We start from the raw sequence: 56472 nt of genomic DNA on the forward strand, positions 1-56472 counted from the left end.
GAGGTAATATTGCCAACCCGCATTTCGTAGGTTTCTTCCGCTGCGTGTGCGGTCATGGCCATGGGCGCTGCCAGGCAGGCGCTTAACAGCAATTTAGATAAAAGCTTTGTCTTCATTGTCTCATCCTGATTTGGTTATAAAAGGGTTGCCGCCATTGTTGCGATAACCCGATGGCACGATGCCTAAGCTACTTTGTTGGAAGATTGTGTTGCCGCATTGAGTGTGTAACCTTCATAGCCGTCTTCCGCGACCTTCAAAATACGTTGGTAGTAATTGCCGACTCCACCAACATACGGCATAAATACAACCGGTTTGCCGGGTGTGTTCGAGCCATAAAACCACGTGTCTTTTGAGTGGGCGTAAAGCGTTCGGTTGGCTGCTTCGGTTACATGCTCCGTCCAGGTGTCCTGAGCCTCGACAGAGGCTTCAATGGTGGCGATATTATGGGCCTCCATGTACTTTGCGCAATCGGTTACCCATTCCACGTGTTGTTCAATGGATGTCACCATATTGCTGAATACCGACGGGCTGCCGGGGCCGGCGATGATGAACATATTGGGAAAGCCGTTCACAGTCATGCCCAGGTAAGTGCGCGGGCCCGCCGCCCACTCGTCTTTAAGCCGGCGACCGTTACGTCCCACCGGGTTAATACGGTTCATCGCGCCGGTCATGGCGTCGAAACCGGTGGCGAAAATAATCATATCCAGTTCGTACTCGGTGCCGTCTTGCAGCAATACGCCTTTCGGGGTGATGCGGTCGATGGCGTTTTTACGCACATTCACCAGCGATACGTTGTCACGGTTAAACGTTTCGTAGTACTGCGTTCCTGAACATAAACGTTTAGTGCCGATGTAAAGCTCTCCAGGGGGGCACAGTGCTTCCGCGGTTTCCGGATCTTTCACAATGCTGCGGATTTTGTCGCGCACAAACTCGGCCGCCTCATGATTCACTTCGGGGTCGGTGAGAATATCCTTGAAGGCGCGCATCATGTAAAGGCCACCCAGGTCCCAGCGCCGTTCCAGTTCGGCCCGGCGTTCTTCGTCGCTAACCTCTTTACCCGATTGATGGTTGCTGACCTGGTTGTGGCCGAACCCCGACTGGCGGGCAAACTTGCGGCGTTCAGGGTAGGTGGCTTTCCATTCTTTTTCCACATCCGGTTTCATGGGGTGGTTTTGCGCCGGCATGGTGTAATTGGGTGTGCGCTGGAATACATATAAATGTTTCGCGTCTTGCGCAACAATGGGAATAAGCTGAGTCGCAGACGAGCCAGTCCCAATGACGCCTACCCGTTTTCCACTGACATCCACACCTTCTTTTGGCCAATCGCCTGTATGGAACCACTGCTTTTCAAAGGTTTCCAGGCCTTTCATACTGGGAACCTGGTGCACCGACAAAACACCGGTTGCCATCACTGCATACTTGGCTGAGAACGTTTCGCCTTGTTCGGTTGTAATAAGCCAACGGTTCGACTCTTCGTTGAATGTGGCTCCGGTAACGCGGGTATTCAACTGTATATCTTTTGCCAGGTCGAAGCGGTCCACGACATGGTTGATATACGCCAGGATTTCAGGTTGGCTTGCGTAGCGCTCCGACCACTTCCATTCCTGTTGCAGCTCGTTTGAGAACGAAAAAGAGTAATCAAGTGATTCGATATCGCATCGGGCGCCTGGATAGCGATTGTGATACCAGGTACCACCCACGCCGCCGCCCGCTTCCAGTACGCGTACCGTCATCCCCATTTTGCGGAATCTATAAACGGCGTATACGCCTGCAAACCCAGCACCTACAACGATAGCGTCGTAATTCTGGACAACGGGATCCTGCTGTTTGTCCTGCATCTAAATGTCTCCTCTGCCTGCCACGCCGTGCAGACAGTCACTTCTATAATTTGCTTAAATAGTACCGATAATCAGAGCAAATAGTACGGTTAACTGACGATTTAGATTAACGCAGGTATGAGAGGGCGTCAACTACGTGTTTTCCTTGATAACGCCCTTGGTTTTAAGGTTACGACTTGGGCGTATTCCAGGAGTCTTGTGCTTCGATACCGTTCGGTGTGAAGGTTTCGATGATGGTTTCATACGTAAAGGAGACGTCTTCCATATGCCCCATGCTTTTGTTGACTGGGTCCAAGCAGTTGGGCACATACTTATGCATCGACGTGATGACCGCGTTTTTGATTTCAACGGTGTAATAAAGCTCTTCTTTGCCTTGCGGTGAAATGCGGTAGTACTCAAGCTTGGCATCGGTAAGTTGCTCGCCCGACGTTAAAGCCTGAAACAGTTTAGGAGAGGCTTTGTCAATTTCTTTGGTAATGGTTAACGGCCCATGAATACGTCGCCCCGTGGGCAGGCCGGTTTGAATGGATTTGGGGATTTCAATGGTGTGGTCTACCCCCTGAACCAGAATGGTTCCTTCGTGGCCTTTAATCGTACAACCCCCTTCAATTTTTCCTTGAGTCTGACCACTGAGCGTCAGGTAGCCTGGCATCGGCATGTTGCGTGTACTCCTAATGTCTATAAAAAAGATTAATGAAAAGGTAAGGTGAAAAAAGTAATTGGTTGTTCAACGCTATCGCGAAAAACGGCTCGCTGCGGGAAAGTCGATGCGGGCAAGTTGCTGCAAAGTCTCTTGTTGCAGTCGCTGATAGGCTTCCCGCCGCGGCGTGTCATCGAAAACAGCCGGGTTTGACAGCGCTTGTTTGCAGGCTTTTAAAACGGTTTGCAAAGCATGGCCGGCAAGTATTGGCTCCCACTGAAATAAATTCATTGTTTTGCAGTCTTCGAAAATGGGTTGGGCTAACGGCATCGGGTCGGCGCTACCGTTTGCATTCATGAACAAATCCAAAAGGGCAATACGGGCGCGGAACTGGTCGCGTCCGTTAAAGGTTGACTGAAGCAGATCTTGATAAAACTGCATTGCCTGGTCGTGTTGTCCGTTGCTTGCGGCTGCACGCGCCGCTTGCTGTGTTTTTTCGAATGGGTCGGTTGCCGCCGCGCCGCTATTAAGCGCACGACAGTCGCGGAGCCACTGCTGCGTTTCATCGCTTGCGAAAGGTGTACCGTCGGAAAATGTCAGGTGCTCCAGTTCAGGCAGCCGTTCGGTGAAGGTGAGTGTGTTCTTAATGACAGTCTGCCGCATTCGGGCGCCTTGTTCGCCCATCATTTCATAGCCGCGTGCCGATTGGTAATCCAGGTCGAGCCAGAATGGGAAGGTTAGGATACGTGACTCACAAAATTCGATTATGCCATCGGCATTGCCGGCGCCGCATATGGTTTGAAAAGCATCCATGATGGGGGCGGGCGGTGGATTTAAAGAGGTGGTACCGCTAACCGCAGGCGGTGTCGACAATAAAGCGGCACGTGCGGCAAAGCGATTGATTTCGATAATGAGAGGTTGGAAACGATCGATGTTGATCAGCGCGGCACTGATATGGCCCAAAGCGTCTGCAATGGGGTGCAACGCATGCACGATATCATCGAGCGTTGACAACTGGTCGGGCAGCGCGGGGGTGGAAACAGGCGGCGTGAGGGTGGGATGTTGAGAGGCCGTTGCCGGGGACGCGCCTGCATTGCCTGGCGATGTATTGTCTGCTGGGTTCGTTTCAACGGTTGCCGTGCCGTTCGCCTTATCATTTTCGCCCGCTTCGGGGATGACGTCGAGCCTCTTGATTTGCTGAACGAAAGTGAGCAACGGAGGGGCATCCGGATCGCGCTCTGCTAGAGCGCCGTCCATACGGGTCGCAGCATCCACCATTTTTGCGTGAAGAGCGGAATCAATAGCCGGTAGTTCGTTGTTTTCCAACCAGTTGGATGCACGCTCGGTCCACCACGACAAGGCATTGCGTCGCCCTCGTAGACGCTTAACCGGGGGAAAGGCGGTTTCCCAAAATGTCTCGATAAGGCCTGCCTGCAGTTCGAGTCCAGCCTGAAGACCTTGCAGGCCATGGCGCTCCATCCAGGCGGCACTCACCCAGGCAGCCAGCATGAAGTCTTTTGTTTGGCTGCTTAGCAGGTTTGTGCCTTGCTGTTCAACCAGCGCCCAGTCGATCGGAGAAGCTCCGGACAGACTGGTCATCTTCTCTATTTCAGCGGCAATGGCTTCATAGCTTTCGGTAGCGCGCGCTTCTTCGCCCGCCGGAGCGCTTTCTGAGATCGGTGTCAGCAGCGGCGTAACATCAATACTCATGACAGCAGTGAAATGACATGAACTTCTTCCAGCTGCCCTTCAGGCAAGGCGCCGACAGCCAGGTAGTTGGGTTTGCCTTCAATGCGCACGTAGTAACTTTGTTCCGGCGTCAGGGTATTCTGCAGCCCCCACGCATCAAACGCAAGATTGCCGATATCGAACTTGAGGCCTTGTAATTCGTACTCGTTAACACTGCGCTCGGGTAGTGAACCGGCCGGACCTGTGGCATGGAAACTAATGCTTGCGTCGTTGCCGGAAACACCCACTAATGCGCCGGATGAAGTTTCATTTGGCGCGGGGTGGACCTCCAGCCACACGCCCAAGCGCTCTTGCGCATAAAGCCCAAGGCGGGCAGGCCATTTGGGTGCAACGGGTGCGTGAGCACGAGCTACCGCTTTGGCAGGCCAGCGGGCATCGGCCGGCGTAAGCCAGTCGGTTAATAGTCCGGCCCGCTCCGGCGCATTGCCGGGAAGGGGCTCGCCCGAGACCAGTGCCAGACCGTTGACCGCCTTGCGTTGCAGTGTTTGCAATGACAGCCGGAACAGGGCGAGATCACGCCGGTTTTTTTCGCTACTCAACTCTTGCGCGGAGCCAATCAAAATGACAATCGCCGCATTCGCCTCGGCCGCTTCCTGAGCGCTGGTCATCCAGGCGTTTTCGTTGTCTGTTGGCCAGCGTTGCCCTTTGGGCGTAAGCCCATACTGGGCCAACTGCATGGCCGCCGCCTGGGCCGGCGCATCGTTCGACCCCAGGTTAATAATCCAGGCGCATTTATCAGTCATGATTTCCTCAAGCGAACGTGGCGGTAAATTCGCCCTGTTCATTTACTTCCAGTCGTGCGGTCGAGAGCGTGTTGGCTTCAGACATGTGTTTAAGCAATGTGTTGGACAGCATGGGCATGATGTTACCCCGCAAAATGAAGTCGATATTGCGTGCGCCGGTTTCAACTTCGGTACAACGGGCGGTAATGGTGTCAACCACGGCATCAGGAATTTCGAGTTTGATTTTATTGTTGCGTTGCATGCGGTCCGCCAATTTGCCTAGTTTCAGGCTCACAATGCCGCGAAGCGCGTCGTCTTTCAGTGTCACAAACGGAACGACTGTCATGCGTGCCAGTAGCGCGGGTTTGAAATGGTTCGAAAGAATTGGCCGAATAGCCGCCTGAACCGCAGACATCGGCGGCGGTTCATCGCCTGCGCAGAGTTCAGTGATGACATCAAGCGCCAGGTTTGAAGTTAAGAATACAACCGTGTTGCGGAAGTTAATCTCGCGCCCCTCGCCGTCTGAAAGCACGCCTTTATCGAATACCTGATAAAAGAGGTTCACCACATCGAGGTGGGCTTTTTCCACTTCGTCGAGCAAGACAACAGAGTAGGGCCGCTGGCGCACAGCTTCAGTAAGAATGCCGCCTTCGCCGAACCCTACGTAACCGGGGGGTGACCCGATAAGCCGACTGACGGTGTGCTTTTCCTGAAACTCCGACATGTTGATGTTGACCAGCGAGTGCTCGCCTCCAAACATTGTGTCGGCCACGGAAAGCGCAGTTTCTGTTTTGCCGGTACCCGAAGGGCCGACCAACAGGAAAATTCCCATGGGTTGATTGGGATCTTGTAGCCCGGAGCGCGCTGATTTAAGCACTTCAGAAATCGTTTCGAGCGCATAACCCTGACCTTTGATGCGTTCGCCCAGAGTACTTTCCAGTGTAAGTGCTGCCGTGGCTTGGTCGCGCATCATTTTGCCCAGTGGTACGCCGGTGCGGTCGGAGACAACCTTGGCGATGGTGTCGGGAGAGACGTCGACAAAGATCAGTTTTTCATTGGCTTGGAGTTGGGCGAACTGTTGCTCGGCTTTAATGAGCTGTTGCTCAAGATCGTCGTTGACGTCGGTTGTGTCGGCTCGCTGCAATCGCAGATCAAGCACTTTGCGGGCGGCCTCAAACTGTTCATTGAAGCGGGCTTGTAAAGTATCGAGTTCACTTTGAACCGCTGTCATTTCATCGTCGATTTCTTTTAGCCGATCTGGATTGATTTCAACGTGGTTCTCAACGTCGCGCAGCAACCCGTTTTTCTCGCGTTCCAGCATTTGCAACTGACGTTCGCGATCTTCAATGAAGTCCGGCTTTGAAGAAAGGTTAACTTTGATTCTCGCGCACGCGGTATCGAGCAAGTCAATTGCCTTGTCGGGAAGCTGGCGCCCGGTGATGTATCGGTTCGACAGCTCAGCGGCTGCAACCAGTGCGTCGTCTCGGATCAGTACTTTATGAACTTGTTCGTAGCGGTCTTTCAGCCCGCGCAGAATTTGTACCGCCATGTTGACGGTTGGTTCGTCTAGTTTGACCAGTTCGAAACGGCGTGCAAGGGCGGCGTCTTTTTCAAAATATTTTTTGTACTCGCTCCAGGTGGTTGCGGCAATGGTGCGCAACTCGCCCCGGGCCAGAGCCGGTTTCAACAGGTTGGCTGCGTCGCTGGTGCCGGCCGACCCGCCCGCACCAATAAGGGTGTGGGCTTCGTCGATAAACAGAATGATGGGTTTGGTTGAGGCCTTGATTTCGTTGATGACACCGCGCAAACGGTTTTCAAACTCCCCTTTAACGCCGGCGCCGGCTTCCAGTGCGCCCATATCCAGGCCCAGAATGGTGACCCCTTGCAGGATTTCCGGGACGTCGCCTTCAGTAACGCGTAACGCCAGCCCTTCAATGACGGCGGTTTTCCCCACGCCGGGGTCGCCGACACAAATGGGGTTGTTTTTGCGCCGGCGGGCAAGGATGTCGACCATTTGGCGAATTTCGGCATCGCGACCGAAAACCGGGTCTATTTTGCCGTTTGCGGCCTTTGTCGTGAAGTCTTCGCAAAAGCGTTCAATGGCCGATCCCGACCGGCCTGCATCAGTGCTTCCTGCCGCGCTTTGACCGCCCCCCATTCCTACGGCCTCTGCATTCTCTTTCGACGCGCTTGTAACCTGGGCTAACAATTCGATAATTTTGTTTTTATCGAGATCGGCCAGCAGCGAAGCATAGGTTCCGCTGGCGTAAAACGAGGACCGGGCAACGAAGGCGGCGAATAAGGCGCCTGAACGGATCGTGCCTTCATACAAGTCGACAGAGGCAATAAGCCATGCATCAGAGAATAGATCAGGTAATAAAGCAGAGAACTGCGGGCGACCACTGTTACCGCTTTTGAAGCTTTCAATCACTTGCTCCAGCGCGCGTTGTGCGCGGCCTGGATCAATGCCGGCTTGTTTGAGTATTAAGTGAACGTCGGTTCGTGGATCTTCGATAAGACGAACCAGCATGTGCTCGATCGTGATTTCGTAATGGGTGCGATTCAGACAAATTCCTGCGGCATTTTCAAGCGCGTCGCGGCACGTCGGGTTAAGACGGTCGACCAGTGATTTGAACTCGACAATTTGCATGGGGTGTTCCGGATAAGTAACTGCGTGTTGACGGAAGAAAGACCGCCTCGTAACGCCTATGCTCCGGTGGCGGCTGTTTTATTCTGAGAGTTGGTATAGCCGGCCTAAAAATAAAAAGCCGTTCGAACAGAGGGTGTTCGAACGGCTTTTTGAAGGCCTTAGGATTTAGGTTGGTTCCAGGAATCCTCGGCTTCGATACCATCGGGCGTGAATGTTTCAATGATGGTTTCGTAAGTGAAGGAAACGGCCTCCATATGCCCCATAGACTTGTTCGCCGGGTCGAGGCACATGGGAACAAATTTGTGCATCGACGTGATAATGGCGTTCTTGATTTCAACCGTGTAGTAAAGCTCTTCTTTACCCTGCGGTGAAATACGGTAGTACTCAAGTTTGGCGTCGTTAAGCTGTTCGCCCGATGTGAGGGCTTGAAAGAGTTTTGGCGACGACTTATCGATTTCCTTGGTAATGGTAAGCGGACCATGAATGCGCTTGCCGGTGGGTAAGCCGGTTTGGATCGACTTGGGAATTTCAATCGTGTGATCGACAGCCTGTACAAGAATGGTGTTCTCGTGGCCTTGAATGGTGCAACTACCTTCAATCTTTCCTTGTGTCTGACCAGTAAGTGTCAGATAACCTGGCATGGGCATTTTCGGTCTCCTTTATGCCTGTTGAACGAGCGATTGATACAAGTTTGCTTCAACTTTATTTTTTGTCCAGTTTGCCAACCAACGACAGCGTGAACGATGCCCCCATATATTTGAAATGAGGGCGAACCAGCATTGATACGCGATACCAGCCTGGGTCACCTTCAACGTCTTCAACGCTGATTTGCGCTGTGCGTAAAGGACGACGACTGCGTACTTCAGGCCCAGGGGCATCCATGTCTGCCACGTATTGCCGGATCCAGTTATTGAGTTCACCTTCAAGGTCGGCGCGCTCTTTCCAGGTCCCGATGTTTTCACGTTGCAAAACCTTGATGTAATGGGCAAGGCGGCTAACCACAAAAATATAAGGTAGCTGCGTGCCCAGTTTGTAATTCGTTTCGGCTTCTTTCCCTTCTTTTGTATTTCCGAAGAATTTGGGTTTCTGGCACGAGTTGGCAGAGAAAAATGCTGCGTTGTCGCTGTTCTTGCGCATGGCCAGACCAATAAAGCCTTGTTCAGCCAATTCAAATTCCCGGCGTTCCGATATGAGCACTTCGGTAGGGATCTTGGTTTGAATTTCGCCCATGGCTTCGTAGTTGTAAATGGGCAAGTCGCCTACGGTGCCGCCGCCTTGCGGGCCAATAATGTTGGCGCACCAGCGGTAGTCGGCAAAGCTGGCGGTAAGGCGTGAAGCAAAGGCAAAGGCCGCATTGCCCCATAAGAAAGCATCACTGCCGGCCGACACATCTTCTTCGTAGTTGAATTTCTTTGAAGGGGTGGTGTCGTTACCGTAAGGCGTACGGAGCAGGAAGTGTGGCAGTACCAACCCCACGTTGCGTGCGTCTTCACTTTCGCGAAAGCCGTTCCATTTGGTGTATTGCGGCATTTCAAAGATGGACGACAGGTCTTTCAGGTCGGGCAGTTTTGAGAAATCTTCCAGGCCGAAGAACTGCGCGCCGGCGGCAGCGATGAAAGGGGCATGGCTCATGGAGGCAACGCTGGCGCAGTATTGCAGTAGCTTCACGTCGGATGATCCGGGGCCGAATTCATAATTGGCAATAATGGCGCCGAAAGGCTGGCCGCCAAACTGGCCGAATTCTGCGGTATAGCAATTTTTGTACAGGCCCGACTTGGTTACTTCCGGCGAGTCTTCGAAATCGCTGAGCAGATCGTCTTTGTTGACGTTCATGATCTGAATCTTGATGTTCTCGCGGAAGTTGGTGCGATCGATCAGAAACTTCAGTGAGCGCCATGAGGACTCGAGACGCTGGAAGTCGGCGTGGTGGAGAATTTCATCGACCTGGGCGCAGAGCTTTTTGTCGAGCTCGGCAATCATGTCGTCGGCCAGTGAGGCCGTGATTCGGTCGGTTGTGCGGGAAGGATCCAGCAGGGACGAAATAAAGGTTTGAATGCCCTGCTTGGTGATGGCGTAGGATTCGTCGCCGGGCCTTACCTTGGTGGTTTCCAGTAGTTGATCGATAAGGGAGCCGCCTTCCGAGGGGGCGGCAGCATTGTCTTGTTTCGCTTGTTCTTCACTCATGTTGTGTATCCCCTGCCTTACGTTTATTTGTCTTCAATGCCGAGCTCTTTCAGCAAGCGGGCGCGGGTTTCGTCATCTTGAACCAGCGCTTGCAACTTCTTGCGAAAGTCGGGAATGTTGCCCAATGGCCCTTTCAGTGCTTTGAGCGCGCCTCGTAGCTCGACGATATTGCGTAGTTCAGGGACTTTTTCCACGATGCTGTCGGGCTGGAAGTCGGCCAGCGACTCGAACTTCAGGTTAACCGGCAGGTTGTCTTCCGAGCCTGGTTCAAGCCGGTTCGGTACCGAAAGATCCAGCGACAGATTTTGTGCTTTCAGTACGTCGTTGTAGTTGTCTTTATCAACATTGATCGGTGCCCGGTCTTCAACGCTGCGATCGTCTTCGCGTTGCGTGAAGTCGCCTAGAATCAAGAGTTTGAGGGGCAGCTCGACTTCGACTTGAGCGTCTCCGGTAGCCGGTTTATAAGTAATATTTACACGCTCTTTAGGAGCGACGGATCCCTCGCCTGCCATAATTTAGTCTCCTGACTGATTCCGTTTTTGATTAAGACGGGATAAAGTTGTAAGAAGTTCCGAGAAAAGCTAAAAGATTTTGTCCGACTGTGACAGACCTTGTCAATCATTGTTTCCCATAAAAGCCTGATAAATAAAGGCACTCCAACATGAACCTTATGACTGCACCGGCATGGTGCAGTCATAAGGTGTATTTTCACCGCAGTTATGTAAGGCTTGCGCGACGTTGGTGTTTATTGTGCCGTTTGTTTATGACCGGCGTTTTGCGATGATGAAGCCGGCTGAGTATTGCTGTTCGCGGGAAGCTTGAGCAATGTCCCGGTAATAATCAGGTTGGTGTCGGAGATGTTGTTCAGGTCTTTCAACGCCTCAACAGTTGTACCGAACTCTTTTGCCAATGAATATAGGGTTTCACCTTCTTTTACGCGGTGCTCACGTGTTACTTGCGGCGCGGCAGGTTTTGTTTCAGGCCGGCTTTTGGCTTTAGCGGCCTCTTCGGCTTCAGCCAGCGCTTGAATATGCGCGGGTTCAGGTGGCGGTGGCGGCTGGTTGATAATTTGTTGGGCGCGCTCTTTGATGAACAACGGCAGTGGGGTGGTGGGCTTTTCAACGACATCACCCATCCAGCATTGGCCAACCCGTTGGGGTACTTTCACGCTGAGTTTGGACGGCGTCGCGCTAAGCGACGGTGTGCCTGTTTCGGCCAGGTAGTCCAGGTGCGCGGCCATTTCCAATAAGGCCTCCTGGCCCACCAGGTCGTATCGAACGTTAATGGTTTTGACGTCCAGTGCATCCAGTTGTTCTTTTGCCTGGGGGAAGTCTTCCGGCGTAAAGATGCGTTCGCCGTCAACGAACTCTTCCACAAAGCGGGCCATGCCCATGGGGCCGGGGTAGCGGCGATTCAAAGACAGATTGTCGATACGTATTTGAAGCGTGACGTCTCCACAATGATCGGGTGACCAGTCGAAGCTGTTGGTCACCGCCATGTTGAAGTTATCCAGCGTAATTTGTTCCTGTGAGCATTGAATCGATAGATTCACTGCGTAGGGCTTGGCTTTGGCGCTGGGGTTCACGCCCACGGGGCGGGATGTAATAAGCAAGTTTGCGGTTTTGCCAATAGAAGCTTCTGCCAACTGCTTTTTGACGACTGACTCTACCTGCGTGCTGACTGACTGATTCAGGAACGGTATAAAGCCGGGGTCGAACGGAAAGGTGTAGCCATTTTTAGTTGCCGTGGTGAAGCCGTTTGCTTGTTGCTGCAAGAACGGTTTGGCGGATTTGTCGGCGAAAGTCCAGACTGATCCTTTATCACCAAAAAGCTGTTCAGTGGTCTCTTGCGTGCTGACTGCCATTTGGGTTTTCCACAGCACTTCTTTTTCCCAGTCGCTTTGTACGCTGCAGGAACCTTGTTCCAGAATGTAGCGGGTGAGTAATTGCAGAGGGCCGCCAACCAGATGCCAGATTACTTGATCATCGGGTTTGTCAAAGCCCGATGTTTTTCGGAAGGCATCAAGATTGTCGCGTACATTCTGCAAGGCTGACGCTTTCACGTCGGGTTGAACGCCGAAGGCGAAATAGTTGGCCGCCAGTTGATACGCCGCGCCTTCACCGCCCAGCGCATCCGATACCACTTGATCGAAGGCGTGTGCATATGCAGAGAAGTTCTGCACGCCCTGAATCGATTGCGGAAATGCCGACATGGGCGCCAAAGTTTGATTGGATACGGATTCTTTAATGACACGTTCGCCGACACTATTCAATGTGTTGAGCATGCCTTGCGCTTTACCCAAAGTGCCGGGTGCGGTCGCAGCGCGCCGCATGTCGTTGAATTCACGTGCGAACAGTAACCAGCCAGGCAAGTTGTCGGCAGGTACATCGGCAAATTCACTTTTTAATCGGTCGAACAGCATGTAATAGGGGCTGGCGTTGGTATCAACGCGCCCTAGCATTTCGCGCCATGCCGGCTCATTGCCAAGCAATTGCTCACCGTTGTTAAAGGCCCATGCGAAGCTTTGCCACGTGTTGAAGCGTTCGGCCAAATACCAGGTTTCAAACGCGCCGCGCCGAACTTTGAACCCGGATGGGTCGTCTACCGCCTGGCCCAGTTCATCCAGGAAGGTTTGCAAGCGTTGCTCACCTTGTTTGGTCAGGGCGGGCTCGATCATGCCCCGGTTCGGTCCTTGCGTGCCTGGCAGCCAGAACTCTCGCAACGTAACAGGCTGCAGGTTAGGAAGCGCATTTGCCCAGGGCAGTAACCATTCCAGTTGCGGAGATTGCACCAGAATTTTGTTGAGAACCTGTCGGTTGTTTGCCAGACGCTGACGCAGAAATGGATCGTCGATTGGGGTCCAGGCGGTGTATGCCACCTGCATCTGGTTGGTTGCATCGACGACTTTGGGTGGGAGGTCGGGAAGGAATGCCTGGATGACATTGGTGGGCACCTGGGGCATGGCCAGCAATTGCTGGTAGTCGGCACCTTGAATACGGGCTTGCGACAAATTCATGGTGCGAACCAGCGCCAGAACGGCATTGGCATATTGCGGGTTGTTCTGGTCGGCCAATGCCTCATTCGACAGGAAGTTGTTAGGGTCGAATGTACCCAGAAAACTTTGGTAGCCCTTGACGTAAGTATTCTTGATGTCTTCTTCAAGTTGCGTGATGTCGGGGCTGAATGCCAGCCAGCGTGTTTGCCATTCCTCTTCACGATCTTGAATTAAATCGATTACTGACAAAATGCGGTGCAGATCCTCAAGTCGACTGGCGTCGCTGCCTGCTTGAGAGAGAACGTTTTTGGGATAAACGTTTTTGATGTCGATCAGGCTGGCGCGTGTTTGGTAGTAAGAAAGCAAAATGAAGGCAAGGATAGCCGTGCAGATGGAAATCCAGAACACAATGGCCAGATTGCGGGTGACCAGGCGCCAGCGATCTACGATAACGGTAGGCAGGAACGACCAACGATCAGCCGGCAAGACGCGCTCAAAGAAATCATGCAGGAACAACCCTTTGTCGCTGGGTGTTTTTTCTGTGTTCGATGTGTTTACGATGTGCGCAAGGGAACTGGGTATATGCGTGCCGGTTTGGCGTGCACTACTGAAAAATAGCCCGCGAATGAGCGGCTGTTCCAGGTAGGGGTTGTTGCCGGCGCACGCCTGCATGAAGTGCTGAAGTCCGGAGCGCAGACGTTCAATTTCACTGGGAAACAAAAGCAGGTTGGGGCTAAGGTCGACCCCTTTCACCGCCATGTCGAGTCTAAGCAGTTTCAGGCGTTCCGAAATATGCTCGAACGCTTGATTCAAGAACTTCTGTTCGGCCTGGTCCCCCTCTTCCATTGGGCCGGTATAGCCCATGGCCTGGTTCAGTGCGTCTGCCGGCAGTACCTGGGCCCAGTCTTCAAAACCACAAATTTGATCGCATTTGGTGACCAAAACAAAAATGGGGAAACGTTTGTCGAATAAGCGAATCAGTTGATCGATACGTTCGCGAATGGCGTGGCCTCTTCGCTCAAGCGCATCTTCGCTGGCCATGAGTTGTTCTGCATCAATGGCCAGCACCAAGCCGTTCAGGCCTTCTTTCATGCGGTACTTGGCCAGAAGCTCCAGCATGCGTTCCCATTCGGCCTGATCTTCTTGCGTACCATCGGGAGATACATAGCGTCCGGCGGTGTCGATGACGACGGCGCGGTTGAAGAACCACCAATCGCAGTTCAGTGTCTGGGTAATGGGCTCGAATTGGTTAATGCTTTTGTTCAGCGAGCTAAGGCGTGAGCGTGTGATGGCCGATGTTTTTCCAACACCCGATTCCCCCACAACCATAAACCAGGGCAGAGCATAGATAGGATTGCCAAAGCGTCGTAGCGACGAGCTTTTCAGGGTGGCGATACCCTGTTTCCATTTATTGGTAAGTTCGCTAAGTGCGCTGGGTTTATCGGAAGCTTTGCGGCCCGCGTTTTCCGAGGCGGCCAGCTTGACGCGTGATCGTGACAAATACCACAGCCGCCGCAAAAGCCGGATACCGAAATAAATGCCCAGCACACCAAAGAAAATGGCCAGACCACCCCAGTACGGCCACGATAAATAAAGCATGACGGCCCAACTGACGATGGCCAGCACAATAAGAACGATGAGCCACAGAATGATGGAAAGCAGCGTTCTCATAAGTTGGCCGCCTCACGGAAGTTTTGAACGGCGTAGGTCAGTTCAGTATGCAAAATAAAGGCAACGACCAACACGATAACGGGGGGCAGGATAAATATGAGGGCGCGACGCAATGAGATTTTCCTGCTAAATGCGGGTTTTCTTTGTTTTGTCGGCTGCGCGTTGCCGGCCATTGTGTAGGCTTTGGGAAACAATGCGGTTTTCTCGGCCGCTTTATAACGGTCGTCGGCTCTTTGCAGCAGTTTGTATTGCTCCACCCGAATATTGGCGAGCTCAGCGGAATTGGGCGAAATGCTGTAACGCCCCATGAAGCCCAGGCAAAGACAAAGCAGGTATACCTCGCGTACAGCGGCTTCTCCGGGGGGAAGTTTTTCGAGTCGTTCAAAAAACTCTCGGCCCGCCAACCCGGTTTTGAAATAGCGTCTTTGTAAAAGATGGCGTTGCCATGCGTGTTCCGAGCCCCATTGGTGCCGACGGGAAATATGTTCGTCGGCCCAGGCCAGTACAGGGAACAGGGCCTCCTGAAAGGCGTTCAGTTCGACCCCCTCTTGCAGGGCCTGGCTTTGTGCCTGTTGAATCAGGTTGTCAATTTGCCCGGCCAGTGCTTCGGGCGTATCGGTCGCGGCTATATCGAAACTTTTTACCAGCGCGGTGAGTGGAATGAAGTAGTCGCACAGTTTCATCTTAGCCTCGGAGCACGATAAGCTGGACATGCAGATCGGTGGGCGCATCGGGCCAGAAAAGTCCAAGCTCCGCAGTTTGTTCAACCGTTTCCCATTCCGCACTCATTTGTTCGATACGGTAGTAACGCGCATTGGCCCGTTTGGGCAGGCCTTGCGGAGGCGTAGCCACTTCTATGAGATCAATGCCTGGTAGCGCGTGATCAATCATGGTTGGTAAGGATTGCGGGGCGGCAAGACGTGCAAGCCGCAGGAAGTCTTCGCTGGAGTAATCGTTTTTTGAGGCGGTTTGGGTCACCAGGTAGAAACGGTTACGGGCGGCGAAATAGTCGCGCGGAACGCTGGCGATCAAATAATCCTCATGAGGTTCCAACGTGACACGGAATTCCGGCCCTACCGAGATCTCGGCAAGCAACTGGTTAATTACGCGGCGCGCCGTGCTGAAGCAAGAAAACAACTTAAGATGGTCGTATGGGGGTAGCCCTTCGTCCTGGCTGTCGCGCCGCCGGCCGGCCGCGTCGAACGAGTCGGTGAAGGTGCTCATTTCACCAACGCACGTGCGCAAGAAACCATAAACTTCCCATGGGTGTACCTGGGCGGTTTCGGTGTAGTGTGCAATTTGCGGTACCGCCCGGTTCAATGACTGCAACGATTGCATCAGCATAAAATATTCCGGATCAAGCTCTTCGCGCTGAATGTCGCGTGGCGCTTTATATTCTGCAAGCTGGCGCATTCTGCCTGACATGTCGTCGCGAATATCACGCAGTAAATCCTGCAATACATAAGAGCCCGTTAGCGCATAACAGGGGGGGACGCTGTCGGCGGTGAGTTTCACCACATCGTTATCCCTTGCAAGGCTACCGATCGGGATCAGATCGTAATCGTCGAGTGATGCGACTTCCGGGCCAAAGAAAATACGGACAACATGCATCATGACAGGCACGGTGGCGACCGGGCCATCGGTATACAGATCGCGCATGGCCTCGCCGTCTGTTTGCGAAGCATAGCGCGTTGGTGCCGACGCGGCCTGATCGAATGAGTCGACCTGCGTGACGTTCGGTGCACTCTGAGACAGCTTTCGCAATCCCAGAAAAACATCCAGTGGCTGGTCACTGTCTGTCCAGACTTTATCGAAAGAACGTGGCCCGATAATGGCGTTGCCCGGATATTCTACATAGGTGTTGTCACGAAAAACCAGGCGAGCGCTGCGAATTTCAACCGAGCGGGCGGAAAGTGACTCAGGGGCGAATTCAATTTTCCCGGCACCCCAGAAGTGCGGCGTGACCATTTCATAAAGTGGTTTTTTCAGGAAGTGTTGATTCAGTTCTTGCCGTTGAAAATGCTGAGGTTGAAGAAACAATCCCTGATGCCAGTAGGTGCCGGTCCTGAAGTCCATGAAGCGTTCCTTTATTGCCTGAGTTTGCGCGCAGCGCCGGCTGCATCGTCTGCTTGTTGGAGTGTTTTTTCGTCAAGCTTGATCTCTGGATCGCCCTGTTCCAGAGGAATGGTTTCAACATCGGGTTTTTTGTCGGGGTCGAACGTAAGGCTTTGCGCGTTTGTTATTTGCTGACGCCCCAGATAAAGCCGCAGTGCCAAATTAGCCGGTTCTGCTTTGTAGGTCGTGGAAACAAGCCCTTCGGTTTGAATGTTCAACGGTATGCGAAAGAGGCGTGCGGCTCTGGTGGGATCGAAGTCGTAATAGCCGGCCACGATGCCGATAAATTTTGCGTTTTGAACGCGGTCTATATTCAAGACAGTGCGTTTGTCCGGGCTGACGACATAGCGATCCATATGCAAAATCTCTTTTCCTGGGTCTCCACTGGCCAGCATGTCGACAAGTGTTTTTTTATCGCTTAGTAATTTCAGAAACGGTTTGGCGTCTTCCAATTGCATAATGCCCAGCACCAGCGTGTGAGACTGATTGAAATAAGCATTGATATCGGCGCTTGCCATAAGTTCAATTTGGACGCCGTCGCGTTTGTAGTCCCAGCTTACTTCAGCTTTGGCTTCTTTTTGTGTGTTTCCCCCCATGGCCGAATTCACGCTGGAGCACCCCTGAGTCATGATCAGAAGGCTGGCAAGCATAAGTGTCAGTAATTGACGTCTTGGCATGAGGACCTAAGAGTTGCAAATTGAAGAAATAAAAAAATACACTATGTAAATTGAACCAACACCTTACCCTAACCGGCAGGATTATAGCCCATGGACCCATCGCAGCTGTCTTTTTCCTTGCCAGGTTTTCCAAAAAAATCATTGCACTGGCGCATTTTTCCAACGCTATTTCTAGGTATCGGCATGGCGTTTTTTCAACCGCAGGCCCATGCGTCAAATGCAAGTTTGTTTCGCAATATGCCGACACCACCTGAAGACACCGTAGCGGTACTGACGGTGACCCAGGAAGTGATAGAGAAAGCAGAAAAGACGGACGTGTGCTGGCAAACTATTGTCAGCGACCGCGAACGCGCCCAGAGACAATACGAAAGCCAATCCTGGCTTGTCAAGTATTGGCAGCCGATATTGGGCGGTTTGTTGGGGGGCGCGGTAGGGTATAAGTTCACGCGAAACTATGGGCCCAAAAGTGAAAAACTTTGGTTTTACCCAACTATCTTGGCCGGCGTGGCGGTGGGGGCGGTCGCGGGCCCGGGTATGGTTGCGGGCGCCTATGGGGGCGGTATCCTGGCGCAGCACTTCTGGCCGACCAAGCTGCCGTTAACCATTATGTTGTCGATGATTGGCGGCATTCTGGGCGACGGTCTAATGAAATTATTGTTTCCCGACAGCCCGCCGAAAGAGTTGCTGCAAAAGCCACAGCCGGGGCAGTATTTAACGAATCAGCAGTTCTATCTTGAAACCACCTGCGTGCCGACAACGCGCGTGACCTATACCGAGAAACCTTATCGGGTCACCTATCAGTTCAAAGGTGAAACACGAAGCGCGTTATTCGACTATTACCCTGGCGATCGCATTAAATTGAGTAGCGACGGGCGGCCCGTAAATGAAAAGCAGAAGGCGGGGCCACCGGCCGTGCGTGTGTCTGAAAAGAAATAGCTTAGTTGGCGTTGACCTTCACCTGGCTGGGCTCAAGCAGTGAGCCAAACGTATTGCCTTTGTTTGATTTGGCCGAGTCCAATTGTCGTACAACCGGGTTCCCTTCGAACTTCACTTTAAAGCTGGCCATGACGAACTCACATTCCCCCATCATCGAGCCCGATACAACGCCACCAGACACACCAGCGTTATCCCCCATACTCATCGATATTTTTGAAGCCTTGGTAAGCGCAGGGCACCCGCCAACCAGAACTTTCAGGCTGGTCGGGTTAGCCAGCGTTGTCATGGCTGTGTTCACATAGGGGATAGGAACGGGTGGCCCTGGAGGGGCGGGGGTATTGCATACATCGGGCATGCACATGGCTTGCCCGGCTTGAATTGTTGCAACAAACATAATGTGCTCCTAGCCTAGGTCGATTTTTTTGCCGTCAATTTTTACAAAGCCTTTGGCCGTGTGGGTTATGTGGCCCGCTTCGATGTGGTGGTGGTCGTCAACCGAAACACGAACACGACCGGCGCGGGTTTCTTCCAGTCCGTCGATTCTACGGAAGCTTTCTTTAAGGCGCTGGATCAGTCGCCCGACCTGCGATGAAAAGGTTTTTGCGGTAAATGAGGCATTGACCGCACATGACTCAACGGTGTCAAACCAACCCTGCCAGTGTTTAACCTTAATGGTTGAACTCAACGCATTGATATCGAGCGTGCCGCTGTTTAATTGGAGCTGGAACGCACTGTTCAGGTGCAGGTTTTGGGTTTGCAGCTCGACCCCGGCCTGATTTGTGTGAAGTTGTGCACCGCCCGGCAAGTTCAAACTGCCACTGTCCGGATCGTTGCGCTGCAGAATGGCCAGGATAAAGCCGGTGTTATGACCGGTCGCATGCGACACCAGCACAGTGTCGCCCGCTTCCGGCGTTAAAAGGCAACTGGCTGCAAGCCTTGCCTTTAAGATCTCTGGATGACTCAGCAAAAAATGTTCGCCCGATATTCCGGTAACGGTTGCGGTACCCAGGCTGTGCGCCGAGGATTCCGGCGTGGGCTGAAGGCGGTGGACGGTTGCAGACATAAATGATTTCCGGTTGGCTAAGGATTACGCAGGAGGTTGCCAGTTTTCTGCTTTTTCGCGGATTGGGTCGGTACGGAAGGTGTCATTGAAGTTGGCGCCGTCCCATATGGTTTTTTCTTCGGAAAGTTTATGCAGGTTGCATAATTTGATGGTGGCATTTCTAAAGCTGGCTTCGTCTATCGACGCATGTGAAAAATCGCATAGTTCAAGTTGCGCGCCATCCCAGATAGATTGTTGGGCTTGCACCCCCACCATGGGCGTGACATGCCAGGAACTGTTGCCTGCTCGGGTCTGTATTAATTTGGCGTGTGAGAAGTCGCAGATTTCAAATGAACTGCCGGAGAGATCCGCCGCGGTGAGATCGGCGGCGGCAAAGCTCGTGTTTTCCGCTTTGATATTGCTGAGATTCGCGCCCTTAAGCACCGACATGGAAAACTGTGTTTGCGACATTGAGGCGCCCGAGAAGTTGGCGCCTTGCAGGTTAGCCTCAATAAAGAGTGTCAGCGTCAGGTCGCACTCAGAAAACTGCTGGCCCGACAAATTCGCGTTCATGAGCATGGCCTGGCTCAAGTTGTTTTGTCCGAACACAACGGCACTTAAGTCCGATTCCATCACCATCCAGCGGCTTAAGTCGCTTTCTTTGAAGCTCGTTCCGCTCAGGGAGCACGCATTCATTCGGGCTGTACTTAAATCGGCCTTTTCAAAGACGGCGTTGTCCAGAATGCAGTTATCGAACAGGCTGGCCGAACAATCGGATTCGGCCAGGTTGGCCTGGCTTAAATCGGATTTAATCACCGATGTCGTGGTTAGATTTGCTTTGCTGAAGTTTGCGCCGGCTGCGTTCGTATTGTTAATTGTGGCGCCGATAAATTGCGCCTCATCCAGGTTGGCGCCGCTCAGGTCGCAATCGTCGAATTGTGCCTGTGAGAAGTCGGCACCGGAAAGGTCGGCTCCCCGAAAATTTACTTTGCGAAACTTAATGGTTTGAAAGCCGGTTCCGACCAACGATGCACCGGACAGATCGGCGTCTTCCAAAACGCCGTTAACAATAAGAGACTGAGGAGATGAAGCCATATAGGATACCTTCAAGCGGTTATGGGGTCGCTAACACGGTGTTGTCGAGATTGGCGTTATTGAAGCGGGCGCCGGCGATTTTTGTGTCGACAAAGGTGGCGTTGTACAGATTGCTATTGTCCAGATTCACTGCTTGCAGGTTTGCGTGAATAAACGAGGCCTGCATCAGGTTCGATGCGCTGAGGTCGGCCTGCTCAAGGTCGGAACGATCGAAGCACGCGGAACGCAGGTCTGATTGTGCAAGCCTGGCATGGGTGACGATGCAGTCGGATAAATCCATTTTGCTCGCTTTGATATTCAGCATAGATGCTTCATTCAGGTTGGCGCCTGCCCATGCAGCCGCTTCAAGAATGGCCTGATCGAGTACCGCTTTTTGAAATGAGGTTCCCGGGCCTGCCTGACTGCCACTGAGGTCAGCTTGAGCCAAATTGGCGCCCGCCAGGTTGGCTTGAGAAAAATTGGCTTTGCGTGCAATCGCACCCTGCAGATTAATGCGTTGAACCGATGCGCCGGAAAGATTTGTACCCTCAAGCAGCGCAGCAGGCAACTGGGCGTTGTCGAGGTTGGCTTGGTCCAGTTGAGCTCCCGACGCAATGAGCCGTTCGGCCCGAATGCCTTGCAACCAGGCATGGGAAAGTGTGGCGGCTTGCAGGCTGGTGCTGGAAAGATCAGCGCCCGAAAAATTCGCTTCAGTGCAGTCGCTGCCATCAAGATTTGCGCCGCGTAAAGTACTGCCGACAAAACTGCTTTTCCCCAGGCTGGCTTTAACAAGTTGGCATCCAGACAAATCGGCTGCATCGAAGCGGGTGCTGGTTGCAAACACGCCGTTTAAACACGCGCCTTGCAGTTTGGCGCCCGCCAGGTTGGCTCCCGCCAGCACCGAACCGGAGAAATCCATACCGCTTAAATCCAAGCCGGCCAGGTTGGCGTGTGTCAGGTCTAGATTGACACAAGGGTATCCATTGGCCTGTGCGCTCATGACAAGTTGCCGGTTACGGGCGGCAGCTGCAGCGTCGTGTAATGTTGCGGCTTCATTGCCTTGCGGCGGAGCTGTGGGGGCGTGGGGTGCAGGCTTGGGATAGGGTGTTAAGGCTGCCTTCAAGGCAGGCTGGGGGTCGGCTTTTTCGGTCGCGGTTTCGGGCTCCGCACCTTCCTCTTCCTGGATGACTTTTATCAACCCTTCGATTTCGTTAAAAAAGCCTGTAAGCGATTTACTGCGCTGTGTCATGGCCTGAGCGAACTGGCGGGTTTGCGGATTCGCTTCCAGCATCTCCAGTAATTGATCTTCGCGAATACCCGCCTTCTTCAAAGAACTTTGAAAGTAGTCGCGTTGCTCTCGAACTTTTTGCAGCAAATCCTCGCTGGAGGTTGACTCAAGCGAAGCCTTGAACTCCGGGGAAGTGACGTCGGGGACGTCTTTGAATACCTCGGGTGCCATACCTTTCAGGCAGTTGTTCAAATACAGGTCGACCGGCAAAGGGAGTTCGCCGGGATCTTCAAACTCTGCATAAAACGCGTTGATATCGCGCCCATCGGGGTCAGACACAGCGATACTGGCGCGAAAGGTTAAAACACCCAGCCGCTCTTCAGGTAATAGCCAAACCGTGTCGACATGCACTTTCAGTTCGCGGAACTGTGCACTGCTATCTGGGTCGGACTGGTGCACGAAGAATCGTGGCCGGCTGCGGGGTAATCGACCTTGCAATATGGCATGCTCCGGATGCATATTGTGTATTTCGATTGTTTCACCCCCCGCCCAAAAACCGTCGAGGTGCTGGTCTTGTGATGCGGCCATAAAATAGCGCGCGTCGGTGTCGATAGGAAGATGGGGCCAGCGCGTGTTACGCCAATGCTCGTCTTGTTTGCCAAGGTGGCGCGCACGTTGGGGGTAAGCACTGGGCAGCGGGCCGAATCCCGCGGGCGGTGGTTTGTCGTTCGCCGACAGTATGAGGTGGTCGGGTAATTCAATATTCGGCAACTCGGTAATGCCGCCCTTGTTGCTATAACCTTTGCCGCTTGGGTTGGCGTCGTAACCCTCACCGCCAAATGCATTGGCCAGGGTAATGGGCATGCGATCGAAGGGGGCGGGGGCTGAGATGCCACCGGTGGCGTTGAGTTGGCGGGGGCCAAAAACGGCCAGTCTTTTATTCAAGGCCCCAATTGAAATGCGGGCCGAGACGGGCTGTTGGGTGGTGCCGGCCGGCGGGTAACAGCAGCCGGCGGCGAGAAATTCGGCTTTTGGTTTGGGCCAGCCTTCATCAAGCGTTTCGTCTTTCTGCAACACCTTTGCGGCATGTTCCCAAATAGATGAGAATTCGATCTCTTGTTCTGCGCCCGGCGCGTGAAGAATGAAGGGGACCAGTACGCCGAACGACATGGCGTATTGATCGGGCCCCGGGCTGTAAACACGATGAACCAGTTCGGTGCGACCCGGCTTGATTATTTTGAGTCCGGGCAGGGTTTCATGCATGGGCATTTTATTCGGCATTCAATTGCTCTGTAATGGCGTCGACTCGGTTGCGCGTTGTCATGAGGATGCGATTCAAACGGCTGGTGGTGTCTTTTACCACTTTGAATTTGTCGTTAAGGGCAGTGTCGGTGAGTTGTCTGGCTGTCATTTGGCCTTTCAGTATGCCGACGTCAGTTACGGCTTTTTGAATGTTGCTAAAAGTCAGGCCCGGTGGGCCAGGGTTCAAAACGGTTACGGCATCGCCAAGGGCGAAACCGGTAGCATCGATACGCACTTTCGAGTCACCGAAACTCAAAACGACGCCCGTAGCGTTGATGGTGATATTGTTACCGCCCGTGCCAATGCTGCTTTCGTCTGCCGTCAGGCGCATGACCGAGCCGGTCGGCCCCCCAGCCAGGGCGCTGATGGTGCCATCTCCAACAGATAGACTGTTTTCGTCATTGAATTTAGCCTGGACGCCCGTGTCGATCAGGTTCAAGGCGGGCCCTGCGGCCGTGGTGGAGTTGGCTGTGGTGACATTCAGGAAATGTTGCTGTGCATTAACTGTGTGCGAAGAGAAGCCGGCATTTGTGAGCAGATTGGCTTGAATGCCTGAACCATAGATGCGTGTCACGCCGTCGGCGGAGACTTCCAGCCGGGATCCACCTACGCCGGCATCGCCCGCGTTTCGCGTAAAGCCGAGAATCGACGTGCCGCCGTTCGGTTTGCTGTAGCCCAGGTCGGTGTCAGATGAGCTAAGCTGAACGCTGTTTTCGCTGATAAACACGCCGGATGTCGGGCTGATGGGCGCCATCTTGCGCGTACCCAAAAATACCCCGCCAATGGCGTCCATGGTGAGCACCCCGGCGGGTGAATCGTTTTCCCCCAGTTTGCGCCATTTGGCATATTTCAACAGAAGAAGCGGTGCAATGGTGGCGGCAATTGAGGCGATTGATGTAAGTTGACCCAATGCGATATCGAGCTCGGGTACTTTGACTTCCTCGTCGTGCGGGGTAATGATTTTATGAGCCGTGGCATACGTGACGGCGGCAAGCATGGCCAGTGTTTGAATTGTCAGCAAGGTGAACGTCGCGGTGCGAAGTGTTTTTGCATACGCCACCTGTTCCACACTGGCGCCCACTGTGCCAATGTATGAGTCCATGTAATAGAACTCACCTTCTTTCGCGCTTTCAACCGTGGCGGTTTTAGTGAGCTCGAATTCGGCCGCCAGTTTAGCCTCGAATTTGGAGCCGATGAATGTTTCCGATTGCAGCGCCAATGCAAAATCATTCTTTACGCCAACCGTCACCTCGGTTCTCACGCCGTAAATAACTTCCAGGTCGGACGCGGTGATCAGTTCGGTTTTGCCGGCGCCAAACCAGCTTAACGACTGACCTTCACTAACGTGCGCAATTCCTGTCATGTTTGAGTCCTGTTGGTTGTGAGGTTCTGAAATTAATGGGTTTGCTTCAGCTTATGTTTTTCAAAACGTCAGCCGGGTTGGGGGTGCCCAGGGAGACATCGGCCCCGATGAGTGGGAATGTACCGATATAAACGCATGAACCTTTCGCAGGTGAGAAAAGAGAAACCACCTCGCTACCCGGCTTGTCGACCATGTTCAGTACATTTCCCCGGGACGTGCGTACACCGTTGCACGCCGCATTGGCGTCGCGTACCACGTTGGGGTTTTCTGAGTTCGGGACTGCCCCCACAATAATGGGTTGGTCGGGGTCGCCGCCCACAAAGCTGATCAGTACCTCGGTGCCTTTCAGTAATGGGAAGTGCATACCGTTATTCTTGCCGGCATATGGCGTGGCCATGCGCAGCCACGAAGACCCTTTGTTGGCCGATTTGGCTGAGTAGTCGTAAAGCAATTGCACTTTGTATTGGCCGTACTCATTCAGCTCGGCGTGATCGCCTTCACCCTCGGCATCGATAACAGCGTTAAGAATGCCAGCAATAACCGGCTTCGGCGTGGTGCGCTCCGGTCGAAACTGTTGTGACGCTTCAAGTGCCGTGAATTGACATTCGTATAGGGCGCCTTGCTCATTGTCGTTGTAAGCGGTGTTTTGGCCGGCCAGAATAACGCCTGTTTGAGACCCTTGATGTTGAACCGAGGTGACCCAGTATTTTCCGTTGTAACTGTCGCGGTAATGGTGTGTGACCTCAAGGAAATAACCGCTGCGCACCCCAGCTGCGGGGGCGCTACCGTGGTATGTCGTGCCTTTGCAAGCCAGCTCTTCAGACCTGATTTTGGCCAGTCGTTCAGCGTCGGGCTCGGTTCGGAGGTTGTCGCCGTAATACATGTAGTGGCCACTCTTTCCGCCGGAAACGGCTTGTTCCGATTTCAGGTTGTCGCCCAGGCTGGCTTTGCGGAAGTTGAAATCCTGAACCAGCACGTTGCCGGGGATGTGGGTTTTGCGACACGTGAAGGCGGTAACGCAGTTGTCCTGCCGGTCGGTTTGCACATTCTCGGGCGGTGTATAACGCAAAGAAATGGTTTTCTCAGGTTGGGCCTCTTTGTAGTCGACCATGTTGAGTACCTCACCTACAGAGGCATTGTCGTCGTGGTCGAAAAAATAATAGATCCCCTCGTGTTCCATCCATCGTGAAACGAAATTGAAGTCTGTTTCCTGGTATTGGCAGATAAAGCTGCGTTGTCTGTAGTCGTTTTCATTTTTCAGCGCCAGCTTGATATCCGGCCCTTTCAGGCTGTTGCGATCCAGGATTGAACGGATAATGTCCGGAATCCGGTTTTCGTTCAAATAAACGTCATTCAAAAAAGTGAGGCCCAGTTTCCATAAGCGGGGTACCAGCGTGGCGCGATAAAAATAGTAGTCGTCGACCTGGCCTTCCTGTTCAAACCGGGCAATCATGCCATGGTACGGCGTTGAGCGGGCGTGGTCGCGAGCCCAGATATGCAGCGTGGCCGTGGCGTTCAGTACGTTGTCCAGGTCAACGTTACCTTCAGTCGACACCAAAACAATATCGAATTCAAAGAGGGCGGATACCGCCTCATTGCCGGTGAAGCGAACGACGTCGAATGTGGGAAGGTCTTTACGGCTGAGTTCGAATGTGAACAGTAGCTCTTTTTCTGCGTTGCTAGCCATGGGGAAGTTCCTTTAGTGCGGGGCGCAGGGAGTTACAACACGACTTGTGCGTGTGCTTCGTGAGGCGATTGTGTATCGACCAGCCAGGTGTCGTGGCCCAATGCCGCCCAATTCTTGTTCGGTGCACCCAACTGAATGGGTTGAACTGCACCGCGGCGTAATTGAAGGTCAAGACGTACATTCAGCGGATCGAGTAAATAATAACGGATAATGAATGCCAGCTTATTGAATTCTTCCTGACCCGGGAGCAACTCCAGAAAAGTCGTCTGGTCGATGTCATGGATACGTATTGTGAGGTTGTTGCTGCGGCTGCGTACAATCGCGCCTACATGGCTGTCGTGGCCCAGGGTGCATGCCTGTGAGCCCAACTGTAAGCGTTGGTCGGCTGGAATAGCCTGCCACATCTCGTCTTGCTGAACGACCTCTACGTTTGATTTTGGATAGAGTGCCGCGATAATGGTGCGCAAACCCATCGCCGAGCGCGGATACTGGCTGAATAGCCCTGCAAATCGCAGTAAATGACTGAACCCGGGCTTACTGAGGAAGCGTAAGGGCTCGTTAATACCGACAAAGGTATGGAATATCTCCAGCAGCCGGTGATCGTTGAATTCTTTGATGCGAACGTGCGCGCGCGATTTCAGCCATGCCCGGAAGAACAGCGGGTAAATGGTTTGGCTGATAATGTCGAGGAAGTCACGGTTGCTGTGCCGACCTTCGTGGTGCTCGTCGAGAAGTTGCTCGGAGTAAAAATTGGGTAAAGGCGACGTCACGCCGTACAAACCCAGGAAATTTGCCGTTAAGCGGTAAGTTCCGGGAGCGGTTTCCCTGATGTCGTTGAGGTCTGTGCCTGGAAAGTGTAACGAAAGGCTGGGGCGTATTTTGACATCGGCTTCCGGCCGGCCTTCCTGCAAGGCGGTAAGGCGTAATAAGCGGTAGGCCTGAAAAAACGAGAATCGTTCACTTTGCTGCAGTAAACGACCCTTTATAGCAAGGGCTTTTGTCCCATCCTGATCGGCCATTTAAACTCCGTTCCCGTATTTTTATCTCGAATTTCGAATCGTGTGTAAGAGTTGATGCCTGTATAGCATGACAGGAATCGGTCGAGCACACTGCCCCATAAGTACAACGCGCCTGGGCTTGCCCAGTTTTTCTCCTCGCAAGTCAGCACAACGTGCTGGCCTTGCATCATGGCGCCTCGTACCAAACGGGTTTCACGTGTGACTTGCAGCTCGGCCAAACCATCAATTTGGCGGTCGTTGGCACTGCGTGTCGCCCTATCATGGGTGCAGGTAGAGTTATAGAGTCGCAAAATACCTTTTAAGTTCTCGACCCCAGACAAAGAAAGTAAATTCAGCGTGGTGTGACTGATGACATCCCACAGCAGTTTTTCTCCGCTGGGCGGGTCGATTGAGGCTGTAACCGGTGTGATGTTGCGAAAGGTAAAGCGTTCGGGCGAGGTGCTGGTTGGTTTTGAAATATCGCCCAGTTTGAGTGATTCCGGCAGATACCGGTTTGTGCAGGTTAGGCTGACCGACAGCGTTTCATTTTCAGGGTTGTCGTTCTGGTCGTAAACGACGGACAAATAGGTGTCGATGGTTTCACCCACCAGCGAGGGTCGCATGGATGTGCGATAGCTGGCCTGGCTACGGTCTTTATCGTGCGTTAAGAGAGAGAAGGGCACGTAATCTTTGTTGCGCGCATTGCCCTGCACATATCCGGTGACGGTATCAATAGAGTAGATTTGGAATTGCCGTTTATGCGCGCCACTGGGCAAGACAAGATACTCTGATGTTTCATGATTCAGGTTGATCGGTTCAGCTTCATGCTCGAACAGGTTTACAACCGGTGCGACGTTCAAGGCAAAGTCGCGTGCGGCCAGGTTGGGCAAGGGAACAGGTGATTTATGAAATACAAATTCGATTCGGAATTTGTCCCCTTGCAAGGTACCGCGGCCTTTTGAAATATCGGCGATTTCAAAGAACAAAAACTTTTGGGGGAAAAACAATAATTCCTGCAGCCAGCCGAATGCGGGGAAAGCGTTATCGGGGTAGGGCAACAGAGGTTCATCGAACGCCGGGAAATGTACTTTCGGTGAAAGCACCACGCTTTGACCATGTGCATCGAGCAGGCGAATCGATTTAAGTTGCGTGCCGAGCAACATAAACAGGTTTGCTGCAGACGAGTGTTCTTGTGCCAGGAACAGACGCAGCCGGGGCGGCAAGAGCATGCCGTCTGATTCCTCAGCGGTTTTGAACTGCAGCCAAAGTACCTGATTGCCATCGGAAAGCTGGTCTGATAGAACGGTTTCGAGCGTGACGGGATGGGCGTGAATATCGGCAGTGGTACGAAACTTGCATGAAATGCCGTCGATTGGTGCTGCGCCGATTTCGGTCCCGGTTGGGATGACCGCCGGCTCTGATAGTTGTGTTTTCGGCGTGAATGAAATAAGTGACGCTGCCGGCAGGGGGCGCAGAAACTGCGGTACCAGAACGCTGGCCAGCTCCTGGACGATTTCAGGGAATTCATCGTCGAGCTTTTGCAGCGTAAGGCCATTCAGAAAAGCGACCCCTTCCAGGAGGCGCTCGACGTCGGGGTCGGTTGTGACTGCGCCCAACATGGGGGCGACAGCCGGGTTCGTTTGTGCGAACTCTAAAGAATTGGCTCGCAAGCGTGCGAGCTCAGTTGCGTAGAACCGGTTGAAGCTTGTAGCCATGAATATAGTGGACGGTGCGCCGAAGAGTCACTAATATTGCATGATCCCGCTTGCGGGTGTCAAGGATAAGCACGGTGCAAGGATAGCTTCATGTATAAGATAAGCCTTTTGGAACGACTTTCGGCACTTGAGGAGCCGCTGCTTGTGGCCGGGCGTCCGGTTGACCGCCAATTGCGTGATTCTATTGTGGGGCATTTACGCAAGTTGCTGAATACGCGTGCCGGCTCAGTTCCCATCGATCCAAATTACGGCATGCCCGACATGAGCAATATCGCCGGCTCATTTGCGTTAGGCACAACCGAATCGTTATCGGAGTCGATTATTCGTCAAGTTGTCCGTTATGAAAAAAGGCTGCTGAATCCGAAGATCACAGTTGAAGAAGAAAAGCGGGAAGTCATTACATTACGCTTTGAGCTTAGTGGGCAGGTCGCTTCGGCACAAGAGGGTGACGATATTTTGCAGCCGTTCGCCATGATTATCCGTGTTAACTCGTCAGGTCAGGTTTTTGTGGAACCCAAGGTTGATCGTTGAATATCGTGCACGGCTAAGTTAATCAGCCCTTTCGGCCAAAGGCGGAAAGGGCTGATTGTTTAACGAGGCCGGCTTATGCCGCTGACAGCGACGACATAAGGGACTCTATCCATCCAGGCGGAAGAATGGCCCCGGCATTATGCATCGAAGCGGTCGGCGTTCATGACTTTGGTCCATGTCGCGATAAAGTCTTTCACGAACTTCTCTTTGCTGTCGTCCTGGGCATAGACTTCTGCATAGGCGCGCAATATTGAATTCGAGCCGAACACCAAATCAATGCGGGTGGCGGTCCACTTTACTTCACCTGTTTTGCGATCACATACTTCATACAGGTTGGCGCCTTTGGGTTTCCAACTGTATGCCATGTCGGTTAAATTGACGAAGAAGTCGTTGGTTAACGTGCCTTCGCGATCGGTGAATACGCCGTGCTTGGTGCCGCCGTGGTTGGTCCCCAGCGCACGCATGCCACCCACCAGTACCGTCATTTCGCAGGCGGTCAGGCCAATAAGCTGTGCACGGTCAAGCAACATTTCCTCGGGTTTGACTACGTAGTCTTTCTTGAGCCAGTTACGGAAACCATCGGCGACGGGTTCCAAGGGCTCAAAAGATTCCACGTCGGTCATTTCCTGGGTGGCATCGCCGCGACCCGGCGTAAACGGAACGGTTATGTTGAACCCCGCCGCTTTAGCTGCTTGCTCAACCCCCATATTGCCGGCCAATACGATGACGTCGGCGACGCTGGCGCCGGTATCCGTTGCAATCTTTTCGTAAGCCTTCAAAGCTTTGGCCAGGCGTGCCGGTTCGTTCCCTTCCCAGTCTTTCTGGGGTGCCAAGCGAATGCGGGCACCGTTGGCACCGCCCCGGAAGTCGGAGCCGCGGAAAGTGCGGGCGCTATCCCAAGCGGTGGCGATCATTTCACTTTGGCTCAGACCGCAGTTCTTAATGGCTTCTTTGACAGCATCAATGTTGTAATCGGCGCGACCTTCCGGAATGGGGTCTTGCCAGATCAAATCTTCCTGAGGAACGTCCGGGCCGATATAGCGCGACTTCGGCCCCATATCGCGGTGAATCAGTTTGAACCAGGCACGAGCAAATACATCGTTAAAGTATTCAGGGTCTTTATAGAACCGCTCTGAAATTTTGCGGAACTCCGGGTCCATTTTCAATGCCATGTCGGCGTCGGTCATGATGGGCATTTTGCGAATGGAAGGGTCTTCCACATCCACCGGCATATCCTCTTCCTTGATATCCACCGGCTCCCACTGCCAGGCGCCCGCAGGGCTTTTGGTTGATTTCCATTCGTGGTTCAACAGCATATGAAAGTAACCGTTGTCCCACTTCGTCGGGTGGGTTGTCCAGGCGCCTTCCAGGCCGCTGGTAATGGCATCGCGTCCAACCCCTCGAGGGTTATGGTTCGTCCAACCCATACCTTGGTCTTCGAGATCGGCGCCTTCCGGCGCGGGGCCTAACTTGGCCGCGTCGCCATTGCCGTGGCATTTGCCCACTGTATGGCCCCCTGCTGTCAGGGCGACCGTTTCTTCGTCGTTCATGGCCATACGCTCGAACGTCACGCGAACATCATGTGCTGTTTTCAACGGATCGGGGTTGCCGTCAACGCCTTCGGGATTCACATAGATAAGGCCCATCATGACTGCGGCTAATGGGTTTTCCAGGTCGCGTTCGCCGGAGTAGCGGCTGCCTTCACTGCCGCTGGGCGCCAGCCATTCTTTTTCCGAGCCCCAGTAAATGTCTTTTTCGGGGTGCCAGATGTCTTCGCGCCCAAATGCGAAGCCGAATGTTTTCAGGCCCATGGATTCATAAGCAATATTGCCCGCCAGAATGATGAGATCGGCCCAACTGATTTTATTGCCGTACTTCTTCTTGATAGGCCACAGCAAGCGGCGCGCTTTGTCGAGGCTGGCATTATCGGGCCAGGAGCTTAGGGGAGCGAAGCGTTGATTGCCCGTGCCGCCGCCCCCACGGCCGTCTGCCACGCGATAAGTGCCCGCCGCGTGCCAGGAAAGGCGAATCATCAGGCCGCCATAATGGCCCCAGTCGGCCGGCCACCAATCCTGGCTGTCGGTCATCAGGGCAGTCACGTCTTTTTTCAGGGCGTCAAAATCGAGTTTTTTCAGTTCTTCACGGTAGTTGAAGTTTGGACCCAGCGGATTGGTTTTCGTGTCGTGCTGGTGCAGGATGTCCAGGTTCAATGCTTTGGGCCACCAGTCCATATTGGATTTCTCGGCTGAGGTCAGGCTGCCGTGCATAACCGGGCATTTACCTGCTGAAGTGTTTTCCATCGCTGACTCCTTTGAATAGTGAGTTGACTGGTTGTCGATAGGAGTGGGGGTGCGCTGCATAGGCCACCCCTACTTTGCCCAGTTTACGTGACTTTAATTATGGATTCTTAATTTTGTCTGAAAACACGGGTCAAGTTGTTGACCCGTGTCAAAGTAAAAAGTAACGGTTGGTTAGATTGTCGACAATCAGGTTGTACTTAACAAACCTTCGGACTCAATGAATTGAATAATTTCCTCTACTCCCTTTCCTTTTCCCACACTGCCCATCACAAATGGTCGGTTTCCACGCATACGTTGGGTGTCTTGTTTCATCACTTCTAACGAGGCGCCCACCAGTGGGGCCAAGTCTGTTTTGTTAATAATCAACAGATCCGATTTGGTAATGCCCGGGCCGCCTTTACGAGGAATTTTTTCACCGGCCGAAACATCAATAACGTATAAGGTGAGGTCGGACAGTTCCGGGCTGAAAGTGGCCGCCAAGTTATCGCCGCCCGACTCGATGAACACAATATCGGCATCGGGAAATTGATGCAGCATGCGGTCGATGGCCTCCAGGTTAATGGAAGCATCTTCACGAATCGCGGTGTGGGGGCAACCGCCGGTTTCAACCCCCATGATGCGCTCTGCCGGCAAGGCGCCGGAAAGCGTAAGCAGGCGCTGGTCTTCCTTAGTATAGATATCGTTTGTAATCGCTACGATGTCGTAACGGGTGGACATTTTTTTACACAGCATTTCCAGTAAGGTGGTTTTGCCCGAGCCGACCGGCCCGCCTACGCCGATGCGCAGAGGCGGCAAAGTTTTGCTGCGTTTCTTTGCGGGTTTTGCGTGTTCGGGTGCATTCATAATGGTTTTCCTTATTGGCTTGATGGGTTAAGCATGCGCGATGTAATCAATGTGGCTACGAGCGAAACAAGCGTGAGTATTGGGTTTCGTGGCGTGCGGCCACAATGGCGAATTGCGGGGCAAAGTTATACAGACGCAGTGGTACTTCAGCGGCGCGACGGTGTGCCAGTTCACATACTATGGCCAATGTTTCGCGCAATCGCTCGATCATCCGCTGTCCACTCATTTGGCCCAGCGGTACGCTTTTCATGGCCGCCATGACCTGGTTTTCAAGCCAGGAAAAAAGGTAGGCGGTAAGGCCGGCTTGCGCGCTAATGCCTTGTGCTTCGATCAACCCGGCATGCACGCAGGGAAAACAAGCGGGGTTGAGTCGTTTCATTAAACCCAGGCTTTGTGGTGAGCACCATTCCAGTGATTCGGCCAGCTGTAGTAACGACCACCCCATTTGCTGTGTCTCCTGACGCATTTCCTGGGTTTCGCGTGACGCCATAAACCAGTCGTTTAGTTGATGAATGGTGTGTTCGTCGGCGTTTTGGAATGCGTAGTAAAGGCCCAACCATAGTGGCGCTTCGCCATAACCCAGTACTTGCTCCAGTTGATCTGCGATCCACTGGCTGGCCGTTTCTTCATCGTGTACTAAACCCAGTTCGATGGCCGACTCCAGACCTTGCGAATAGCTGTAGCCGCCAATGGGAAGTGCTGGGGAGGTTAACTGCAATAACGCTGCCAGTTGCTCAGTTGGAGGCGTCATGAGGGTGATGATGGTTGGCTACGTTGGGCGTGTGGGTGTGTTCATGCGCATCATAGGCTGCTTGTGCCAGCGCATAATCTTCATCGAACGTTTCATCATGCCCGTGCTTATGGCCTCCACCATAGGCGCCGGTTTCACGTGAAAAGGGTGCCTGTACTTGTGTGGTGGATACTCCTGGGATTCGATTAAGCATGGCCTCCAGTACCGGATCGTATTCCAGTTTCAGGTGATCGGCCTGAATTTCCAACGCGACATGCCGGTTGCCTAGATGATAGGCGGCACGCATTAAGTTCAGCGCTGTATCGGCGCAAACTCGCAGCACATGTTCCTGTGCGGCTTTGATCAGAATGTATTGGCCTTGTTTGTTGCTGAGTAAGTCACCGTCGTTCAATAGGGTGCCTTGTGGAAGAACAATGCCAATGTCGGTGCCGTTTTCAAGAGTGGCTTTCTGGCGGCTGCGTCGGCGCATCTGTAGTGGCAAAGTGAGCGTTAACGCGTTGGCGGGCAGTTTTTCCTGTGGCGTGTCGCGAAGTAGTATTCGATCGAAGATATACATGATGAGTGTTTCCTGTTGGCCCTTAAGACATGTGGTCGTGGTGTATTGCGCTGCGGGTTGTTCGGAAGGAGGTCAGAACAAGAAATAACGTTGCGCCATCGGCAAGGTTTTGGCCGGCTCGCAGGTTAGCCACTCACCATCGGCCATCACTTGATACGTTTGTGGGTCCACTTTTATCTCCGGCATCCAGTTATTCAGAACCATGTCTTGCTTGCCAATGGTGCGGCAGCCGGATACCGCCTCCAGTGTTTTGTTCAGACCCAGGTCTAGCAGTTCAGGGCTGTTCGAAGCGCTTTGCGACACAAAGGTTAAGGAGGTTTTTAAAGCAAGGCCGAAGCTGCCGAACATGGGGCGAAAATGAACGGGTTGCGGGGTGGAAATGGATGCCCCCGGATCTCCCATATAAGCACCGGCAATCATGCCGCCTTTCAATATCAGACTGGGTTTCACGCCAAAGAAGGCTGGGCGCCACAACACAATATCGGCCAGCTTCCCAGGCTCAAGCGAACCCACTTTGTGCGAGATGCCTTGGGCAATAGCCGGGTTAATTGTGTACTTGGCTACATAGCGTTTAATACGGTTGTTATCGGCGTATGAAGTATCGCCTTGAAGCGCGCCGCGTTGAATTTTCATTTTGTCGGCCGTTTGCCAGGTACGGCAAATGACCTCGCCCACACGTCCCATGGCCTGAGAGTCTGAACTCATGATCGAGAATGCGCCCATGTCGTGCAAGACATCTTCCGCCGCGATGGTTTCGCGGCGGATGCGGCTTTCTGCAAACGCGATGTCTTCCGCTATGGACGGATCGAGATGATGGCACACCATGAGCATGTCGAGGTGCTCGTCTATGGTGTTCACCGTGAACGGCATGGTGGGGTTGGTTGAAGACGGCAGAATATTGGGCATGCCCGCCGCGCGGATAATGTCGGGTGCATGGCCACCGCCCGCGCCTTCGGTATGGTAAGCGTGAATTGTGCGGCCTTTGAAGGCACGGAAGGTGTCTTCAACGAATCCTGCTTCATTCAGGGTATCGCTATGAATGGCAACCTGGACATCCATTGTTTCCGCTACATCCAGGCAGTTTGAAATGGCCGCCGGCGTCGTGCCCCAGTCTTCATGCAATTTCAGCCCCATCGCTCCGGCTTGTACTTGTTCTATTAAAGGTTCGGGCCGACTGCTATTGCCTTTACCTAAAAAGCCCAGGTTCATGGGGAAGGCGTCGGCTGCCGCCAGCATCGAACGGATATGCCAGGGGCCGGGTGTGCACGTGGTGGCCAGCGTACCGGTGGCTGGGCCCGTACCACCACCAATCATGGTTGTGACCCCGCTGGCCAGCGCTTCTTCAATTTGCTGTGGGCAAATAAAATGAATGTGCGCATCGATACCACCGGCGGTGGCAATCATGCCTTCCCCGGCAATTATTTCGGTGCCTGGGCCGATCACGATTGTCACACCCGGTTGAATGTCCGGGTTGCCGGCTTTGCCAATGGCATGAATATGGCCGTTTTTAAGGCCAATGTCGGCTTTAACAATACCGGTGACGGCGTCAATGATCAGGGCGTTGGTGATAACCGTGTCAGCACAATCGGCGCTGGTGCGCTGACTCTGGCCCATGCCATCGCGAATGACTTTGCCACCGCCGAATTTCACCTCTTCGCCGAATACGGTGAAATCGTGTGCGACTTCCGCCAATAGCGTGGTATCGGCCAAACGAACGCGGTCACCCTTTCCATTGAGCGTTGTCGGGCCAAACATCTCGGTGTAGGCCTGTCTATTTATCGTGGGCATTACAGCGCTCCCATTACCTGGTTGTTGAAGCCATAGACATGCCGGGATCCGGCCAAGGCAACCAGCCTCACAGTGCGCCGTTGGCCGGGCTCGAAGCGCACGGCGGTACCGGCTGCGATATTTAAACGAAAGCCATAGGCAGCTTTGCGGTCGAACTGCAATGCTGCGTTCGTTTCGGCAAAATGAAAGTGCGATCCGACTTGTATAGGTCTGTCGCCGGTGTTGATGACATCCACCTGGCAGGTTTCGCGGTCAATGTTGATCGGAATATCGTCTTCGGCAACAAGAATTTCTCCAGGGATCATGTCGTATCTCCTTGTTATGCAAAGCCCAACAGCGTTACGCCGTATGCGGCGACCAGTGCGCCTCCGGTACGGATGGCCCAACTGGCATGCGGTCGCAATGTTTGGCCCGCATAGGTGCCAGCAAAAAGAAGAGCTAATGTGCCAATTAGAAAGCCACCGATGTATCCCATCGCTTGCGCCTGGGCGGGCATGTCGTGGCCGTGTGCAAAGCCATGAAACAGGGCGAAGAAAGCGGTTATGCCAAACGCGATCCAATTGGGCAGGCGAACGGCCGTGGCAACCAGCAAACCGAAGACCAGCAGTGAAAGCAGAATTAAAGGCTCCACGGCCGGCAGGTGCGTTCCTTGCATGCTAAGCACGCTACCGATAAGCATGGCTACCAGGAAGGCTGTTAAGGTGCTTGCCTGTTGCAGGCGGCTTGTCATGGTAAGCGCTACCCATAAGCCTGTCGTTAACATGGCCAGTAAATGGTCGATACCCGTAAAAGGGTGAATCAACCCCATGTAAAACGCATTGTGTGTCAGATCGTTCGCATGGCCTGGGTGTGCGAGCGCCCAGACGGGCGCAAAGATTGAAACTGTTGCAAAGATGAAATGCCACTTCGTCGTGTGGGGCTTGTTTATTAAAGTCTGGTTTGCTTGTTGCATGCGAGCTCCTTGGCGTGCTTACACAATGGGGTTGTGCACCGTAATTAGTTTGGTGCCGTCAGGAAATGTGGCTTCAACCTGCACTTCAGTCAGCATTTCAGGAACGCCGTCCATTACCTCGTTGCGTGTCAACAAAGTCGTGCCATAGTGCATCAGGTCGCTTACCGTTCTACCGTCTCGTGCGCCTTCCATCAGGCTTGCCGAGATCAAGGCCATGGCTTCCGGGTAGTTCAGTTTTAGTTTGCGTGCCTTTCGTCGCTCTGCTAGTAACGCGGCAGTAAAGATAAGTAGCTTGTCTTTTTCACGAGGGGTCAGTTCCATTGTCTGCTCCGGTTGGGTTTATTAAGTGGCCCATAAACGAATAGGCGTTGCCGCCACGTTCAGGATCAGGGGGCGCAACTGCGACCATAATTCGATGAGTAATGCGCGAACTTCTTGCGCGTGTTTGCCCAGCACGCGAACAAGGGAAAGTGCCTGGTTATTGGCTCTTGGAATTTGGGTAAAGCCGGCGCGAAGTGAGTCGTGCCATGGCAGCGACAGACTGATTTCTTCGCAGGTGAGGTCAGCTAACTTTGGGCCGAAAGCCCATAACGTTGCGGTAACCGGAAAGGCGCCCATACCGCTTTGGCATAGGCGTAAAGGGTGCCCCGCGTATAAGTGGCCCGTATCAACCCACAGTAAGCGGTCGTCAAGTGTCAGGCGCAAGTCCATGGTTAGTTGGCCGCGCTGCCAATGTTCGTTGGTACACACACTGCCTAGTTGAACAATCTCCCAGCCGATCATACGAGCGCCGCTTTGCAGTGCGATGGTTGTCTGTGTTGTCGCGTCAGCGTCTTCGAAGATGATGTTTTCCTGAGGCAGCCAGTCAAGTTTGGCATTCTCTTGAACTTTGAGTGTGACGTATTGTGCGGAGGCTTTGCCGTTTGCTTTGTACCAACGCGTTGCGCCGGGGGTGTTGATGACGGCATGTGCATGTGCATGAACCTGAATGTCGATGGTTAAATGATCCCCGCCTGCAATGCCGGAAGGAGGGTGCAGGATCGATGCATGACAGGTATGCGTGTTTTCGGGATACAGTGCTTTTTGCACCAGTAAAGGGCCTTCGTGCTTCTTATGGCTCAGTACCGTTTTATCGGCATAACCCGATTTAAATTCAAGTTCCAGGCGAGCAAGCCAGTTTTGCATAATGGATACGACTATCGCGTTTTTGCATTGTGATTGTGCAGTGTGGCGCAGGTGCGTTTGAGTTTTTTATACTGTTGACTTAGCAAGTTCTGTGCCAACGTTTGGCGAGAAGTGAACTCACAATGATGGGTATGGTCGAATGCTGTGCACCAATTTCGGGCAGCGATTGCATTCAGGTGCGTGTTCGCACCGTAATTGTGCAATTATTCATTTTGGCTTTTTATTGTTAAGAAGGATTCCTATGAAAAAGCGACTGGCTTTTCTTGCCACTCTTCTTGTTGCTTCAATGGCGCATGCGAATGACGCATCTCTTACCGTTTATCAAGATCCCAACTGTGGTTGCTGCACGGGTTGGGCAGAACACATGCGGGAGTCCGGTTTCGAGGTGAAGCAAATAAAAACGCGCGATATGGTTTCCGTGAAGGAAAAGCTGGGCGTACCGGTAAAACTGGGTTCATGCCACACGGCGGTCATGGACGAAACGGGCCAGGTGGTTGAAGGGCACGTGCCGGCTAATGTGGTACGTAAACTGCTGGCCACCCCGGCGATGAAGGGAGTAGCGGCCCCCGGTATGCCGACGAATGCGCCGGGCATGGGTGCGCTAAACGGTAATTTGGTCACGGTTGATTTTCAGGGGCGCCCATTTTCGCGTGATTAATCAACATTGTTGGTTTCGTACCCCAGCGTTGGCTTTATCCATGGTTGATTTTTAAGTTTGTTCGATAAAAAATCTATCAGTGCACGCACTTTTGGAAGCAAGAAACGACGTGTGGGGTAAACCGCATATATATCAAGTGTCGGGCACTGATATTCAGTTAATAGGGGAACCAGTTCCCCTTTGTCCAAAGCTTCTGCCACTAAAAAAGAAGGTTGCAGAACAATGCCGTTTCCCGCGATTGCGGCAGCAACGCAGGTGTCCCCGTTGTTCGACCAGAGACGAGGCTGTACTTTCACCACGGCGGGGCCATCCGGGCCGGTAAATGACCATTGGTCTCCGGTTGTAAACAGGCTGTAGCTTAAGGTCTGATGCTGGGTGAGATCAGCAGGCTGCTGTGGTTCACCATGTTTGGCAACATAGGCGGGCGATGCACACAAAATTAATGGTGTGCTGGTCAATTTGCGCGAGACAAGTGAGGAGTCGGGTAAACGCGCGATTCGCACAGCCAAATCGAATCCCTCTTCCACAATGTCGGTAACGCGATCAGTGAGCTGGATGTCCAGCGTGACGTTAGGATGGGCGGCTATGAACTCACCCCATAAAGGAGTCAAGTGTTTTATTCCAAAACTTACCGGAATACTGACTTTTAATAGTCCAATAGCGACATCGCTTTGCGTGACAATTTCTGCTTCCGACTCTTCAATCCGAGACAAAATTTCACGACAGCGCGCCAGGAAAATTTCGCCCTCTCGAGTTAATGAAAGTCGTCGGTTGTGCGATGAATAAGTCTGACGCCCAAGCGATGTTCCATCTCGGAGACGTAGCGCGATACGGCGGCTTTTGAGAAACCAAGTTGGTTTGCCGCAGCCACAAAACTTCCCGCTTCGGTTACGTGAACAAAAACACGCATTTCCTGGAACTTGTCCATTGTCTCTTATTTATAAACAATCTATTTCAAAAATCTCAGTTTATCTATCATTATTGGAACAGTATAGTGGGCCTCAACGAAACATTTAAATCACTTTCTACATTTACGAGGTCAGTATGTCAGTTACTTCAGATATTCAAAACACGTTTAGCCGACGGATTTTACAAACCGAGCAGCGTTGGGCGCCGCTTGTGTTGCGCGTGGTGGCCGGCGTAATTTTTTTCGCACATGGCGCGCAAAAGCTGTTTGGTTGGTTCGGTGGGTACGGCCTAACAGGCACCGGGCAATTTATGGATTCTTTAGGTTTGTCGCCAGGTTACGCAATGGCGTTGCTTGCGGGAAGTGCTGAGTTCTTTGGCGGGTTGGCGCTGATAATTGGACTGCTGGTAAGGCCGGTATCGGTGATTTTGGCAGTAACAATGGTGGTCGCTATTTTGAGCGTTCACATTGGAAACGGTTTGTTTATGTCGAACAATGGTTATGAGTTTGCTTTAGCTTTGTTGGCAATGACCGTCTCGTTATTGCTCTCGGGGGCGGGCAAGCTGGGTCTAGATGGTGTTTTATCTCGATCAAGATAATCGTGCGAACCCGCTCATCATCCTCCACCACTAAGTTAGTTTCAGTGTCTCCGGATGCTGTCATTCAGTGCATCTGGGGTAGTTTTTAATTCGGCACTCCATTAAGCAATCTTACAAATATGTATTTTTTTCAATAAAAAAAAATGGCCCTCATTTCTGAGGGCCATTTTGCTGCGGAAATCCGCATAAATACTTGGTGCCGGCTAACGGATTCGAACTGTTGACCTTCGCATTACAAGTGCGCTGCTCTACCAACTGAGCTAAGCCGGCTAAAGACCATAATTCTACTATTTTTTTTGAGTGCTTGCTTGGTTAGAACTTGGGAAATTCGCCGTCGCCGCCGGCCAGCCAGTTACGGCCTCGGCGATACAGGTCGTCAACCTCCGGCCCCGTTAGCATAGGCATGTCCATTTTCACGTTGTAGCCAATGCGCGTTTGGATATAAGCCAAATGGCGATAACCGGCAGGCATTTTCGCCAGAGCGTCTTGGTCGAGCTTTAACACAGCAGCAGGGTCCAGCGGGTCGATGCGATCTTTTTCGTATATGGGCTGACGGTGTAATACCTTCCATTCCCCTTCATGTTTCACCATGAAGTCGTAGAAGCGGCCCGTACATACCACATCGCACAATACACCTTCTACATCACCGCGCTGGGAAATCGTCATTTTCGTTTGCGAAATTGCGCGGTCGCCGTTGATGTCGACGGCCGAGCCACCCAAAAAGTGCAAAATACTCACGCCTTTTTTCCAGCCTTCCTGGGTGACGCGAATGAAGTCTTTGTGGTGACCCTGGAACCAGGTGGCCATCATAACGCCGTCGGGGTGCCAGACGGAGGCGAAGCGTTCCCAGTCGCCGGCATCGCGCCATACGGCCCAACGTTCAACGGTTTGACGAATAAGAAGCTCTTCCTGCAAGCTATTGCTCATTGTGTCTCCAATTTCTATGTTTTTGGTTGTGTTACTTGACGATGGTTAAACGTGGCCGCTTAGGATCGTCATCCGGACCGTCGTCTTTGTGATCAGTGACAGGTGTTGCTTTTGTTTCACCTGTGTTGTCAACAGTTTCCTCGACGCTGCCGGGGTAAGGGGCCGAAGGTTCCACTTCGAACCCCATGCCGGCCCCGGTTTCCCGTGAATAAATGGCGGCAACTGCAGAAACCGGAACAAAAATATGTTCCGTTACCCCGCTGAAGCGTGCCTGAAATTCAATATATTCGTTACCCAAGACCAACGCATTGGTGGCCAATGTACCGATGTTCAAGGTAATTTGACCGTCGTGAATATGCGCTTTGGGCACAACTGTATTGGCGTCGACTGAGACGACAATTTGTGGCGTATAACCGTTGTCGGTGCACCATTCGTGTAGTGCGCGGATTAAATAGGGTTTGGTCGACGTTTCAGGCATAACTTTTTAACGGCGCATAACCTTTTCCGACGGGGTCAGTGCTTCTATGTACGCAGGTCGCGAAAAGATGCGTTCAGCATATTTCTGGATGGGGGCGGCGTTCTTGGGTAATTCTATACCGTAATGATCGAGGCGCCATAACAAAGGGGCAATGGCGACGTCGAGCATCGAAAACTCTTCGCCCAGCATGAACTTGTTCTTGATGAGCAACGGCGCCAATTGCGAAAGCCGCTCGCGAATATTCTGACGTGCATTCTCCAGGACTTTTTCGTCGGCGGGAGCACGGTTTTCCAGCGTTGAAACATGGATGAACAATTCTTTTTCGAAATTGAACAAGAACAAACGAGTACGTGCGCGCATGACCGGGTCGGCCGGCATGAGCTGGGGGTGCGGAAAGCGTTCGTCGATGTATTCGTTAATGATGTTGGATTCGTAAAGCACCAAATCGCGTTCGACCAGAATAGGCACCTGGCCGTAGGGATTCATGACCGAAATATCTTCGGGTTTGTTGTAGAGATCGATGTCACGGATTTCGAAGTCCATGCCTTTTTCGAACAGCACGAAGCGGCAGCGTTGTGAAAAAGGGCAAGTCGTTCCGGAGTAAAGCACCATCATGGCGAGGATTCCCCTCTAAAAAAATACGAGCTTAAAAAGACTGCTCAGAAAAGGGAAATAGGCGTACCCAATTCAGTTACGCCTATTTTCCCATTAAGCCGGCTAAGGCGCCGGGTGGCAAACCGTGTTTGCCGTGTTTACTTCACATGCTTCCAGTAGGCGGCGTTCAAACGCCAGGCCACGACCAGGAACAGACCGAGGAACAGGAGGACCCAGACCCCAATTTTCTTGCGTAAAAGCTGGTCGGGTTCGGCCATCCAGCCCAGGAAGTTAGCCAGGTCGGCGACGTCGTTGTCGTATTGAGCCTGTTGTGCGGCACTGGGTGCTTCAAAGATGTGATCAACCACTTCTCCGCCCAAGTAGTTCTCAACCGGTTTCGATTCGGTTTCAGAGAAACCTTGTGCGTCGTAACGGGTTGTTTTGTGTTCCCAGCTTGTCTTGCCGTCTTCCGTCACCTGGTGGATCTCGGTTTTGATGTATTCGATGGGACCTTGACGTTCCCATAATACATTAGGCATTGCCACACTTGGAAATACGGCGTTGTTCCAGCCGGATAGTTTTGAGGTGTCGCGGTAGAACGTGCGCAGGAAGGTGTACACGTAGTCAACACCTGATGGCCCCAGGTTGGTGGATTTTGCGCGGGCAATAACGGACAGGTCGGGCGGATAGGCGCCGAACCAGGCCGTACCATCGGATTTACGCATGGCGACGTTCATAAGGTCGCCCACCTTGTCGCTGGTAAACAGCAGGTTCTTCTTGATTTCGTCGTCGGTGAGCCCGATGTCGTTCAATCGGTTGTACCGCATGGAGCTTGCGCTGTGGCAGTTCAAACAATAGTTGACGAAGAGCTTGGCCCCATTTTGTAACGAGGCCATGTTGTTGATTCGATCAGGTGCATGGTCGAGCTCATACGAGCTTCCGGCAGCAACCGCGACGGAACAGGTAAGAGTAAGAGCCAAGGCACCAAGCAGCTTTTTAATCATAATCTTTCCGTGAGTGTAGGCTTAGTGAGCGTTAAACGTAATGCGATCCGGCACGGGCTTGAACGTGCCAAGACGGCTCCACACAGGCATCAGCAGGAAAAAGCCCAGGTAAATCAGTGTGCCGATCTGGCTCATGATATTGAAAACCGGACTGGGGGCTTGCGTGCCCAGATAACCCAACACCAGAAAGTTGACGATGAAAATACCGTACAAGTATTTATGCCATGTGGGGCGATAGCGGATTGAGCGCACCGGCGAGTGGTCCAGCCAAGGCAGGAAGAACAGAATCACCACTGCGCCACCCATGGCGACGACACCCCAGAATTTTGCGTCGATGGTGCGAAGTAAAACCGCAACCACAAGCAGAATAACTGGGACTGCAATACGCCAGATGCCGCGCAGGTTGCCTTTCAGGAACAAGGCGATGGCACCCAAGACCGATGCGCCGGCCAAAACCCAGGTGAAGTCATCGGTAATGGCACGCAGCATGGAATAGAAAGGCGTGAAATACCAAACTGGTGCAATGTGCGCCGGCGTTTTCAGGGGGTCGGCTGGAATGAAGTTGTTGTATTCCAGGAAATACCCGCCCATTTCGGGGGCGAAAAATACGATAAAGGCGAACACAATGAGGAACCCGGCAACGCCCATAATGTCATGGACGGAGTAGTACGGGTGGAACGGGATACCGTCGAGCGGACGACCTTTGCTGTCTTTAGGCCCTTCCTTGATTTCGACGCCGTCTGGGTTGTTCGAGCCCACTTCATGCAACGCGATGATGTGTGCAACGACCAGGCCGATCAGTACCAGAGGGACTGCAATAACGTGGAAAGCGAAGAAGCGGTTCAGGGTGGCGTCGGAAACCACGTAGTCGCCGCGGATCCAGATAGCCAGTTCAGGCCCGATAAAGGGAATGGCCGAGAACAGATTCACGATAACCTGAGCGCCCCAGTAAGACATTTGACCCCAGGGCAACAGGTAGCCCATGAAGGCTTCAGCCATGAGGCACAGGAAAATGGCGACGCCGAAGATCCAGACCAGTTCCCGGGGCTTGCGATAAGAGCCGTAGAAAAGGCCGCGCAGCATGTGCAGATAAACCACCACAAAGAACATGGAGGCACCGGTGGAGTGCATGTAGCGGATGAGCCAGCCGTAGGGCACTTCACGCATGATGAATTCAACCGAGTTGAAAGCCAGCGCGGCATCGGGTTTGTAATTCATGACCAGGAAAATGCCGGTCACAATCTGGATAACCAGCACGAGCAGCGCAAGGGACCCAAAGAAATACCAGAAATTGAAGTTCTTGGGCGCATAGTATTCCGACATGTGCTCTTTGAAGAGTTTCGTAAGCGGGAAACGCTTATCGATCCATCCTAAAAGCCCTGTCGTTTCGACGGTTTTGTCACCAGCCATGGAAACGGTTCCTTTAATCTAACTGTGGCGTCTGTATTGTGTATGGAATAAAGCTTTAAGCCTTGTTGTCGTCATCGACACCGATGATGACACTGCTGCCGTCGGCCGAAAATTGGTACGGCGGCACTTCCAGGTTATCGGGCGCCGGTTTGTTCTTGTAAACACGGCCGGCCAGGTCGAATGTGGAACCATGGCAGGGGCAGAAGAAACCGCCTTCCCAGTCTGCAGGCAGCCCTGGACCCGGTTCCGCAGCCAATTCAGGCGTAGGTGAACAGCCCAAATGCGTGCAGATGCCAACGGCAACGAAAAGCTCAGGCTTGCGCGAGCGGTACTCGTTTTGCGCGTACGGCGGTGTGAAGCCGGGGCGTTCCGAGTTGGGGTCGGCCAGTTGACTGTCGTTGTTTTTAAGTTCTTCGACCTGCTGTTCAGTGCGGTGAAGAATCCAGACGGGCTTGCCGCGCCATTCAACGGTGCGCATTTCGCCCGGTTTAATGGACGAGACGTCGACCTCAACGGGCGCGCCTGCCGCACGGGCTTTTTCCGAGGGTGCGAAGCTGCCCACAAAAGGTACAGCAGTGGCGACACCGGCAATACCCCCTGCGGCACAGGCGGTGGTCACCCAAAGACGGCGCGACGGATCAGGCGGAAGGTTGCTTAAATCAACCGTTTCAGCCCCGTCGTGCTGTGACTTATCCTGACTCATTCTTGTATCCTTAATTCATGCCTTACATAAGGCAATAAATTCAACATTTTTACCGTATTGAATATTCTACCAACCGCGTATTATAGCGTTAGCCCGATGTCGGGTGAATTCCTGGGAGAGAATAATGAGTAATGGGAAAGGGTTTATTGCCGAGTTCAAGGCATTTGCGGTGCGGGGAAACATGATTGACTTGGCCGTTGGGGTCATCATTGGCGCCGCATTCGGGAAGATTATCGATTCGCTGGTCAAAGACGTCATCATGCCGGTCATTAGTCTGATCCTGGGCGGCAAAGTTGATTTTGCGAACATGTTCTGGGTGTTGAGCGAGCCGCAAGGGTATGCCGGGCCAAGAACTTACGACGCGCTGGCGGAAGCAGGGGCGAACTTACTGGCCTGGGGTAACTTCATTACCATTCTGATCAACTTCGTGTTGTTGGCGTTGGTTGTGTTTATGTTGGTCAAAATGACCAACAAGGCACGCGCTGCAATGAACAAGCCGGAGGAAAAGGCCCCGGCGGCACCGGCTCCTCCTCCGGAAGACGTGGCGTTATTGCGTGAAATTCGTGACTTACTGAAGAAATAAATGCGTTCGGGAAATTAAATGGGGTTGTCCAGGTCAACGAACTCTACCCGGACGCCCCATTTTTTCTGAATAGCCTCGCCCAAGGCGCGAACGCCGTATCTTTCGGTTGCATGGTGGCCGGCGGCCATAAATGAAACGCCGGTTTCGTTGGCAATATGGAAGTTGGGTTCAGACGCCTCGCCTGTAATGAATAGATCGGCACCGTGCTCAATTGCCGCGTCAACGAAGTTTTGTGCACCACCCGTGCACCAGGCTATGCGGTTGGGTTTATGGCTGGGGTTGCCAATCACCAGAGGTTTTCGGCTCAAGACTTTTTCTGTGTCGTCGGCCAGCATCCTCAGGGTTCGGCCTTTGGGGCATTGACCCAGCCAAACCAGGTTTTCCGGGCCGCATGTAAGGGGGGCGCCTTCTGTGTCGCGCAACGGTTCCAGCCCAAGTTGAAGCCCCAGTTGTGCATTGTTGCCGTACTCCGGGTGGGCGTCCAGCGGCAGGTGAAACCCGAAAATGTTCAGATCGTGTGCCAACGCGAGTGCCAGACGCTGTTTTTTTGCGCCTTTAATCACGGGGTTTTCATTTTTCCAGAACCAGCCGTGATGAACAATGACGGCATCCGCCTTTCGTCGGATGGCTTCCTGAAGCAGTGCCTCGGAGGCAGTGACACCGGTAATAATGTGGCTGATTTGCCTTTTGCCTTCCACTTGGAGGCCGTTAGGGCAATAATCTTTAAATCGTTGGACCTGTAAGGTGGCTTCGAGCCATTGAGCCAGGTCTTGAGTGTTGATTGTTTTCATCTGATTTTGAATTTATGCGTCGATTTTGGTTGCTGTTTGCCCAGACCGTTACAGTGTGCCTGGGGATTCTCTTCATTATCAATATATTACGACCCGACTGGCTGCGCGTCGGCGATACAGCTCAGCGTCAAGGATCAGTATCCAATGCTGTGCCGATCGCAAGCTATGCTGACGCCGTGCAGCGGGCATCGCCTTCGGTTGTGAATATTTATACCAGCAAACGTGTGCTGGAACCGGTTTTGCCTCTGCTCGACGATCCTGAACTAGCTCGTTTGTTTGGTGATTTGCCCGGTTTTTCCCGCAGTCGCCGCGCGACAACGCTGGGTTCAGGGGTGATTGTTAGCCGGGATGGTTATATTCTTACTAATTATCATGTCATTGAATCAGCGGATGCAATCGAGGTGGCATTGGCTGATGGGCGCGTCAGTAAAGCCCGGCTTATTGGTGCCGACCCTGAAACCGATTTGGCTGTACTCAAAATTGAAGAAGAGGCGTTGCCGCCTATTGTCTGGGCTGATACCGGTGCGGCCCGGGTGGGTGATGTTGTGTTGGCAATTGGTAATCCGTTTGGTGTTGGGCAAACCATTACAATCGGCATCGTGTCGGCGCTTGGCCGTAATCGGCTGGGCATTAATATGTATGAGAATTTTATTCAAACTGATGCTGCCATTAATCCGGGAAACTCGGGCGGTGCATTGATCGATACGCAGGGTCGTCTGATTGGTATCAATACCGCCATATACTCGGAAACCGGAGGGTCTTTGGGTATCGGGTTTGCGATTCCGGCCGGTATTGTCCAGAAAGTGTTTGAAGACATTGTGAAGCAGGGCTTTGTCACGCGGGGTTGGATCGGCGTTGAGCCGCAAGATATTACTCCGGACCTGGCTCAGGCCTTTAGTCTGGCGGCGCAAGAGGGTGTGATCGTGGCGCGTATCGTGTCGCAAAGTCCAGCGGCTGAAGCGGGTTTGCGGGTGGGGGATATCATTCGTGAAATTAATGGTGAGGCAGTGACAAATACCGCTGGGTTTTTAAGCCAGATTGCCCGGGTCGAGCCGGGGGCGCAGGCGATGTTAGGGATACTCAGGGGCGGAAAGGCCCGGCGTATCGAGTTGCAAGTGGCACAGCGCCCCGTTCGCCGATGATAGCCGCCCGCGTTGCGTCACAATAAGGTGGCTCGCATAATGAAGCTTGTAAAAACGGAAAGACAAGAATGAACAGATTAAGCCCTGAAACGCTGCTGCAGTTGCCTGAGTCAGTTGACAAGCCGGCCTATGAGCGCAACTGTGTGCCGATTCGCATCGTGCACTTGGGGGCGGGCGCATTTTTTCGTAGTCACCTTGCAGTTTATACCGATGAGGTCATGAAAAAAGGTGATACCCAGTGGGGCATTATGGGGGTAAGCCTGCGCAGCCCCGGAATCGATCGTGCGCTCACACCGCAAAACGGCCTTTATTCGGTGTTGGAGCTTGCAGCCGAACAAAGTCGCCTGAGCGTGGTGGGCAGCGTGGTTGAAGTGGTGAGTTTGCCCGACGAGCCTGATCGCGTCCTGCGAACCTTGATTCAATCGCAAATTGCGATTGTTTCCATGACGCTGACAGACAAAGGCTACGGTTATGATGCATGCGAAGATTGCTTGAAAACCAATGATCCCGACATTGCCCGCGACCTTCAAAACCCAAGGCACCCCCGTTCCGCAATTGGGGTGTTGGCTTGGGCGGTGGCCCAGCGAAAACGCCTGGGTTACAAGCCGTTTACTTTAATGAGCTGCGACAACATCCCGGCGAACGGCAAAGTGCTTCAGCGTGTGCTTGAACAATATATTCAGGTAGTGCAGGATTCACTGGGTGATAAGGACTTGCTACGGTATTTTCTCGACCAATACGCCTGCCCTTGCACCCTGGTCGACCGTTTAACGCCACCCGTACAGGCAAAAGACATCGATCGGGTTGAGCAAACGTTGGGGGTGCACGATGCCGCCCCCGTTGTGACGGAGCCTTATTCACTGTTCGTGATGCAAGACTGGTTCAGTAACGACAGGCCGGCTTGGGAAACAGTGGGCGCAGTGGCGACCGCGCATGTTTCTTCTTATGAAAAACTGCGTTATCGCTTGTTGGATGCCAGTTATTTGGCTATTGGATACTTGGGTTACTTCGAAGGGTTTGCCACTTTGTATCAGGCGCATCAGAACCCGGTAATCCGACAGTTTGTGGCGGAACTGATGGATGATGCGGCAGCGACTTTGGGTAAACGTCCTGAGTACGATTGGCGTGTTTTTAAAGAAGAGTGGCTGCGTCGTTTTGATAATCCTGAATTAAGGGTTGGTACTGCGCAATTAAGAATTGAGACGTCGCATATTCTTATCTATGCCATTGTTCCGGCTGTGGCGGAGCGCTTACGCCATGGCTTGAGCATCGACCGTCATGCCAAAGTACTGGCTTTGTGGATACGCTGTTTGATGCGCGCATCAGAGGCCGGGGCTGAGCCGCTTAATGATTTGCGCGCAGGTCTGTTGCTTGAGCGGGTAAATGCGGCAGGGGGGGCGCATGCCGATCCGTATGCGATTGTCGACAACATTCTTTCGTTCGAAGCCTTATTCGGGGCCAGGCTGTCGAAAGATGCCGAGTTCAAACGAGCGGTGACCGCCGCCTTGCAGCAATCCATGGTTGCGTCATGACCAAACGAATCCTCATTGTGCGTACGTCTTCATTGGGTGATCTGGTGCATATGTTGCCGGCGATTTCCGATATCGCGGCACACGTTCCCGGCGCTCAAATCGACTGGTTGGTCGAGGAGAGCTTTGCTGAAATTCCGGCTTGGCATCCCGCGGTTCATGAGGTTATTCCTGTTGCGCATCGGCGCTGGCGAAAAAGCTGGTGGTCGGCGCAAACACGCACCGAGCGTGCCGCATTGCGCAAGAATCTGGGCGCACGTCAGTACGACATTGTTCTCGATATGCAAGCGTTGATGAAGTCGGTTTGGCTGGTACGCCAAACTCACGGTATGCGTCACGGCTTGAATCGAAAATCAGCGCGCGAGCCGCTTGCTTCATTTTTCTACGATGTTAAGCATTCCGTCGAGTTCTGGCAGCCGGCGGTCATTCGTCAGCGTAAGTTGGCCGCTTCGGTGTTTGGCTACACCTTGTCGGGCGAGCCGGATTTTGGGCTTAAGCAATTTACTGAAGATAAAAATATCGAACCGTATGCGGTGATCATGCCGTCGGCCAGCCGTGACGACAAACTGTGGCCGACAGACGATTGGCATACGGTTTTTGAGTTTTTAACGGGGCAAGGGCTGGCATTGCAGCTTCTGGCGGGGAACCCGGCTGAAACCGCGCGTGCGCAGACCTTAGTGGACGGCATGCCCAATGCGCAGGTCCTGCCAAGGATGTCGCTCACGGAAATTGCACAGCGGCTCGCGCAGGCCCGGGTAATGGTGGGGCTCGATAGTGGGCTTACCCATTTGTCGGCGGGTCTTGGCCGCCCGACGATTGGTATTTATAAGGCCTCAACGCCTGTGCGCACCCCGCTTCAAGGGAGTGGTTATACGGCCAGTTTGGGCGAGCGCGGACACGCGCCTTCGGCACAAACAGTGCTGAGTGCGCTCCGGCAGGCATTGGCATCGGAGTTGGTTTGAATCGTTTTTTATACAACGTTGGTATTCATTTGCTTTCACCCTTGTTGTTGGGATGGATGGGCTGGCGGGCTCATCGCGTGGGGGGGCATTGGGGAGTGATGTCGGGACCGCGTTTTGGTCGTTACGATGAACCGGCAAGGCTGCGTCATCCTGTTTGGGTACATGCAGTCAGCTTGGGTGAAGTGCGCGCGGCACAACCGTTTATTGACGCCCTGCTGGCACAGGGAGATCAGGTTTTATTAACCCACATGACGGTTACCGGGCGTGTGGAAGGGGCAAGAATGTTTGCCCATGCGCTTGAAGACGGGCGTATGCAGCAGGCCTGGTTGCCTTATGATTTCCCCGGCAGTGTCCGTCGTTTCCTGGCACATTACCAACCCTGTGTCGGCGTTCTGATCGAACGCGAGGTATGGCCGAATATCATCGCTCAGGCTCGACGCATGCAAATACCGCTTTTGCTGGCCAGTGCGCGTTTTTCTGATAACTCGTTGCGTCAAACGATCAGGCTGGGCAGTGTTATGCGTGAAGCGTATCAAAGTTTGCAAGTCGTTTATGCGCAAACCCTGCAGGATGCGCAGCGTCTTGAGCAGGCCGGTGTGGTGGGTGTTCGGGTTTCGGGTAATTTTAAGTTCGATGTTTCTTTGCCGCGCGAGTATATAGAGCGCGGCCGGGCTTTTGCCCAAGCCCTTTCGCGCAAGATGATCACCATTGCCAGTACCCGCGAGGGCGAAGATGAGTTGTTCATTGACGCGATTCAAAAGCAGATCCGGCGCGCGCAGTCACAAGGGGTTTCACTGGAAGAGCGTGTGCTGTTTTGCCTGGTTCCACGACACCCGCAACGTTTTGAGGACGTGGCAAAAAAACTGGAAAATGCCGGGTTGTCGTACATGCGTCGCTCCGAGTTTGTTCAAACGGGAGAAACGGGGGCGGTGAATGCGCGCATCATTACTCAAGGGCGCCAGTTGGTTCTTTTGGGTGACAGCCTTGGTGAAATGCCGCGCTATTATGCAGCCAGCCATGTTGCTATCATTGCCGGCAGTTTTTTGCCCTTCGGAGGGCAAAACCTTATTGAGGCTTGTGCAACTGGGGTGCCGGTGTTGGTGGGACCACATACGGAAAACTTCAGTCAGGCGGTATTTGATGCGATTCAGGAAGGGGCCGCACTGCGCGTACCGACCGCTGATGCCGCAATTCAGCAGGCTTTAACGCTTCTTGATGAGCCTCAACGGCTTGCCCGCATGACGCAGGCCGGCACACAGTGGGTGAGCAAACATACGGGGGCCGTGGCGCGTGTGTTAACCGGTTTGAATGAGTTAAAAGCGGAACGTAAGACACCTAGCTAAGGCCGTGGTATTTGCGGCCGATTTCCATGGTTGCCTTGAAGAAACCGTCTTTACTGCCGCAATCGTAGCGTGTGCCCGTATATTCCACGCCGAACACCGGCCGCTCCGACATTAAGCTGGCAATACCGTCGGTTAACTGAATCTCACCGCCTACGCCCGCCTGCGTGCGACGCAAGTGTTCAAAAATTTCCGGCTCAAGCACATAACGCCCCACAACTGCCAAGTTCGACGGAGCCGCTTCCGGCTTGGGCTTTTCCACGATATCTTCCACACGGGTGGTGCGGTCATCTACGCGGGGGCCGGCAATAATTCCGTACTTTTGTGTATCTGACGGCTCAATGGATTGAATTGCCAGGATGCTGCCGTTGTGCTGATGTGCTGCTTCAACAAGCTGATGAGTGGCGTAGGTGTCCGAGTCAATGAGGTCGTCGGCCAGCAGAACAACAAAAGGTTCGTTGCCGACAATAGGCGCGGCGCATAGTACGGCATGACCCAGGCCTAAAGGTGCTGGTTGCCGTGTGTAGATGCAGTTTACGTACGATGGAATGATATTACGTACAGCATCGAGCAGGGTTTGCTTGTTTTTGGCAGCCAAGTCCGCTTCAAGCTCTGGTGCGCTGTCGAAATGGTCTTCAATCGCCCGTTTGTTGCGCCCTGTAATGAAAATAAGATCGGTAATGCCGGAAGCGACAGCCTCCTCAACGGCATATTGAATCAAGGGTTTGTCGACAATGGGCAGCATTTCTTTAGGCATGGCCTTGGTAGCGGGTAAGAATCGAGTGCCCATGCCCGCCACGGGAAACACGGCCTTGCGTATAGGTTTCATATGCTGGAAAAGACTAATTTAAATTTTTGGATTGTTGTAATTGTAGCGCCAGCGCGGCCAGCCCATCCAGCGCGGGGGTGGGCAACCATTCTATTGGTGTGGAGGGCAGGTCGAGTCGGCCTTGTGTGAAATGCAAGAGTCGAATGACTTCTTCTTTGACAAGCGGCCATCCGCCGCCGGTAGTAAATACTTGTGGCGCAAGCCCGTAGTACTCCACTGCGGCCAGCCATTGGCGCAGCACAGCACCGGCTTGCGCCGCCGCGATGCCGCTGGCGATGGATTGGTGGGTGTGGGTGGGGTAAATGGTGGTGTTGCTGTTGGCGTCCGGCAAATGAGCGGTATTTTCAGCCAGAGCAGTGCGCATCAATGCCGGTCCGGGAAGGATCAGGCCGCCGGGAAACTGGTAGTGCAGGTTGTAGGCCTGGGTTTCGTCGCTGGCTTTTCTGACAACCAACGTATCAATTGTGGTGGCCGTTCCGAAGCTGGCAAGTATCAGGGGGCAGAGTGTCGTATCAGCATGTTCCAATTGGGGGTGGGGGCGCTGCGCAAGCCCGAGTAGTGCAAGCCAGCGGTCCGAACCCAATTGCTCCGGGTTGGTATAGGCGTTGGTGACATTAAGTGTTTGGGGTTCGCCGGTGACCCACTCAGTTGAGCAGTTGTGTTTTAAAAGTATTTTTTCTATAGCAGCCGCAACGGTAGGGCCCGCCACATTGACGCCCAGGGCTGAGGTCGGCGGTAACGGAAGTGTACCCAGCCAGTGAGCCAGTTGGTCGAGATCGGCATGTTGAAATGCAACGACGGTGAGTTCGCGTTCGCCTGTGTCGGGGTTGACCCAACCCGCTTTGATTCGCGTGTTTCCCGCATCAATCAGAATAATCATGGCAAGCCTCCCGGAGTTGTTGCTGTTATGCCTGATTCGACGCACCACGGGGCCGGATGGATATTTCGCCTAATGACAACGCGGTTTCACCATTGGGGCCGTGTACGAGCAATTGTCCCATGATGTTAATCCCTTTGGCGATTCCCGCATGTAACAACCTGTCATTGTGAATAACGTTAATGTGTTGGCCCAACAAACCGTCAACTTGTGCATATCGCTCGGGAAGCGCGTGAAAGCCATTACGTGTAATTTCGTTATATATGTTGCGCCAGTTTTGTGCGATATCGATAACAAGATCCGAGAGGCTGGCTTTTTGGGCCTGGTGGTCTTGCGCGCAGACGCTCGACCAGTCGGCCACTGCGCGATTCAGCGACTGGCTTAGTGCACGGGCGTCTTCAATATTCAGGCCGATTCCAACAATCACTACATGATGGTCGTCGGAACTTTTTGCGGTGCCTGCACGCGTTACTTCGGTAAGAATACCGGCGAGTTTTGCCTGGTCCCACCAGATATCGTTGGGCCATTTCAAGGTTAAGCGATGCTGGTTCGCCGGGTCGATCCGGCTTCGAAGGGCTTCAGCCACTGCAATACCGGCAAGCGGCGATAGTGTGGGCAATTGGCGGGTTGGTGTAAATATGTCGTAGGCGCAGGAAAACATGAGGTTCGCACCTGCGCGATTCTGCCAGGTTCGCCCGGACCTGCCCCGCCCCGCACGCTGGAAATGTGCGCCATGTAACCAGGGGCGGGCCAGGGTTTGTTGTGTTGTTCTGGCCTGGTTAAGCAGGTCGGCATTGGTTGAGTCGGTGTGTTCGCACCACGTAACCTTGCGGAAAGCGGGCAGGGCCTGTGTCAAGGCCTGTTGCAGTTGATCAGGAGAAGGAAGTGCAAGGTTTGACATGGGCCGTGATTAAAAAAGCGTCAGGATTCAGGTTAAGCTTTAGGGTGCCGGAGATAAGGATAGTTTAAAGCGCAAAATAGATTGGTATGAACATGGCTGAACACAAGGAAGTAAAAGCATTTGATGGTCAGGCAGGGCCGATTGAGTGTGTTATCGAGTGGCCGGAAGCATCGGCTGAGGGCTGGGCACTGGTATTGCATCCGCACCCGTTGCATGGCGGCACCCGCGACAACAAAGTCGTTACCACTATTGGGCGCGCTTGTTTGCAGCGTAATCTTGTCACCCTGCGGCCGAATTTTCGTGGAGTGGGTGACTCTGCCGGAGAGTTCGATAGCGGTAAGGGTGAAACAACAGACATGCAAATGCTGGTTGAGCAATTCGTCCAGGCTTATCCCGATCTGGCGACAAAGCCTTGGGTGCTGGCGGGATTCTCGTTTGGAACGGCGGTTGCCGCCCAGTTGCAGGCAAACCTGAAGGACGTTGTAGAAAGCGGGTCGGCGGTTTGTGACACGCCCAGTGCGTTGATTCTGGTGGGGGCTGCCGTGGGGCGTTTTCAGTTTCGTGATATTTCCCTGCCGGAAAATACTTTGATGGTCCACGGCGAGGTTGATGAGGTTGTGCCCTTTTCTGAGGCCATGGATTTTGCCCGGCGGCACGAGCAGCCGGTAACGGTCATTCCGGATGCGTCACATTTTTTTCACGGCAAGCTGGTCTCTTTGAAGTCATTGGTTCAGCAACGTCTTGCCACACTTTAGGTTGGCTGACAGAGTAGGTTCGAAGCCTATAATGAACTTTTTTCGGCTTACAGTTCCAAACGGTTGTCATCACGTTAGGCGGGTTAATTAAATTATGTTGAAGTTGTCTTCTCTTTACCGATCAAGTTCGCGTTTTCTGGCACAGGGTTGTTTGGGGGTCGCATTGGCCTTAGGCAGTGGCTATGCCCATGCGCAAAGCATCACTGATATTACGGTGGCGGAATTATCTACCGTACCGTTGCCCGATCTGGCTGCCAAAGCCTGGCTGTCGCTGGATATGAACAGTGGTCAGGTCATCGCGGCAAAAGACATCAACACCGAGGTGGAGCCTGCGTCGCTTACGAAACTTATGGCGGCGTACGTTATTTTCAAGGCTATTGAAGATGGTCGCTTGTCTATGGACCAGGAAGTGCCTGTGTCGGAAAAAGCCTGGAAAACTGAAGGTTCGCGCATGTTCATCAATGTGAACACGAGCGTGAAAGTCAGTGACCTGCTTCAGGGTTTTATCGTGCAATCGGGTAACGACGCCACAGTGGCGCTTGCCGAGGCGGTGGCCGGAAGTGAAAGTGCTTTTGTTGCGCTCATGAATGAGGAAGCCCAGCGCCAGGGCCTTAACGACACTTACTATACGAATTCGCCAGGCCTGCCGCATCCCGATCACAAAACAACGGTAAAGGATTTGGCCATTCTGGCTCAGAACCTTATTAATGATTTTCCGCAACATTTGCACTATTACAGCCAGAAGGAATATACCTACAATGATATTCGGCAGCGCAATCGTAATCGTTTGCTCTGGATTGATGAAACCGTCGACGGCCTGAAAACCGGGCATACGTCGTCTGCGGGTTATTGCCTGATTACGACAGCCTTGCGCGACGGGCGTCGTGTCGTGACGGTGCTGGTCGGCGCTAATAGTGATGCGGCACGCACGGAAAACAGCTTGAAATTACTGAACTGGAGTTTCCAGAATTTTGAAACAATCAAATTGCTCGATCAGGACAAGCCCGTTGTGGATGCGCGCGTTTGGCAAGGTTTGGTTGAAACAGTGGGTCTTGGCCAGTCACAGCCGGTATGGCTTACTGTGCCGCGTGGGAAGGCAGCCGATATCGAATCTGTCGCTGAATATACTCAGCCGCTTATTGCACCGTTGGAAGCGGGTCAGCAGGTTGGCACTGTAACGCTCATGCTTGACGACCTGGCGCTGCGCCAAGAGCCGTTGCGGGTGTTGACCGATGTCGAGCAGGCTGGGTTTATGTCCCGCATGATCGACAAGGTCAAGCTGATGTTGCAATAGCGGCGCATATTACTTTTTCTTTTGGCTGTGGCGTTCATGATCTCAGGTGTTGATAACGACAGTATTGTTTATTTGAATGGCGAATATCTTCGCCTGGCCGACGCCAAAGTTTCGGTGCTTGATCGGGGCTTTGTCTTCGGGGACGGCATCTACGAAGTGGTGCCGGTGTACAAAGGCGTGCCCTTTCGCATGCATCAACACATTGCCCGGTTGCAGCGTAGTTTGCAGTCGGTACGTATTCATCTTGAATACACCGAGGCGCAATGGCAGACTCTGGTCGAAGGAGTGCTCGCACGGGCGGACGATTCGGCGTCGAATTTAATGGTGTACTTGCAAGTGACCCGTGGGGTGGCAAAAAGAGATCATGCTTTTCCTGCTGCTGTTGAGCCGACGGTGTTCTGTATGGCATCGCCTTTTGCGCGCCCGGGCAAGGCGCAGCGCGAGGAAGGGCTGGCCGCCATTTCTGTTCCCGATACGCGTTGGCTGTTGTGTCATATCAAATCTATTTCGCTTTTGGGCAATGTGCTTGCCAAGCAAGCGGCAGTTGATGCCGGAGTCGATGAAGTGCTGCAATTCCGTGAGGGTTATCTAACGGAAGGTTCGTCGTGCAATATTTGGGTGGTTAAAAATGGTGTGCTCATGGCGCCCGAAGCGAACCATCTTATTCTTGAAGGTATTCGTTACCGGTTTTTGGCGG

Annotated in this window: 54 protein-coding genes and 1 tRNA gene (2 of these 55 only partly in view); 12 read left to right on the forward strand and 43 right to left on the reverse strand. The window is 53.1% G+C overall.

Annotation, left to right across the window (positions count from 1 at the left end):
• The 13 genes from G9Q38_RS04685 to tssJ form a co-directional block, all read right to left on the reverse strand.
• A protein-coding gene (locus G9Q38_RS04685; RefSeq protein ID WP_166128293.1) for a TRAP transporter substrate-binding protein crosses the window boundary here: on the reverse strand, positions 1–116 show its 5' end (the start). 925 nt of this gene lie to the left of the window's left edge; 116 of the gene's 1041 nt are visible here — the first part of the coding sequence; the start codon lies at positions 114–116; its stop codon lies off the left edge, out of view.
• A 66-nt stretch (positions 117–182) separates the two neighbouring features.
• Entirely contained in the window at positions 183–1838 is a 1656-nt protein-coding gene (locus tag G9Q38_RS04690) for a flavin-containing monooxygenase (protein ID WP_166128295.1), read from the reverse strand.
• Positions 1839–2007: 169 nt separating this feature from the next.
• Entirely contained in the window at positions 2008–2496 is a 489-nt protein-coding gene (locus G9Q38_RS04695) for an Hcp family type VI secretion system effector (protein ID WP_114420385.1), read from the reverse strand.
• Positions 2497–2571: 75 nt separating this feature from the next.
• On the reverse strand, positions 2572–4188 hold the full coding sequence (gene tssA, locus G9Q38_RS04700; protein ID WP_166128297.1) for a type VI secretion system protein TssA: 1617 nt from the start codon (positions 4186–4188) through the stop codon (positions 2572–2574).
• Positions 4185–4970: a hypothetical protein gene (locus G9Q38_RS04705; RefSeq protein ID WP_166128300.1), complete on the reverse strand. Its 786-nt coding sequence runs from the start codon at positions 4968–4970 to the stop codon at positions 4185–4187. The genes tssA and G9Q38_RS04705 overlap by 4 nt, the downstream gene beginning before the upstream one ends.
• Before the next feature lie 7 nt (positions 4971–4977).
• Positions 4978–7599 (reverse strand): type VI secretion system ATPase TssH, encoded by a 2622-nt coding sequence (tssH, locus tag G9Q38_RS04710; RefSeq protein WP_166128303.1) that lies wholly within the window; start codon positions 7597–7599, stop codon positions 4978–4980.
• 158 nt (positions 7600–7757) lie between these two features.
• A complete protein-coding gene (locus G9Q38_RS04715; protein WP_114420389.1) occupies positions 7758–8246 on the reverse strand; it encodes an Hcp family type VI secretion system effector in 489 nt (162 codons plus the stop codon).
• 55 nt (positions 8247–8301) lie between these two features.
• Positions 8302–9783, reverse strand: coding sequence for a type VI secretion system contractile sheath large subunit (gene tssC / locus G9Q38_RS04720; RefSeq protein WP_114420390.1), 1482 nt, complete (start codon positions 9781–9783; stop codon positions 8302–8304).
• Between the two features lie 23 nt (positions 9784–9806).
• A complete protein-coding gene (gene tssB / locus G9Q38_RS04725) occupies positions 9807–10295 on the reverse strand; it encodes a type VI secretion system contractile sheath small subunit (RefSeq protein WP_114420391.1) in 489 nt (162 codons plus the stop codon).
• A 233-nt stretch (positions 10296–10528) separates the two neighbouring features.
• On the reverse strand, positions 10529–14449 hold the full coding sequence (locus G9Q38_RS04730) for a type VI secretion protein IcmF/TssM N-terminal domain-containing protein (protein WP_166128306.1): 3921 nt from the start codon (positions 14447–14449) through the stop codon (positions 10529–10531).
• Positions 14446–15132 carry a DotU family type IV/VI secretion system protein gene (locus G9Q38_RS04735; protein ID WP_166128308.1) on the reverse strand — a complete coding sequence of 229 codons (687 nt, stop codon included), beginning with the start codon at positions 15130–15132 and terminating at the stop codon, positions 14446–14448. The genes G9Q38_RS04730 and G9Q38_RS04735 overlap by 4 nt, the downstream gene beginning before the upstream one ends.
• 1 nt (position 15133) lies before the next feature.
• The gene (gene tssK / locus G9Q38_RS04740) at positions 15134–16525 is read right to left on the reverse strand and encodes a type VI secretion system baseplate subunit TssK (protein WP_166128311.1); all 1392 of its coding nucleotides are present in this window, start codon (positions 16523–16525) and stop codon (positions 15134–15136) included.
• A gap of 11 nt (positions 16526–16536) precedes the next feature.
• Complete coding sequence (gene tssJ, locus G9Q38_RS04745; protein WP_166128314.1) at positions 16537–17241, reverse strand: type VI secretion system lipoprotein TssJ; 705 nt, start codon at positions 17239–17241, stop codon at positions 16537–16539.
• 90 nt (positions 17242–17331) lie between these two features.
• Between tssJ and G9Q38_RS04750 the strand changes: the two genes are divergently transcribed.
• Entirely contained in the window at positions 17332–18177 is an 846-nt protein-coding gene (locus G9Q38_RS04750; RefSeq protein WP_166128317.1) for a hypothetical protein, read from the forward strand.
• A 1-nt stretch (position 18178) separates the two neighbouring features.
• On the opposite strand, the gene G9Q38_RS04755 is transcribed toward G9Q38_RS04750, so the two are convergent.
• The 8 genes from G9Q38_RS04755 to tssF are packed head-to-tail and all read right to left on the reverse strand — an operon-like array spanning position 18179 to position 28586.
• On the reverse strand, positions 18179–18571 hold the full coding sequence (locus tag G9Q38_RS04755) for a PAAR-like domain-containing protein (protein WP_166128320.1): 393 nt from the start codon (positions 18569–18571) through the stop codon (positions 18179–18181).
• A 9-nt stretch (positions 18572–18580) separates the two neighbouring features.
• On the reverse strand, positions 18581–19240 hold the full coding sequence (locus G9Q38_RS04760; protein ID WP_166128322.1) for a DUF3540 domain-containing protein: 660 nt from the start codon (positions 19238–19240) through the stop codon (positions 18581–18583).
• Positions 19241–19264: 24 nt separating this feature from the next.
• Entirely contained in the window at positions 19265–20314 is a 1050-nt protein-coding gene (locus tag G9Q38_RS04765) for a pentapeptide repeat-containing protein (RefSeq protein ID WP_166128325.1), read from the reverse strand.
• Positions 20315–20333: 19 nt separating this feature from the next.
• Entirely contained in the window at positions 20334–22802 is a 2469-nt protein-coding gene (locus G9Q38_RS04770) for a DUF2169 family type VI secretion system accessory protein (protein ID WP_166128328.1), read from the reverse strand.
• On the reverse strand, positions 22792–24186 hold the full coding sequence (locus tag G9Q38_RS04775; RefSeq protein ID WP_166128332.1) for a hypothetical protein: 1395 nt from the start codon (positions 24184–24186) through the stop codon (positions 22792–22794). Before G9Q38_RS04775 ends, G9Q38_RS04770 begins: the two co-directional genes overlap by 11 nt.
• A 46-nt stretch (positions 24187–24232) precedes the next feature.
• Positions 24233–25873: a type VI secretion system Vgr family protein gene (locus G9Q38_RS04780; RefSeq protein WP_166128335.1), complete on the reverse strand. Its 1641-nt coding sequence runs from the start codon at positions 25871–25873 to the stop codon at positions 24233–24235.
• 32 nt (positions 25874–25905) lie between these two features.
• Positions 25906–26892 (reverse strand): type VI secretion system baseplate subunit TssG, encoded by a 987-nt coding sequence (gene tssG / locus G9Q38_RS04785; RefSeq protein WP_166128337.1) that lies wholly within the window; start codon positions 26890–26892, stop codon positions 25906–25908.
• A complete protein-coding gene (gene tssF, locus G9Q38_RS04790) occupies positions 26856–28586 on the reverse strand; it encodes a type VI secretion system baseplate subunit TssF (protein ID WP_166128342.1) in 1731 nt (576 codons plus the stop codon). The genes tssG and tssF overlap by 37 nt, the downstream gene beginning before the upstream one ends.
• 90 nt (positions 28587–28676) lie before the next feature.
• Between tssF and tssE the strand changes: the two genes are divergently transcribed.
• A complete protein-coding gene (tssE, locus tag G9Q38_RS04795) occupies positions 28677–29117 on the forward strand; it encodes a type VI secretion system baseplate subunit TssE (RefSeq protein WP_166128344.1) in 441 nt (146 codons plus the stop codon).
• A gap of 137 nt (positions 29118–29254) precedes the next feature.
• Here the strand turns inward: tssE and katG are convergent, their stop codons facing one another.
• The 9 genes from katG to G9Q38_RS04840 all read right to left on the reverse strand — a co-directional run bounded on the left by katG (position 29255) and on the right by G9Q38_RS04840 (position 37492).
• Complete coding sequence (gene katG / locus G9Q38_RS04800; RefSeq protein ID WP_166128347.1) at positions 29255–31417, reverse strand: catalase/peroxidase HPI; 2163 nt, start codon at positions 31415–31417, stop codon at positions 29255–29257.
• Positions 31418–31603: 186 nt separating this feature from the next.
• Positions 31604–32260 carry an urease accessory protein UreG gene (gene ureG / locus G9Q38_RS04805; RefSeq protein ID WP_166128349.1) on the reverse strand — a complete coding sequence of 219 codons (657 nt, stop codon included), beginning with the start codon at positions 32258–32260 and terminating at the stop codon, positions 31604–31606.
• A 55-nt stretch (positions 32261–32315) separates the two neighbouring features.
• Positions 32316–33011, reverse strand: coding sequence for an urease accessory protein UreF (locus G9Q38_RS04810; protein WP_166128352.1), 696 nt, complete (start codon positions 33009–33011; stop codon positions 32316–32318).
• Entirely contained in the window at positions 32995–33567 is a 573-nt protein-coding gene (gene ureE, locus G9Q38_RS04815; RefSeq protein ID WP_166128355.1) for an urease accessory protein UreE, read from the reverse strand. The genes G9Q38_RS04810 and ureE overlap by 17 nt, the downstream gene beginning before the upstream one ends.
• A gap of 72 nt (positions 33568–33639) precedes the next feature.
• Positions 33640–35355, reverse strand: a complete 1716-nt coding sequence (ureC, locus tag G9Q38_RS04820) for an urease subunit alpha (RefSeq protein ID WP_166128358.1) — start codon at positions 35353–35355, stop codon at positions 33640–33642.
• Complete coding sequence (locus G9Q38_RS04825; protein WP_166128360.1) at positions 35355–35660, reverse strand: urease subunit beta; 306 nt, start codon at positions 35658–35660, stop codon at positions 35355–35357. The genes ureC and G9Q38_RS04825 overlap by 1 nt, the downstream gene beginning before the upstream one ends.
• Before the next feature lie 14 nt (positions 35661–35674).
• Positions 35675–36307: a HupE/UreJ family protein gene (locus tag G9Q38_RS04830; RefSeq protein ID WP_166128363.1), complete on the reverse strand. Its 633-nt coding sequence runs from the start codon at positions 36305–36307 to the stop codon at positions 35675–35677.
• Between the two features lie 18 nt (positions 36308–36325).
• The gene (locus tag G9Q38_RS04835; protein ID WP_166128365.1) at positions 36326–36628 is read right to left on the reverse strand and encodes an urease subunit gamma; all 303 of its coding nucleotides are present in this window, start codon (positions 36626–36628) and stop codon (positions 36326–36328) included.
• Between the two features lie 21 nt (positions 36629–36649).
• Positions 36650–37492: an urease accessory protein UreD gene (locus G9Q38_RS04840; RefSeq protein WP_166128368.1), complete on the reverse strand. Its 843-nt coding sequence runs from the start codon at positions 37490–37492 to the stop codon at positions 36650–36652.
• 241 nt (positions 37493–37733) lie between these two features.
• Between G9Q38_RS04840 and G9Q38_RS04845 the strand changes: the two genes are divergently transcribed.
• Entirely contained in the window at positions 37734–38150 is a 417-nt protein-coding gene (locus G9Q38_RS04845; protein ID WP_166128370.1) for a DUF411 domain-containing protein, read from the forward strand.
• Here G9Q38_RS04845 and G9Q38_RS04850 read toward each other — a convergent pair.
• A complete protein-coding gene (locus tag G9Q38_RS04850) occupies positions 38147–38863 on the reverse strand; it encodes a substrate binding domain-containing protein (RefSeq protein ID WP_370523880.1) in 717 nt (238 codons plus the stop codon). The genes G9Q38_RS04845 and G9Q38_RS04850 overlap by 4 nt on opposite strands.
• A 41-nt stretch (positions 38864–38904) precedes the next feature.
• Positions 38905–39078, reverse strand: a complete 174-nt coding sequence (locus G9Q38_RS15360; RefSeq protein WP_370523881.1) for a helix-turn-helix domain-containing protein — start codon at positions 39076–39078, stop codon at positions 38905–38907.
• A gap of 116 nt (positions 39079–39194) precedes the next feature.
• Here G9Q38_RS15360 and G9Q38_RS04855 point away from each other — a divergent pair, with 116 nt between their 5' ends.
• Complete coding sequence (locus tag G9Q38_RS04855) at positions 39195–39656, forward strand: DoxX family protein (protein ID WP_166128373.1); 462 nt, start codon at positions 39195–39197, stop codon at positions 39654–39656.
• A gap of 194 nt (positions 39657–39850) precedes the next feature.
• Here the strand turns inward: G9Q38_RS04855 and G9Q38_RS04860 are convergent.
• The 7 genes from G9Q38_RS04860 to petA all read right to left on the reverse strand — a co-directional run bounded on the left by G9Q38_RS04860 (position 39851) and on the right by petA (position 44772).
• Positions 39851–39926, reverse strand: a tRNA-Thr gene (locus G9Q38_RS04860).
• A 42-nt stretch (positions 39927–39968) separates the two neighbouring features.
• A complete protein-coding gene (locus G9Q38_RS04865) occupies positions 39969–40583 on the reverse strand; it encodes a nuclear transport factor 2 family protein (RefSeq protein ID WP_166128376.1) in 615 nt (204 codons plus the stop codon).
• Positions 40584–40614: 31 nt separating this feature from the next.
• On the reverse strand, positions 40615–41061 hold the full coding sequence (locus G9Q38_RS04870) for a ClpXP protease specificity-enhancing factor (RefSeq protein WP_166128379.1): 447 nt from the start codon (positions 41059–41061) through the stop codon (positions 40615–40617).
• 6 nt (positions 41062–41067) lie between these two features.
• Positions 41068–41676: a glutathione S-transferase N-terminal domain-containing protein gene (locus G9Q38_RS04875; protein ID WP_114420419.1), complete on the reverse strand. Its 609-nt coding sequence runs from the start codon at positions 41674–41676 to the stop codon at positions 41068–41070.
• Positions 41677–41813: 137 nt separating this feature from the next.
• Complete coding sequence (locus tag G9Q38_RS04880; protein WP_166128382.1) at positions 41814–42659, reverse strand: cytochrome c1; 846 nt, start codon at positions 42657–42659, stop codon at positions 41814–41816.
• Between the two features lie 21 nt (positions 42660–42680).
• A complete protein-coding gene (locus G9Q38_RS04885; RefSeq protein ID WP_166128385.1) occupies positions 42681–44069 on the reverse strand; it encodes a cytochrome b in 1389 nt (462 codons plus the stop codon).
• Positions 44070–44124: 55 nt separating this feature from the next.
• The gene (petA, locus tag G9Q38_RS04890; protein ID WP_166128388.1) at positions 44125–44772 is read right to left on the reverse strand and encodes a ubiquinol-cytochrome c reductase iron-sulfur subunit; all 648 of its coding nucleotides are present in this window, start codon (positions 44770–44772) and stop codon (positions 44125–44127) included.
• A gap of 124 nt (positions 44773–44896) precedes the next feature.
• Here petA and mscL point away from each other — a divergent pair, with 124 nt between their 5' ends.
• Positions 44897–45355: a large conductance mechanosensitive channel protein MscL gene (gene mscL / locus G9Q38_RS04895; RefSeq protein ID WP_119442344.1), complete on the forward strand. Its 459-nt coding sequence runs from the start codon at positions 44897–44899 to the stop codon at positions 45353–45355.
• 14 nt (positions 45356–45369) lie between these two features.
• Here mscL and G9Q38_RS04900 read toward each other — a convergent pair whose 3' ends face one another.
• Positions 45370–46146 carry a Nif3-like dinuclear metal center hexameric protein gene (locus G9Q38_RS04900; RefSeq protein ID WP_166128391.1) on the reverse strand — a complete coding sequence of 259 codons (777 nt, stop codon included), beginning with the start codon at positions 46144–46146 and terminating at the stop codon, positions 45370–45372.
• 14 nt (positions 46147–46160) lie between these two features.
• Between G9Q38_RS04900 and G9Q38_RS04905 the strand changes: the two genes are divergently transcribed.
• The 4 genes from G9Q38_RS04905 to G9Q38_RS04920 all read left to right on the forward strand — a co-directional run bounded on the left by G9Q38_RS04905 (position 46161) and on the right by G9Q38_RS04920 (position 51122).
• A complete protein-coding gene (locus G9Q38_RS04905) occupies positions 46161–47288 on the forward strand; it encodes a trypsin-like peptidase domain-containing protein (protein WP_166128394.1) in 1128 nt (375 codons plus the stop codon).
• Between the two features lie 68 nt (positions 47289–47356).
• A complete protein-coding gene (locus G9Q38_RS04910) occupies positions 47357–48820 on the forward strand; it encodes a mannitol dehydrogenase family protein (RefSeq protein ID WP_166128397.1) in 1464 nt (487 codons plus the stop codon).
• A complete protein-coding gene (gene waaC, locus G9Q38_RS04915) occupies positions 48817–49779 on the forward strand; it encodes a lipopolysaccharide heptosyltransferase I (protein WP_166128399.1) in 963 nt (320 codons plus the stop codon). The genes G9Q38_RS04910 and waaC overlap by 4 nt, the downstream gene beginning before the upstream one ends.
• Positions 49776–51122, forward strand: coding sequence for a 3-deoxy-D-manno-octulosonic acid transferase (locus G9Q38_RS04920; RefSeq protein WP_166128402.1), 1347 nt, complete (start codon positions 49776–49778; stop codon positions 51120–51122). Before waaC ends, G9Q38_RS04920 begins: the two co-directional genes overlap by 4 nt.
• Here the strand turns inward: G9Q38_RS04920 and galU are convergent.
• From galU to G9Q38_RS04935, 3 genes are read right to left on the reverse strand one after another with little or no spacing between them, the layout of a single operon-like run.
• On the reverse strand, positions 51115–51948 hold the full coding sequence (gene galU / locus G9Q38_RS04925; protein WP_114420429.1) for a UTP--glucose-1-phosphate uridylyltransferase GalU: 834 nt from the start codon (positions 51946–51948) through the stop codon (positions 51115–51117). The two genes, G9Q38_RS04920 and galU, sit on opposite strands and share 8 nt — an antisense overlap.
• Before the next feature lie 13 nt (positions 51949–51961).
• A complete protein-coding gene (locus G9Q38_RS04930) occupies positions 51962–52828 on the reverse strand; it encodes a type III pantothenate kinase (RefSeq protein WP_166128404.1) in 867 nt (288 codons plus the stop codon).
• 25 nt (positions 52829–52853) lie between these two features.
• Positions 52854–53726 carry a biotin--[acetyl-CoA-carboxylase] ligase gene (locus G9Q38_RS04935; RefSeq protein ID WP_166128407.1) on the reverse strand — a complete coding sequence of 291 codons (873 nt, stop codon included), beginning with the start codon at positions 53724–53726 and terminating at the stop codon, positions 52854–52856.
• Positions 53727–53818: 92 nt separating this feature from the next.
• Between G9Q38_RS04935 and G9Q38_RS04940 the strand changes: the two genes are divergently transcribed.
• The 3 genes from G9Q38_RS04940 to G9Q38_RS04950 all read left to right on the forward strand — a co-directional run.
• Positions 53819–54481 carry an alpha/beta hydrolase gene (locus G9Q38_RS04940; RefSeq protein WP_166128410.1) on the forward strand — a complete coding sequence of 221 codons (663 nt, stop codon included), beginning with the start codon at positions 53819–53821 and terminating at the stop codon, positions 54479–54481.
• Positions 54482–54575: 94 nt separating this feature from the next.
• Positions 54576–55775, forward strand: coding sequence for a D-alanyl-D-alanine carboxypeptidase family protein (locus G9Q38_RS04945; protein WP_166128412.1), 1200 nt, complete (start codon positions 54576–54578; stop codon positions 55773–55775).
• 36 nt (positions 55776–55811) lie between these two features.
• Positions 55812–56472: the 5' portion of a D-amino acid aminotransferase gene (locus G9Q38_RS04950; protein WP_166128415.1), read on the forward strand. Its footprint extends 209 nt past the window's final position; the window shows 661 of its 870 coding nt (coding positions 1–661); its start codon is at positions 55812–55814; its stop codon lies beyond the right edge, outside the window.

It is taken from the genome of Pusillimonas sp. DMV24BSW_D, from assembly GCF_011388195.1.
Classification (GTDB): Bacteria; Pseudomonadota; Gammaproteobacteria; order Burkholderiales; family Burkholderiaceae_B; genus Neopusillimonas; species Neopusillimonas aestuarii.

Bases quoted from the DNA above. Each gene is read 5' to 3' on its own strand.
- G9Q38_RS04875 (WP_114420419.1), bottom strand. From the start codon at position 41,676: ATGATGGTGCTTTACTCCGGAACGACTTGCCCTTTTTCACAACGCTGC.
- G9Q38_RS04780 (WP_166128335.1), bottom strand. From the start codon at position 25,873: ATGGCTAGCAACGCAGAAAAAGAGCTACTGTTCACATTCGAACTCAGC.
- G9Q38_RS04935 (WP_166128407.1), bottom strand. From the start codon at position 53,726: ATGTCAAACCTTGCACTTCCTTCTCCTGATCAACTGCAACAGGCCTTG.
- G9Q38_RS15360 (WP_370523881.1), bottom strand. From the start codon at position 39,078: ATGGACAAGTTCCAGGAAATGCGTGTTTTTGTTCACGTAACCGAAGCG.
- G9Q38_RS04750 (WP_166128317.1), top strand. From the start codon at position 17,332: ATGGACCCATCGCAGCTGTCTTTTTCCTTGCCAGGTTTTCCAAAAAAA.
- G9Q38_RS04835 (WP_166128365.1), bottom strand. From the start codon at position 36,628: ATGGAACTGACCCCTCGTGAAAAAGACAAGCTACTTATCTTTACTGCC.
- G9Q38_RS04735 (WP_166128308.1), bottom strand. From the start codon at position 15,132: ATGAAACTGTGCGACTACTTCATTCCACTCACCGCGCTGGTAAAAAGT.
- G9Q38_RS04885 (WP_166128385.1), bottom strand. From the start codon at position 44,069: ATGGCTGGTGACAAAACCGTCGAAACGACAGGGCTTTTAGGATGGATC.
- G9Q38_RS04880 (WP_166128382.1), bottom strand. From the start codon at position 42,659: ATGATTAAAAAGCTGCTTGGTGCCTTGGCTCTTACTCTTACCTGTTCC.
- tssA (WP_166128297.1), bottom strand. From the start codon at position 4,188: ATGAGTATTGATGTTACGCCGCTGCTGACACCGATCTCAGAAAGCGCT.
- G9Q38_RS04765 (WP_166128325.1), bottom strand. From the start codon at position 20,314: ATGGCTTCATCTCCTCAGTCTCTTATTGTTAACGGCGTTTTGGAAGAC.
- G9Q38_RS04730 (WP_166128306.1), bottom strand. From the start codon at position 14,449: ATGAGAACGCTGCTTTCCATCATTCTGTGGCTCATCGTTCTTATTGTG.
- G9Q38_RS04945 (WP_166128412.1), top strand. From the start codon at position 54,576: ATGTTGAAGTTGTCTTCTCTTTACCGATCAAGTTCGCGTTTTCTGGCA.
- G9Q38_RS04910 (WP_166128397.1), top strand. From the start codon at position 47,357: ATGAACAGATTAAGCCCTGAAACGCTGCTGCAGTTGCCTGAGTCAGTT.
- G9Q38_RS04830 (WP_166128363.1), bottom strand. From the start codon at position 36,307: ATGCAACAAGCAAACCAGACTTTAATAAACAAGCCCCACACGACGAAG.
- ureE (WP_166128355.1), bottom strand. From the start codon at position 33,567: ATGTATATCTTCGATCGAATACTACTTCGCGACACGCCACAGGAAAAA.
- G9Q38_RS04900 (WP_166128391.1), bottom strand. From the start codon at position 46,146: ATGAAAACAATCAACACTCAAGACCTGGCTCAATGGCTCGAAGCCACC.
- G9Q38_RS04690 (WP_166128295.1), bottom strand. From the start codon at position 1,838: ATGCAGGACAAACAGCAGGATCCCGTTGTCCAGAATTACGACGCTATC.
- tssK (WP_166128311.1), bottom strand. From the start codon at position 16,525: ATGGACTTCAGGACCGGCACCTACTGGCATCAGGGATTGTTTCTTCAA.
- mscL (WP_119442344.1), top strand. From the start codon at position 44,897: ATGAGTAATGGGAAAGGGTTTATTGCCGAGTTCAAGGCATTTGCGGTG.
- tssC (WP_114420390.1), bottom strand. From the start codon at position 9,783: ATGAGTGAAGAACAAGCGAAACAAGACAATGCTGCCGCCCCCTCGGAA.
- G9Q38_RS04840 (WP_166128368.1), bottom strand. From the start codon at position 37,492: ATGCAAAACTGGCTTGCTCGCCTGGAACTTGAATTTAAATCGGGTTAT.
- G9Q38_RS04775 (WP_166128332.1), bottom strand. From the start codon at position 24,186: ATGACAGGAATTGCGCACGTTAGTGAAGGTCAGTCGTTAAGCTGGTTT.
- katG (WP_166128347.1), bottom strand. From the start codon at position 31,417: ATGGAAAACACTTCAGCAGGTAAATGCCCGGTTATGCACGGCAGCCTG.
- ureC (WP_166128358.1), bottom strand. From the start codon at position 35,355: ATGCCCACGATAAATAGACAGGCCTACACCGAGATGTTTGGCCCGACA.
- G9Q38_RS04855 (WP_166128373.1), top strand. From the start codon at position 39,195: ATGTCAGTTACTTCAGATATTCAAAACACGTTTAGCCGACGGATTTTA.
- G9Q38_RS04715 (WP_114420389.1), bottom strand. From the start codon at position 8,246: ATGCCCATGCCAGGTTATCTGACACTTACTGGTCAGACACAAGGAAAG.
- G9Q38_RS04705 (WP_166128300.1), bottom strand. From the start codon at position 4,970: ATGACTGATAAATGCGCCTGGATTATTAACCTGGGGTCGAACGATGCG.
- G9Q38_RS04930 (WP_166128404.1), bottom strand. From the start codon at position 52,828: ATGATTATTCTGATTGATGCGGGAAACACGCGAATCAAAGCGGGTTGG.
- tssB (WP_114420391.1), bottom strand. From the start codon at position 10,295: ATGGCAGGCGAGGGATCCGTCGCTCCTAAAGAGCGTGTAAATATTACT.
- tssH (WP_166128303.1), bottom strand. From the start codon at position 7,599: ATGCAAATTGTCGAGTTCAAATCACTGGTCGACCGTCTTAACCCGACG.
- G9Q38_RS04770 (WP_166128328.1), bottom strand. From the start codon at position 22,802: ATGCCGAATAAAATGCCCATGCATGAAACCCTGCCCGGACTCAAAATA.
- G9Q38_RS04845 (WP_166128370.1), top strand. From the start codon at position 37,734: ATGAAAAAGCGACTGGCTTTTCTTGCCACTCTTCTTGTTGCTTCAATG.
- G9Q38_RS04865 (WP_166128376.1), bottom strand. From the start codon at position 40,583: ATGAGCAATAGCTTGCAGGAAGAGCTTCTTATTCGTCAAACCGTTGAA.
- G9Q38_RS04870 (WP_166128379.1), bottom strand. From the start codon at position 41,061: ATGCCTGAAACGTCGACCAAACCCTATTTAATCCGCGCACTACACGAA.
- G9Q38_RS04810 (WP_166128352.1), bottom strand. From the start codon at position 33,011: ATGACGCCTCCAACTGAGCAACTGGCAGCGTTATTGCAGTTAACCTCC.
- G9Q38_RS04755 (WP_166128320.1), bottom strand. From the start codon at position 18,571: ATGTTTGTTGCAACAATTCAAGCCGGGCAAGCCATGTGCATGCCCGAT.
- tssG (WP_166128337.1), bottom strand. From the start codon at position 26,892: ATGGCCGATCAGGATGGGACAAAAGCCCTTGCTATAAAGGGTCGTTTA.
- G9Q38_RS04905 (WP_166128394.1), top strand. From the start codon at position 46,161: ATGCGTCGATTTTGGTTGCTGTTTGCCCAGACCGTTACAGTGTGCCTG.
- petA (WP_166128388.1), bottom strand. From the start codon at position 44,772: ATGAGTCAGGATAAGTCACAGCACGACGGGGCTGAAACGGTTGATTTA.
- G9Q38_RS04695 (WP_114420385.1), bottom strand. From the start codon at position 2,496: ATGCCGATGCCAGGCTACCTGACGCTCAGTGGTCAGACTCAAGGAAAA.
- galU (WP_114420429.1), bottom strand. From the start codon at position 51,948: ATGAAACCTATACGCAAGGCCGTGTTTCCCGTGGCGGGCATGGGCACT.
- G9Q38_RS04825 (WP_166128360.1), bottom strand. From the start codon at position 35,660: ATGATCCCTGGAGAAATTCTTGTTGCCGAAGACGATATTCCGATCAAC.
- ureG (WP_166128349.1), bottom strand. From the start codon at position 32,260: ATGAATGCACCCGAACACGCAAAACCCGCAAAGAAACGCAGCAAAACT.
- G9Q38_RS04940 (WP_166128410.1), top strand. From the start codon at position 53,819: ATGGCTGAACACAAGGAAGTAAAAGCATTTGATGGTCAGGCAGGGCCG.
- waaC (WP_166128399.1), top strand. From the start codon at position 48,817: ATGACCAAACGAATCCTCATTGTGCGTACGTCTTCATTGGGTGATCTG.
- G9Q38_RS04760 (WP_166128322.1), bottom strand. From the start codon at position 19,240: ATGTCTGCAACCGTCCACCGCCTTCAGCCCACGCCGGAATCCTCGGCG.
- tssJ (WP_166128314.1), bottom strand. From the start codon at position 17,241: ATGCCAAGACGTCAATTACTGACACTTATGCTTGCCAGCCTTCTGATC.
- tssF (WP_166128342.1), bottom strand. From the start codon at position 28,586: ATGGCTACAAGCTTCAACCGGTTCTACGCAACTGAGCTCGCACGCTTG.
- tssE (WP_166128344.1), top strand. From the start codon at position 28,677: ATGTATAAGATAAGCCTTTTGGAACGACTTTCGGCACTTGAGGAGCCG.